The organism is Sphingomonas sp., from assembly GCF_026460985.1.
Classification (GTDB): Bacteria; Pseudomonadota; Alphaproteobacteria; order Sphingomonadales; family Sphingomonadaceae; genus Sphingomonas.
Window position 1 is genome coordinate 1 of the sequence record NZ_JAPKNM010000027.1, and the last position, 55,193, is coordinate 55,193.

The 55,193-nt window shown below is 67.2% G+C and carries 57 protein-coding genes and 1 pseudogene (1 of these 58 running past the window's edge); 38 read left to right on the forward strand and 20 right to left on the reverse strand.

Annotated elements, in window-relative coordinates:
- Positions 1–64: 64 nt before the first annotated feature.
- The 3 genes from MT490_RS05495 to MT490_RS05505 are packed head-to-tail and all read right to left on the reverse strand — an operon-like array spanning position 65 to position 3,492.
- Positions 65–1,300, reverse strand: a complete 1,236-nt coding sequence (locus MT490_RS05495; protein ID WP_297384987.1) for a cytochrome P450 — start codon at positions 1,298–1,300, stop codon at positions 65–67.
- A gap of 33 nt (positions 1,301–1,333) precedes the next feature.
- Complete coding sequence (locus MT490_RS05500; protein ID WP_297384989.1) at positions 1,334–2,578, reverse strand: ABC transporter permease; 1,245 nt, start codon at positions 2,576–2,578, stop codon at positions 1,334–1,336.
- Positions 2,575–3,492, reverse strand: a complete 918-nt coding sequence (locus tag MT490_RS05505) for an ATP-binding cassette domain-containing protein (RefSeq protein WP_297384991.1) — start codon at positions 3,490–3,492, stop codon at positions 2,575–2,577. The genes MT490_RS05500 and MT490_RS05505 overlap by 4 nt, the downstream gene beginning before the upstream one ends.
- A 39-nt stretch (positions 3,493–3,531) precedes the next feature.
- Here MT490_RS05505 and queG point away from each other — a divergent pair, with 39 nt between their 5' ends.
- Positions 3,532–4,599: a tRNA epoxyqueuosine(34) reductase QueG gene (queG, locus tag MT490_RS05510; protein WP_297384993.1), complete on the forward strand. Its 1,068-nt coding sequence runs from the start codon at positions 3,532–3,534 to the stop codon at positions 4,597–4,599.
- Between the two features lie 178 nt (positions 4,600–4,777).
- On the opposite strand, the gene MT490_RS05515 is transcribed toward queG, so the two are convergent.
- Together MT490_RS05515 and MT490_RS05520 are read right to left on the reverse strand one after the other, a co-directional pair.
- Positions 4,778–5,149, reverse strand: a complete 372-nt coding sequence (locus tag MT490_RS05515) for a hypothetical protein (protein ID WP_297384994.1) — start codon at positions 5,147–5,149, stop codon at positions 4,778–4,780.
- Positions 5,146–5,838, reverse strand: a complete 693-nt coding sequence (locus tag MT490_RS05520) for an EI24 domain-containing protein (RefSeq protein WP_297384996.1) — start codon at positions 5,836–5,838, stop codon at positions 5,146–5,148. The genes MT490_RS05515 and MT490_RS05520 overlap by 4 nt, the downstream gene beginning before the upstream one ends.
- Positions 5,839–5,894: 56 nt before the next feature.
- On the opposite strand from MT490_RS05520, the gene MT490_RS05525 reads away from it, so the two are divergent.
- Positions 5,895–6,902, forward strand: coding sequence for an adenosine kinase (locus MT490_RS05525; RefSeq protein ID WP_297384999.1), 1,008 nt, complete (start codon positions 5,895–5,897; stop codon positions 6,900–6,902).
- Between the two features lie 81 nt (positions 6,903–6,983).
- A complete protein-coding gene (locus MT490_RS05530; RefSeq protein WP_297385001.1) occupies positions 6,984–8,195 on the forward strand; it encodes an HD-GYP domain-containing protein in 1,212 nt (403 codons plus the stop codon).
- A 154-nt stretch (positions 8,196–8,349) separates the two neighbouring features.
- On the opposite strand, the gene purD is transcribed toward MT490_RS05530, so the two are convergent.
- Entirely contained in the window at positions 8,350–9,624 is a 1,275-nt protein-coding gene (gene purD, locus MT490_RS05535; protein WP_297385003.1) for a phosphoribosylamine--glycine ligase, read from the reverse strand.
- Here purD and xseA point away from each other — a divergent pair.
- The 4 genes from xseA to MT490_RS05555 all read left to right on the forward strand — a co-directional run bounded on the left by xseA (position 9,623) and on the right by MT490_RS05555 (position 15,459).
- A complete protein-coding gene (gene xseA, locus MT490_RS05540) occupies positions 9,623–11,002 on the forward strand; it encodes an exodeoxyribonuclease VII large subunit (protein ID WP_297385005.1) in 1,380 nt (459 codons plus the stop codon). The two genes, purD and xseA, sit on opposite strands and share 2 nt — an antisense overlap.
- A gap of 29 nt (positions 11,003–11,031) precedes the next feature.
- A complete protein-coding gene (locus MT490_RS05545) occupies positions 11,032–11,232 on the forward strand; it encodes a DUF2093 domain-containing protein (RefSeq protein ID WP_297385007.1) in 201 nt (66 codons plus the stop codon).
- A gap of 92 nt (positions 11,233–11,324) precedes the next feature.
- Positions 11,325–12,098, forward strand: coding sequence for a M23 family metallopeptidase (locus tag MT490_RS05550; protein ID WP_297385120.1), 774 nt, complete (start codon positions 11,325–11,327; stop codon positions 12,096–12,098).
- Between the two features lie 253 nt (positions 12,099–12,351).
- Positions 12,352–15,459, forward strand: coding sequence for a TonB-dependent receptor (locus tag MT490_RS05555; RefSeq protein ID WP_297385009.1), 3,108 nt, complete (start codon positions 12,352–12,354; stop codon positions 15,457–15,459).
- Positions 15,460–15,563: 104 nt separating this feature from the next.
- On the opposite strand, the gene clpB is transcribed toward MT490_RS05555, so the two are convergent.
- Complete coding sequence (clpB, locus tag MT490_RS05560; protein WP_297385012.1) at positions 15,564–18,143, reverse strand: ATP-dependent chaperone ClpB; 2,580 nt, start codon at positions 18,141–18,143, stop codon at positions 15,564–15,566.
- A 66-nt stretch (positions 18,144–18,209) separates the two neighbouring features.
- Here clpB and MT490_RS05565 point away from each other — a divergent pair, with 66 nt between their 5' ends.
- Positions 18,210–18,734 carry a hypothetical protein gene (locus tag MT490_RS05565; protein ID WP_297385014.1) on the forward strand — a complete coding sequence of 175 codons (525 nt, stop codon included), beginning with the start codon at positions 18,210–18,212 and terminating at the stop codon, positions 18,732–18,734.
- A 15-nt stretch (positions 18,735–18,749) separates the two neighbouring features.
- Here the strand turns inward: MT490_RS05565 and MT490_RS05570 are convergent, their stop codons facing one another.
- The gene (locus MT490_RS05570) at positions 18,750–19,832 is read right to left on the reverse strand and encodes a M28 family metallopeptidase (RefSeq protein ID WP_297385016.1); all 1,083 of its coding nucleotides are present in this window, start codon (positions 19,830–19,832) and stop codon (positions 18,750–18,752) included.
- A 164-nt stretch (positions 19,833–19,996) separates the two neighbouring features.
- Here MT490_RS05570 and MT490_RS05575 point away from each other — a divergent pair, with 164 nt between their 5' ends.
- The 3 genes from MT490_RS05575 (at position 19,997) to MT490_RS05585 (ending at position 24,308) form a co-directional block, all read left to right on the forward strand.
- A complete protein-coding gene (locus MT490_RS05575; RefSeq protein ID WP_297385018.1) occupies positions 19,997–22,855 on the forward strand; it encodes a pitrilysin family protein in 2,859 nt (952 codons plus the stop codon).
- A gap of 20 nt (positions 22,856–22,875) precedes the next feature.
- On the forward strand, positions 22,876–23,175 hold the full coding sequence (locus MT490_RS05580) for a hypothetical protein (RefSeq protein ID WP_297385019.1): 300 nt from the start codon (positions 22,876–22,878) through the stop codon (positions 23,173–23,175).
- A gap of 176 nt (positions 23,176–23,351) precedes the next feature.
- Positions 23,352–24,308, forward strand: a complete 957-nt coding sequence (locus MT490_RS05585; protein ID WP_297385021.1) for a hypothetical protein — start codon at positions 23,352–23,354, stop codon at positions 24,306–24,308.
- Positions 24,309–24,328: 20 nt separating this feature from the next.
- Here MT490_RS05585 and MT490_RS05590 read toward each other — a convergent pair whose 3' ends face one another.
- From MT490_RS05590 to gpmA, 3 genes are all read right to left on the reverse strand, one after another.
- Positions 24,329–25,399 carry a 5-(carboxyamino)imidazole ribonucleotide synthase gene (locus tag MT490_RS05590; RefSeq protein WP_297385023.1) on the reverse strand — a complete coding sequence of 357 codons (1,071 nt, stop codon included), beginning with the start codon at positions 25,397–25,399 and terminating at the stop codon, positions 24,329–24,331.
- Positions 25,396–25,851: a 5-(carboxyamino)imidazole ribonucleotide mutase gene (gene purE / locus MT490_RS05595; protein ID WP_297385122.1), complete on the reverse strand. Its 456-nt coding sequence runs from the start codon at positions 25,849–25,851 to the stop codon at positions 25,396–25,398. Before purE ends, MT490_RS05590 begins: the two co-directional genes overlap by 4 nt.
- A 286-nt stretch (positions 25,852–26,137) precedes the next feature.
- The gene (gene gpmA / locus MT490_RS05600; protein WP_297385024.1) at positions 26,138–26,824 is read right to left on the reverse strand and encodes a 2,3-diphosphoglycerate-dependent phosphoglycerate mutase; all 687 of its coding nucleotides are present in this window, start codon (positions 26,822–26,824) and stop codon (positions 26,138–26,140) included.
- Positions 26,825–26,890: 66 nt separating this feature from the next.
- On the opposite strand from gpmA, the gene MT490_RS05605 reads away from it, so the two are divergent.
- Positions 26,891–27,610, forward strand: a complete 720-nt coding sequence (locus tag MT490_RS05605; protein ID WP_297385026.1) for a dienelactone hydrolase family protein — start codon at positions 26,891–26,893, stop codon at positions 27,608–27,610.
- A 2-nt stretch (positions 27,611–27,612) separates the two neighbouring features.
- Here MT490_RS05605 and MT490_RS05610 read toward each other — a convergent pair whose 3' ends face one another.
- From MT490_RS05610 to MT490_RS05620, 3 genes are read right to left on the reverse strand one after another with little or no spacing between them, the layout of a single operon-like run.
- Positions 27,613–28,068: a GNAT family N-acetyltransferase gene (locus MT490_RS05610; RefSeq protein ID WP_297385028.1), complete on the reverse strand. Its 456-nt coding sequence runs from the start codon at positions 28,066–28,068 to the stop codon at positions 27,613–27,615.
- Positions 28,068–29,186, reverse strand: coding sequence for a M14-type cytosolic carboxypeptidase (locus MT490_RS05615; RefSeq protein WP_297385029.1), 1,119 nt, complete (start codon positions 29,184–29,186; stop codon positions 28,068–28,070). The genes MT490_RS05610 and MT490_RS05615 overlap by 1 nt, the downstream gene beginning before the upstream one ends.
- The gene (locus tag MT490_RS05620; RefSeq protein ID WP_297385031.1) at positions 29,183–29,791 is read right to left on the reverse strand and encodes a DUF4136 domain-containing protein; all 609 of its coding nucleotides are present in this window, start codon (positions 29,789–29,791) and stop codon (positions 29,183–29,185) included. Before MT490_RS05620 ends, MT490_RS05615 begins: the two co-directional genes overlap by 4 nt.
- A 162-nt stretch (positions 29,792–29,953) precedes the next feature.
- Between MT490_RS05620 and ykgO the strand changes: the two genes are divergently transcribed.
- A complete protein-coding gene (gene ykgO / locus MT490_RS05625) occupies positions 29,954–30,079 on the forward strand; it encodes a type B 50S ribosomal protein L36 (protein ID WP_066482602.1) in 126 nt (41 codons plus the stop codon).
- A gap of 8 nt (positions 30,080–30,087) precedes the next feature.
- Positions 30,088–30,702, forward strand: coding sequence for an HAD family phosphatase (locus MT490_RS05630; protein WP_297385035.1), 615 nt, complete (start codon positions 30,088–30,090; stop codon positions 30,700–30,702).
- A gap of 174 nt (positions 30,703–30,876) precedes the next feature.
- On the opposite strand, the gene pyk is transcribed toward MT490_RS05630, so the two are convergent.
- Complete coding sequence (pyk, locus tag MT490_RS05635) at positions 30,877–32,346, reverse strand: pyruvate kinase (RefSeq protein WP_297385037.1); 1,470 nt, start codon at positions 32,344–32,346, stop codon at positions 30,877–30,879.
- A 66-nt stretch (positions 32,347–32,412) separates the two neighbouring features.
- Between pyk and MT490_RS05640 the strand changes: the two genes are divergently transcribed.
- The 20 genes from MT490_RS05640 to MT490_RS05735 all read left to right on the forward strand — a co-directional run bounded on the left by MT490_RS05640 (position 32,413) and on the right by MT490_RS05735 (position 46,145).
- Entirely contained in the window at positions 32,413–32,781 is a 369-nt protein-coding gene (locus tag MT490_RS05640) for a DUF1244 domain-containing protein (RefSeq protein ID WP_297385039.1), read from the forward strand.
- A gap of 92 nt (positions 32,782–32,873) precedes the next feature.
- Positions 32,874–34,532: a serine hydrolase gene (locus MT490_RS05645; RefSeq protein ID WP_297385041.1), complete on the forward strand. Its 1,659-nt coding sequence runs from the start codon at positions 32,874–32,876 to the stop codon at positions 34,530–34,532.
- A 63-nt stretch (positions 34,533–34,595) separates the two neighbouring features.
- Positions 34,596–34,835 carry a DUF2312 domain-containing protein gene (locus tag MT490_RS05650; protein WP_297385043.1) on the forward strand — a complete coding sequence of 80 codons (240 nt, stop codon included), beginning with the start codon at positions 34,596–34,598 and terminating at the stop codon, positions 34,833–34,835.
- A 243-nt stretch (positions 34,836–35,078) separates the two neighbouring features.
- Positions 35,079–35,822: a YebC/PmpR family DNA-binding transcriptional regulator gene (locus MT490_RS05655; protein ID WP_297385045.1), complete on the forward strand. Its 744-nt coding sequence runs from the start codon at positions 35,079–35,081 to the stop codon at positions 35,820–35,822.
- A gap of 46 nt (positions 35,823–35,868) precedes the next feature.
- Entirely contained in the window at positions 35,869–36,273 is a 405-nt protein-coding gene (locus MT490_RS05660; RefSeq protein ID WP_297385046.1) for a DUF559 domain-containing protein, read from the forward strand.
- Complete coding sequence (gene ruvC, locus MT490_RS05665; protein WP_297385048.1) at positions 36,267–36,764, forward strand: crossover junction endodeoxyribonuclease RuvC; 498 nt, start codon at positions 36,267–36,269, stop codon at positions 36,762–36,764. The genes MT490_RS05660 and ruvC overlap by 7 nt, the downstream gene beginning before the upstream one ends.
- Positions 36,765–36,845: 81 nt before the next feature.
- Positions 36,846–37,442 carry a Holliday junction branch migration protein RuvA gene (ruvA, locus tag MT490_RS05670; protein ID WP_297385049.1) on the forward strand — a complete coding sequence of 199 codons (597 nt, stop codon included), beginning with the start codon at positions 36,846–36,848 and terminating at the stop codon, positions 37,440–37,442.
- Positions 37,439–38,119 carry a hypothetical protein gene (locus MT490_RS05675; protein WP_297385051.1) on the forward strand — a complete coding sequence of 227 codons (681 nt, stop codon included), beginning with the start codon at positions 37,439–37,441 and terminating at the stop codon, positions 38,117–38,119. Before ruvA ends, MT490_RS05675 begins: the two co-directional genes overlap by 4 nt.
- Positions 38,120–38,466: 347 nt before the next feature.
- Complete coding sequence (locus MT490_RS05680) at positions 38,467–38,787, forward strand: RcnB family protein (protein WP_297385052.1); 321 nt, start codon at positions 38,467–38,469, stop codon at positions 38,785–38,787.
- A 69-nt stretch (positions 38,788–38,856) separates the two neighbouring features.
- Positions 38,857–39,879, forward strand: a complete 1,023-nt coding sequence (gene ruvB / locus MT490_RS05685; RefSeq protein ID WP_297385054.1) for a Holliday junction branch migration DNA helicase RuvB — start codon at positions 38,857–38,859, stop codon at positions 39,877–39,879.
- Positions 39,880–39,923: 44 nt separating this feature from the next.
- Positions 39,924–40,370, forward strand: coding sequence for a YbgC/FadM family acyl-CoA thioesterase (locus MT490_RS05690; protein WP_297385056.1), 447 nt, complete (start codon positions 39,924–39,926; stop codon positions 40,368–40,370).
- Between the two features lie 7 nt (positions 40,371–40,377).
- A complete protein-coding gene (gene tolQ, locus MT490_RS05695; protein ID WP_297385057.1) occupies positions 40,378–41,067 on the forward strand; it encodes a protein TolQ in 690 nt (229 codons plus the stop codon).
- The gene (gene tolR / locus MT490_RS05700) at positions 41,068–41,505 is read left to right on the forward strand and encodes a protein TolR (RefSeq protein ID WP_297385058.1); all 438 of its coding nucleotides are present in this window, start codon (positions 41,068–41,070) and stop codon (positions 41,503–41,505) included.
- A gap of 4 nt (positions 41,506–41,509) precedes the next feature.
- A complete protein-coding gene (locus MT490_RS05705) occupies positions 41,510–42,328 on the forward strand; it encodes a cell envelope biogenesis protein TolA (protein WP_363321728.1) in 819 nt (272 codons plus the stop codon).
- A gap of 2 nt (positions 42,329–42,330) precedes the next feature.
- Entirely contained in the window at positions 42,331–43,716 is a 1,386-nt protein-coding gene (gene tolB, locus MT490_RS05710; RefSeq protein WP_297385059.1) for a Tol-Pal system beta propeller repeat protein TolB, read from the forward strand.
- A 52-nt stretch (positions 43,717–43,768) separates the two neighbouring features.
- Positions 43,769–44,278, forward strand: a complete 510-nt coding sequence (pal, locus tag MT490_RS05715) for a peptidoglycan-associated lipoprotein Pal (protein ID WP_297385060.1) — start codon at positions 43,769–43,771, stop codon at positions 44,276–44,278.
- Positions 44,279–44,408: 130 nt separating this feature from the next.
- A complete protein-coding gene (locus MT490_RS05720; RefSeq protein ID WP_297385061.1) occupies positions 44,409–45,314 on the forward strand; it encodes an SPFH domain-containing protein in 906 nt (301 codons plus the stop codon).
- Between the two features lie 9 nt (positions 45,315–45,323).
- Positions 45,324–45,527 (forward strand): toxin-antitoxin system HicB family antitoxin, encoded by a 204-nt coding sequence (locus tag MT490_RS05725; RefSeq protein ID WP_297385063.1) that lies wholly within the window; start codon positions 45,324–45,326, stop codon positions 45,525–45,527.
- Positions 45,527–45,742, forward strand: a complete 216-nt coding sequence (locus MT490_RS05730) for a PF20097 family protein (RefSeq protein ID WP_297385065.1) — start codon at positions 45,527–45,529, stop codon at positions 45,740–45,742. The genes MT490_RS05725 and MT490_RS05730 overlap by 1 nt, the downstream gene beginning before the upstream one ends.
- 130 nt (positions 45,743–45,872) lie before the next feature.
- Positions 45,873–46,145, forward strand: coding sequence for a hypothetical protein (locus MT490_RS05735; RefSeq protein ID WP_297385067.1), 273 nt, complete (start codon positions 45,873–45,875; stop codon positions 46,143–46,145).
- 118 nt (positions 46,146–46,263) lie between these two features.
- Here MT490_RS05735 and MT490_RS05740 read toward each other — a convergent pair whose 3' ends face one another.
- The 3 genes from MT490_RS05740 to MT490_RS05750 form a co-directional block, all read right to left on the reverse strand.
- Positions 46,264–47,106 carry a S1/P1 nuclease gene (locus MT490_RS05740; RefSeq protein WP_297385068.1) on the reverse strand — a complete coding sequence of 281 codons (843 nt, stop codon included), beginning with the start codon at positions 47,104–47,106 and terminating at the stop codon, positions 46,264–46,266.
- A gap of 148 nt (positions 47,107–47,254) precedes the next feature.
- Entirely contained in the window at positions 47,255–48,205 is a 951-nt protein-coding gene (locus MT490_RS05745) for an isoaspartyl peptidase/L-asparaginase (RefSeq protein ID WP_297385069.1), read from the reverse strand.
- Positions 48,206–48,240: 35 nt separating this feature from the next.
- On the reverse strand, positions 48,241–49,422 hold the full coding sequence (locus tag MT490_RS05750) for an acyltransferase family protein (RefSeq protein ID WP_297385071.1): 1,182 nt from the start codon (positions 49,420–49,422) through the stop codon (positions 48,241–48,243).
- A 90-nt stretch (positions 49,423–49,512) separates the two neighbouring features.
- Between MT490_RS05750 and MT490_RS05755 the strand changes: the two genes are divergently transcribed.
- Positions 49,513–50,346, forward strand: coding sequence for a LytTR family DNA-binding domain-containing protein (locus MT490_RS05755; RefSeq protein ID WP_297385073.1), 834 nt, complete (start codon positions 49,513–49,515; stop codon positions 50,344–50,346).
- A 60-nt stretch (positions 50,347–50,406) separates the two neighbouring features.
- On the opposite strand, the pseudogene MT490_RS05760 reads toward MT490_RS05755, so the two are convergent.
- Positions 50,407–51,447 (reverse strand): annotated as a pseudogene (locus tag MT490_RS05760) (acyltransferase family protein); the annotation flags it as partial.
- Positions 51,448–51,591: 144 nt separating this feature from the next.
- Here MT490_RS05760 and ispG point away from each other — a divergent pair.
- Positions 51,592–52,716 (forward strand): flavodoxin-dependent (E)-4-hydroxy-3-methylbut-2-enyl-diphosphate synthase, encoded by a 1,125-nt coding sequence (gene ispG, locus MT490_RS05765; protein WP_297385075.1) that lies wholly within the window; start codon positions 51,592–51,594, stop codon positions 52,714–52,716.
- Positions 52,717–52,755: 39 nt separating this feature from the next.
- On the opposite strand, the gene MT490_RS05770 is transcribed toward ispG, so the two are convergent.
- Positions 52,756–53,676: a hypothetical protein gene (locus tag MT490_RS05770; RefSeq protein WP_297385077.1), complete on the reverse strand. Its 921-nt coding sequence runs from the start codon at positions 53,674–53,676 to the stop codon at positions 52,756–52,758.
- Positions 53,677–53,853: 177 nt separating this feature from the next.
- Here MT490_RS05770 and MT490_RS05775 point away from each other — a divergent pair, with 177 nt between their 5' ends.
- Positions 53,854–54,753 (forward strand): DMT family transporter, encoded by a 900-nt coding sequence (locus MT490_RS05775; RefSeq protein WP_297385079.1) that lies wholly within the window; start codon positions 53,854–53,856, stop codon positions 54,751–54,753.
- On the forward strand, positions 54,750–55,193 hold the 5' portion of the coding sequence (locus tag MT490_RS05780) for a GNAT family N-acetyltransferase (protein ID WP_297385081.1). It continues 33 nt past the right edge of the window; the window shows 444 of its 477 coding nt (coding positions 1–444); the start codon lies at positions 54,750–54,752; its stop codon lies off the right edge, out of view. The genes MT490_RS05775 and MT490_RS05780 overlap by 4 nt, the downstream gene beginning before the upstream one ends.

A 55,193-nucleotide genomic window follows, 5' to 3' on the forward strand; every position in this document is an offset into this window, starting at 1 on the left:
CGAGCCCCGGCCTTTTCGGACCCACCCCCTAACCCCTCCCTTGCAGGGAGGGGAAATTCGCCGTTCAATACCGGCTCAGCTCCACCGGCATCTTCTTGTAGCCGTGCACGAAGCACGCCGCGACGCGCTCGGGTTCGCGCAGCACGTTCACGCGCAGCCGCCGCCTGGCCATCTCCTCGAGCAAGATGCCGATCTGCAACTCGGCCAGCCGTGCGCCGACGCAGCGATGGATGCCGTGCCCGAACGCCAGGTGCCGCCGCGCATTCTCGCGATCGACGATGATCTTGTCGGCATTGGGGAAGACGCTCTCGTCGCGATTGGCCGAGAGATACCAGAGCGCGAGCTTGTCGCCCGCCTTGATCTGCTGCCCCTCCAGCTCGCTGTCCTGCGTAGCGGTCCGGCGCATGTGCGCGAGTGGGGTCTGCCAGCGGATGATTTCCTGCACGGCATTGGGGATCAGCTCGGGTTTCGTCTCGAGCTTGGCGCGCTCGTCGGGGAATTGCTCGAGCCCCCAGGCATAGGCGCTCATCGAGTTGCGCGTGGTGTCGTTGCCGCCGACGATCAGCAGGATCAAATTCCCGAGGAACTCCATCTGGTCCATGTGGCTCATCGCGTCCGAATGGATCATCATCGAGATGAGGTCGGGCGTCGGCTCCTTGCCCAGCTTGCCCTGCCAGAGATTGCCGAAATAGGCCGCGCATTCGAACAGGATGTTGCGCCGCTCCTCCTTGCGCACCGGATCCTTGGCGATCTCGATATCGCCTGCCCAGTCGGACCAATAAGTGAGCAGCCGCCTTTCCTCCCACGGGAAGTCGAACAGGATCGCGAGCATCTGCGTGGTCAGCTCGATCGAGACGGTATCGACCCAATCGAATTCCTTCCCCACCGGCAGCGAATCGAGGATCTCGGCGCTGCGGGCGCGGATATTCTCGTTCATCCGCACCATTTCGGAGGGCGTGAACGCCGGCGCGACCGTCCGCCGCTGGCCGGTATGCTTGGGCCGGTCCATCGCGATGAACATCGGCATCTTGATGTCGCCTTCCTTCAGGTCGGCGATGGTGATGCCCCCGGCTTCGGACGAATAGAGATCGGGCAGCGATTCGACCTGGACGATCGGCTTGTAGGCGGAGATCGACCAATAGGGGCCGAAGGCGCTGTTCTCGGTATAATAGACCGGTGCCTTCTCGCGCAGCTCGCGGAACGGCGCCTGCCAGACGTCGTCGCGATACAGCTCGGCCCGGCTCACATCGAGCGGATCGACCGCGCTTTCGGGAACCGACTCGTTCGCCAGCGTCGCCATTCTGCCTCTCCTGCTTTTGCGGAGAGGAGAACCTTAACTGACAGCCGTGTCAATAGCGTGACGTTCGGCCTGCCGCTTGCTCCGCTTCGGGCTGCCCGACTTGAGCACGCCGCGCCGGAACAGCCGCGCCGCCACCGTCACGGTGATCGCCACCCACAAGGCCTGCCAGGCGAGCGCCAGCGCGTGCGGCCATAGGGTCGGCGAGTTCGCGGCATGCGCGGCCATCGCCAGCGGCGAGCTGAACGGGAAGATCTCGGCGGCGAGTGCCAGCCAGCTGCCGGGATTGCCCGCGGCATAGGAAGCGAAGCCCAGCATCGCGAACTGGAAGATGGTGATCGGCAGCGACAGCATCTGGATCTCGCGCTGGGTCGAGGCTAGTGCGCCGACGCCGAGGAACACCGCGCTCTGCAGCATGTACGCCATGGTGAAATAGACGACGAAGAGCAAAGGGAAGATCGGGCCGACGGCGGTGCTCAGATTGCCCAGCTCGGCGGCCACGCCCGCGGGCACGACCTTGGGCAATTGCGCGATCAGCGTTCCCCAGAAGCAGACGAACAGCAGCGCCGATCCGAATGCGCCGATCAGCTTGCCGAAGAACACGCTCTCGAGCGGAATCGCCGCGGCGAGCACTTCGATGACCTTGTTCGATCGCTCCTCGGCCATCGCGCCCACCGCTTGGCCCGAGAGCATCAGCGTCAGGAAGAAGATACCCAAGGCCGCGAAATAGGCGGCCTGGCCGCGGCCGGTGCTCGTGCCCTGGTCGGAGCGCACCACGGTGATCGCTGCCTCGCTCAATTGCCCCGCGCCGCCGCTCCGTTCGGCGCGCAGCGCCTGCTCGGCGAGCTGGGTCAGATAGATTGCTTCCGAATAAGCGGAGGCGCGGCGCAGGATATGCGGCCGATCGAGGGGGCCGTAGAGCACTGCCACGACGTCGAACCGGCTGCTGTCGAGCAATGCAAAGGCCTGCGCGCGCGGGTCGTCGCCCGGGCCCTCGATGTGCAGCGACGGCCGCGCGCTGGGCACGGTGAACACCTGTCGCAACTGCCTGTCGACCGCGGCGATCTCGGCGGCCTTGTCCTGGGCGGCGATGACCACGATCCGCTGGCGTTCCTCGCCGCTGCCCGCGGCGCTGGTCGCGCTCATGCTGCCGACCACGCCGAAGCCGATCATCAGCAACGGGCTGAGCAGGAAGAGCAGGAAGGTGGGCGTCATCACCGTCGCGGTGAAGTCGCGGCGCGCGACCGTGAGCGCCTGGCGGAGCATGCGTCCAAGCTTCATGCCGCCTGCTCCAGCGCTTCGGCACCGACGATCCGCACGAACGCGTCGTGCAGCCCCGGCCGCTCGATCGACAGCCCCGAGATGCCGTAGCCCGCATCGATCAGCCGGACGAGCAAGGCCTCGATCCCCTCGGGCGGCACGGTGAAGCGCCAGCTGCCATTCTCGCGCTCGGCATCCGCCGGCAACAGCGCGCCCGCGGTCTCGGCATGATGGTGCGGCGTGTAATGCGCCCTGAGCGGCAGCATCGCGCGCGCCTCGTCCACCGTGCCTTCGAACTTCACCACGCCGCCGGCGATGATCGACAGCCGGTCGCAAAGCCGCTCGGCATGCGCCATGACGTGGGTGGAGAACAGGATCGTCGCGCCGCGGTCGCGCTGAGCGCGGATCAGTTTCTCGAGCCGCTCCTGGTTGACCGGGTCGAGCCCCGAAAAGGGTTCGTCGAGGACGAGCAATTCGGGCTCGTGCACCACCGAGCCGAGCAACTGGACGAGCTGCGCCATGCCCTTGGAGAGTTTCCGAATCTTGTCGTCGGCGGCATGGCCGAGCCCGGCCGCTTCGAGCAATTCGCCCGCGCGCTTGCGCCCGATGCTCCAGGGCAGCCCACGCAGCGCGCCCATGAAGGCGATCGCCTCGCGGCACTTCATGCTGGGATAGAGCCCGCGCTCCTCGGGGAGGTAGCCCACCCGGTCGCTGGCGTCGCGCGGCGAATCCCGGCCGAGCAGCATCCGCTCGCCCTCGTCGGGCTCGATGATGCCGAGCAGCATGCGGAGCGTCGTGGTCTTGCCCGCGCCGTTGGGGCCGAGCACGCCGTAGATCAGCCCCTGGGGCACTGCGATGCTCACCCCGTCCACTGCGCGGCGATCGCCGAAGCGCTTGACGAGGCCGCTGGCACTGACGGCCAATTTGCTGCTCAAACCCGTGCCCTCCCTTGCGCTTCGTGGTAGCGGGTCCGCGTGCGCGAAGACAAGCCATTGGAACAACGGATCAAGGACAAGGCCGCGGAGATCGGCTTTGCCGCCTGCGGGATGGCGTGCGCCGACGCGGCGCCGGCGGCGGGGGAGCGGCTGCGCCAATGGCTCGCCGAGGGGCGCCACGGATCGATGATCTGGATGGAGGAGCGCGCGCACCACCGCGAGAGCCCGACCGGACTATGGCCGGAGGTGCGCAGCGTGATCGCTTTGGGCATGAGCTATGCGCCGGGCGTGGACCCACTCGCGCTGGCCGGCGAAGGCGAGACCGGGCGCATCTCGGTCTATGCCCAGGGCGCCGACTATCACGACCTGGTCAAGCGCAGGCTCAAGGAGCTCGCGCGCTGGCTGGTCGGCGCCGCGCCCGGTGCCGACGTCAAGGTCTTCGTCGATACCGCGCCGGTGATGGAGAAGCCCTTGTCCGAGGCGGCGGGGCTGGGCTGGCAGGGCAAGCATACCAATCTCGTCAGCCGCAGCCATGGCAGCTGGCTGTTCCTCGGCGCGATCTATACCACGCTCGAACTGGCGCCCGATCGTGCCGGCCGCATGACCTGCGGCAGCTGCGACGCGTGCCAGACGGCGTGCCCGACCGACGCCTTTCCCGCGCCCTATCGGCTCGATGCGCGGCGCTGCATCTCGTACCTGACGATCGAGCATAAGGGCCCGATCCCGCATGAATTCCGCGAGGCGATGGGCAATCGCATCTATGGCTGCGACGATTGCCTCGCGGTCTGCCCGTGGAACAAGTTCGCCGCGGCGGCGCAGGCGAACCTCGCCTTCGCCCCGCGCGCCGAGCTGACCGCGCCGGCGCTGGCGGACCTGCTCGCGCTCGACGATGCGGCGTTCCGCGAGGTCTTCGCCGGCTCGCCGATCAAGCGGATCGGCCGCGACCGGATGGTGCGCAACTGCCTGATCGCCGCGGGGAACAGCGGCAGTGGGGCACTGGTGGAGCCGGTGCGGGCGCTGCTCGACGACCCCGACGACGTGGTTCGCGAAGCGGCGGAATGGGCGCTGGAGCGGCTTAATAGCCCCTCCCCTTCAGGGGAGGGCTAGGTTGTATCGACGTTAAGGCGAGCGCGGCTTTCAATCCTCCCCCGCCAGGGGGAGGTGGCACGCGCAGCGTGACGGAGGGGGCGGAAGCACTGCGCCCAGTTAGAGAGTACGCTGCTTACCTCCCCCTCCGACGCCTTCGGCGCCACCTCCCCCTGGCGGGGGAGGATTTGAATATCCATTACCGCCTCGCCAGCGCCGCGACGCAGCTCGCCTGGTCGATCGGACCGCCGTCGCGCTGGCGCGTTTCCAGATAGCGCACCACCGGCTCGCCGCGGCCGCTCGACGGCGGGTAGAGATAGGCGTCGAGCACGCAGATCGGGCCCGCGAACTGGAGCTTCCGGCCCGGGCCCTCGCTCATGTCGATCGCGGGCTGGCCGAATTCGGCGATCAGCCGCGGCGCGGTCTGGCCCCTCACCACGACGACGCTCGGCGGCGCGGCGGCCGGCGCCGCGGCGGGGACGGGGACATAGGCCGCGGGGCGGGGCGGGGGGATCATCTCGCCCCCGCATCCGCCCAGCGCCATCGCGCCCGCCAAGACCCAGAACCTCATTCGCTTCTCCCGCGGTGGAATGCGTGCGTCGCCATCGCCGCGCCCAATACCGGCGCTGCGAGGTTGAGCACCGGCACCAGGAACAGCCCGGTGCCGATAGTGCCCAGCGCGAACCGGTTCCAGCGCGTGCCCCGCCGCCACTCCGCCAGCGCGCCATAGGGCATGTGGCGCGCGGCGACCATGTCGCCCAGGTCGCGCCCGAGCAGCCATGCGTTGACCGCGAAGAAGGCGAGCGCGGTGCCCACCCCGGTGACCAGCAGCATCAGGTAGAGCGGCGAGAGCAGGAGGTTGATTACGATCGTCCGCGTCGCCGAGCCGACGCCCATCGCCAGCGCCCGCCTGAGCGGCACGTCGCGCGCGGCGGCATGCGCCCGCGGATAATGCTTCGCCTCGACCGCGGCGACGATCTCGTCGGCGAAGATGCCGACCACCGCGACCGCGATCGCGCGGAACAGCAGCCACCATGCGAGGAGGAACAGCAGCAATGTGGCAACATCGGCGAAGACGTTGTTCTCGTCGCTGAGCCCGGCCCATGCGCCGATCACGTCGCCCAGGCCCTCGAGCGCGAACCACATGCCCACGCCCAGCAGCGCGAAGAGCGCCATGGTCAGCAGCAAGGATTTGGCGAACACGCGCAGCACCGGGCGATCGAACAGCTGGCCGAGCGACAGGACGAAAGCATGTATCATTGCGCTCCGCTTTGCCCGCCACTAGGGCGTCCGCGCAACCCTATCGGAGCCCAGACTTGACCAGCCCCACCTATGACGTCGTCGCCATCGGCAACGCGATCGTCGACATCCTCGCCCAGGCCGAGGACAGCTTCATCGAAGAGATCGGCGTGGCGAAGGGCTCGATGCAGCTGATGTTCTCGCCCGAGGAAGCCGACGCGCTCTACGCCAAGATGGGCCCCGGCCGCGAGGTTTCGGGCGGCTCGGCGGCGAACACCGTGGCGGGGATCGCCGCGCTGGGGGGCAAGTGCGCGTTCATCGGTCAGGTCGCCGACGACCAGCTCGGCACGGTCTTCGCGCACGACATCCGCGCCGCGGGCGTCGACTTCGGCACCGCGGTGCGCCCCGGCCAGCCGACCACCGCGCGCTGCCTGATCTTCGTCACCCCCGACGGCCAGCGCACGATGAACACCTTCCTCGGCGCGTCGCAGTTCCTGCCGGCCTCGGCGCTCGACGAGCAACTGATCGCAAGCGGCGCGATCCTCTATCTCGAAGGCTATCTCTGGGATCCCGAAGAGCCGCGCGCGGCGATGCGCAAGGCGATCGAGATCGCCCGTGCCAACGGCCGCAAGGTCGCCTTCACGCTCTCCGACATCTTCTGCATCTCGCGCCACGGCGGCGACTTCCGCGCGTTGATCGCGGACGGCCTGATCGACATCCTCTTCGCCAACGAGAACGAGCTGCTCGCGCTTTGCGAGCATGAGGACTTCGAATCGGCGGTCGCGCACATCCATGGCAAGGTGCCCTTGCTCGTCGTCACGCGCAGCGAGAAGGGCGCGATGGCGCTTCAGGGTACCGAGCGCGTCGAGGTGTCCGCCGAGCCGATCGAGCGGCTGGTCGACACCACGGGCGCGGGGGACATGTTCGCGGCGGGCTTCCTGTTCGGGCAGGCGCAGGGCCGGGGCCTCCGCGAATCGCTGCGGCTCGGCGCGATCTGCGCGGCCGAGATCATCCAGCATTACGGCGCGCGCGCCGAAGCGGACCTCGCGAAGCTGGCGCGTGAGACCGTGGGTCGCGACGCCTGATCCGTGCGCGCGTTTTAAGCACTGGGAAACCTGCTCCGGGTTAGAGTGGCCGAACGGCTAGCTCTTTTCAGGGGCAGATTGTTGCTTAGACGGATCGCGCCCGGCCAGGCCAGGATGGGCATGTATATCCACGGTTTCGAAGGCTCGTGGTTCAGCCATCCGTTCTGGCGCACGCGATTCCTGCTCGAACGGCCCGAGGATCTGGCCGCTTTGCTGGCCAGCGACGTTCCCGCGGTGCTGATCGACGTCGAGCGCGGCGTCGGCCCCGCGCCGCAGGTTCTGCCGCGATCGGTGAGCAAGGCGCCCGCGGCCGGTCCGCGGGTGGTTTCCTTCACCCCCATGGACTCGGCCAGGCTCGACCGCGACCATGTGCGCAAGACCATCGCGCAGTCGAAGCGTGCGGTGAAGGGCCTGTTCGACGGGGCCCGCCTGGGTCGCGCGATCAATGCCGACGAAGTGGCGCCGGTGGTCAGCGACATCTCCGCAGCGGTGGATCGCAATCCCGCCCTGTTCATCGACATGGCCCGGCTCAAGTCGAAGGACGAATTCACCTATCTACACTCCGTCACGGTCTGCGCGCTGATGGTCAATTTCGCGCGCCAGCTCGGCCTAGACGAGCCGGCCGTCCGCGCGATGGGGCTGGCGGGGCTGCTCCATGACGTCGGAAAGATGGCCGTGCCCGACGCGATCCTGAACAAGCCCGGCCGGCTCGACGATGCCGAGTTCGCGCTCATCCGCACGCATCCCGAGCAGGGATATGCGATGATCGAGAAGGGCGAGGGGATCACGCAGGAAGCGCTCGACGTCAGCCTCCACCATCACGAGAAGATCGACGGGACCGGCTATCCGCACGGCCTGAAGGGCAGCGCGATCAGCCTCGCCGCGCGGATGGGCGCGATCTGCGACGTCTATGACGCGCTGACCTCGGACCGTCCCTACAAGCAGGGCTGGACCCCGCTCCGGGCCGTGAGCGAGATGCACGGCTGGGAGGGCCATTTCGACCGCGAACTGCTGTTCAAGTTCTTCCGCAGCATCGGCGTCGTGCCCACCGGTCTGCTGGTGCGCATGCGCTCGAACCGCCTGGGCATCGCGCTGCCCGACGGAGCGAAGGGAACGCGCAGCAAGGTGCGCGTCTTCCACTGCGCGCTCGAACATGCGCCGCGCACGCTCGAGGACGTGTTCCTGTGCGGCTCGGGCGGCGCCGATCACGTCGTGAGCGAGGAGGACCCGGCGCGCTGGGGGTTCGCCGATTGGGCGGGATTGTCGGAGCGGCTGACCGCCGGGCGGGGCTGAGGCGCATTATTCAAATCCTCCCCCGCCAGGGGGAGGTGGCACGCGTAGCGTGACGGAGGGGGCGGAATCACTACGCTCCATTGGAGAGGGCGCCGCATACCTCCCCCTTCATCGCCTTCGGCGACACCTCCCCCTGGCGGGGGAGGATTGAAAGCTAAGCCCTGCCCGACCCCTCGCGCTTCACCTCGCGCCAGCCGATGTCCCGCCGGCAGAAGCCGGTCGGGAAGTCGATCGCGTCCACCGCGCGATAGGCCGCCGCCTGCGCGACGCGGACCGAATGTCCCCGCGCGGTGACGCTGAGCACGCGTCCGCCGCTTGCCACCAGCGTGTCGCCGTCCTTCCGCGTGCCCGCATGGAACACCTTGGCGCCGGCCGCCTCGGCCGCGTCGATCGCGCGGATCGCGCCGCCGGTCTCGGGCGTGCCCGGATAGCCCTCGGCCGCCATCACCACGGTCAGCGCGGTGTCGGACGAGAAGTTGGGATGGGGCCGTCCCGCCAGCTCGCCCTTCGCCGTGGCGAGCATCAGTTCGAGCAGATCGTCTTCGAGGCGCAGCATCAGCACCTGGCATTCGGGATCGCCGAAGCGGGCGTTGTATTCGATCAACTTCGGCCCCTGGCGAGTCAGCATCAGCCCTGCATAGAGCACGCCCGAATAAGGCGAGCCCATCCGCGCCAGCGCATCGATTGTCGGCCGCACGATCTCGTCGATCGCCCGGCGCTCCAGCGCGGGCGTCAGCACCGGCGCGGGGCTGTACGCGCCCATGCCGCCCGTATTCGGCCCGGTGTCGCCGTCGCCGACGCGCTTGTGGTCCTGCGCCGATCCGAACGGCAGCAGGGTGGTGCCGTCGGTCAGCACGAACAGGCTGGCTTCCTCGCCATCGAGGAACTCCTCGATCACCGCGCTGCCGCCGGGCACCGCGAAGATGCCGCGGATCGCCTCCTCGGCTTCCTCGCGCGTCATCGCCACCGTCACGCCCTTGCCCGCGGCGAGCCCATCGGCCTTCACCACCACCGGCAGCGCGAAATCATCGAGCGCCGCGAACCCGCCTTCGCGGCTCTCGACCCGTACATAGCCCGCGGTCGGGATGTTCGCGCGCGCGCAGAGATCCTTGGTGAAGCCCTTCGATCCCTCGAGCTGCGCCGCCGCCTTGTTGGGTCCGAACACGCCGATTCCCATGGTGCGCAGATTGTCGCCGAGCCCCTCGACCAGGGGCGCCTCGGGGCCGATCACGACGAAGCCGATCGAGTGGCGCAGGCAGAAATCGATCACCGCGCGATGGTCCGAAAGCGCGATCTCGGCGCATTCGGCATGCTCGGCTATTCCCGGATTGCCGGGCGCGGCGTAGAGATTCGCGAGGAGCGGCGATTGCGCCAGCTTCCACGCGAGCGCATGTTCGCGGCCTCCCGACCCGAGTAGCAGGACGTTCATGGCCGACCCCTTTTCCGATACGTCATCAGGGCGGCTCGTAGCCGAGCAAATGCCGGGGGACAACGCACCGGCGATGAGCGTGAGCGAACTATCCTCGGCGCTCAAGCGGATGGTCGAGGGCGAGTTCGGCCATGTCCGGCTGCGGGGCGAGATTTCGGGTTGGAAACGCGCCGCCTCGGGCCATGCCTATCTCGCCCTCAAGGATGCCGATGCGGTGATCGACGGGGTGATCTGGCGCGGTGCGGCTTCGGCCCTGCCCTTCGCGCCGCAGGACGGGATCGAAGTGATCGCGACTGGCAAGCTCACCATCTATCCCGGCCGCTCGAAGTACCAGATTGTCATCGAGCGGATGGAGCTCGCCGGCGAAGGCGCGTTGATGGCGCTGTTCGAGAAACTGAAGGCCAAGTTGGCGGGCGAGGGGCTGTTCGATCGCGAGCGAAAGAAGCCTTTGCCGTACATGCCGCGCACGATCGGGGTGGTGACATCGCCCACCGGCGCGGTGATCCGCGACATCCTCCACCGGCTCGAGGATCGCTTCCCCAGCCATGTCCTGGTCTGGCCGGTCAAGGTGCAGGGGGAGGGCGCCGCCGCCGAGGTCGCCGCGGCGGTGCGCGGCTTCGACGCGCTGCCGGCGGATGGGCCGGTCCGGCGTCCCGACCTGCTGATCGTCGCGCGCGGCGGCGGCTCGATCGAGGATCTGTGGGCGTTCAACGAGGAGGTTGTCGTCCGCGCGGTGGCGGAGTGCAATATCCCGGTGATCTCCGCGGTCGGGCACGAGACCGACACGAGTCTGTGCGACTTCGCCGCCGATCTCCGCGCGCCCACGCCCACCGCGGCGGCCGAGATCGCGGTGCCGGTGCTGGCGGACGTCCGCCACACCGTCGCCACGCTGGCGCACCGCACCGAGCGCTGCGTCCGCCGCTATCACGAGCGCGCGGGCGAGCGGCTAGCGGCCCTGGTCCGGGTATTGCCGCGCCGCGACGCGCTGCTCGGACCCCAGCGCCAGAAGATGGACGACCTCGCCGGCCGCCTCGACCGCGCGCTCGAGCGCCGGCTGACGCTCGCCCGCGCCCAGCTCGATCGCGACGCGGGGGCGCTGCGCCCCGCCGTGCTCGACCAGCTCCTCGCCACCGCGCGGCATCGCTTCGAGGGCGCGTCGCGCCTGCTCGACAGCGTCAATCCGGACAATCTGCTCCAGCGCGGCTATGTCCGCGTCGGCGCCAAGGCGACCGGCAAGGTCGTCACCACGGTGGCCGAGGCGCAGGCGGCGGGGGCGATTACGCTCCAGTTCAGGGACGGCCCCGTAGATGCCCGGGTTGAGCGGCCGGGCGGCAAATCCTACACGGGAGCCAAGCCCGAGCAGCCGAGTTTGCTCTGAACCGGATACGTAAGTTGAGAGATGCCGAGATGCTGATGTCCAACACTGCCCGCGCCGCCCGGCTCCATTACATGGCCAACGGCTTCCGCGTGCTCGCTCCCGGCGATCATGTCGTTTGCGCGGTCAGCGGCGAACGCATCCCGCTCGACGCGCTGCGCTATTGGAGCGTCGAGCGCCAGGAGCCCTATGCCAGCGCCGAGCGCGCCGCCGAGGCGATCCACGGCAAATGAGGCGCGGGCGGCTCGCGGTCGCCGCAGTGGCGATCGGATCGCTCTGCAGCGCGGCGAACAGCAACCAGACCAGGCCCGTCGCGGCCCCTGCGATGCAGGCGGACCGCTTCGGCCTCGCCGGGCAGCTGGTGCAGGGCGGCATCGCCACCGGCACCGCGCCGCGCGGAACCACCCTGCTCAGCCTGAACGGCAAGCCCGTCGAGCTTGCCGGCGACCGGCGCTTCCTGATCGCGTTCGATCGCGACGCCGCGCCGACGGCGATTCTCGCCGCGCGGCTGGCGAGCGGCGCGGAAGTCCGCCAGACGCTCGCCATCGCCCCGCGCGCCTGGGACATCTCGCGGCTCGACAGGCTTCCCAAATATCCCGTTCCGCGCCCCGAGTTCGAGCGCGTGCGCCCCGCCGAGCTTGCCCAGATCAACGCGGCGCGGGCGCTGCGCAGCGATTCCCAGGGCTGGCGGCAGAGCTTCCTGTGGCCGGTGACCGGGCGCATCTCGACGCTGTTCGGCTCGCAGCGAATCTATGCGGGCGAACCGGGCGCCTATCATTCGGGGATCGACGTTGCGCGGCCGACCGGAACGATCGTACTGGCGCCCGCCGACGGCGTCGTCATCCTGGCCACGCCGCGTCCGTTCACGCTCGAGGGCAATTTGCTCCTCGTCGATCACGGCATGGGCTTGAACAGCGCGTTCATGCACCTCTCGCGAATCGACGTGAAGCTCGGCGAGCGGGTCCGGCGTGGGCAGCCCATCGGCGCGGTCGGCCGGAGCGGGCGCGTGACGGGGCCGCATCTGCACTGGGGACTGCGCTGGCGCGACGCGCGGCTCGATCCGCTGCTGGTCGCCGGCCCCATGCCTGCCGCCGATTGATTGCCCGCTTCGTCGCGGCGCAACATTATTTTTCAAGCCGCGCAGCTCTTGCGCAACATTCCAATACCCAATGTGGCATTTTGGATACACTCCCCTCAAAAGGCGGGGGGCGATCCTGAATGCACGCTTTACAGACCCGGGACCCCCCTTCATCCATCGTGCCAAGCTTTGCCTGCGATGTGCCAAAAGCACGCCAAGGCGAAGCGGGGAGACACTCCGGCCGGGAGATGGCCGGATCAAGCGAGGGAAATTCATGAAGAAGACCCAGATCACACGCGGTCTGCGCGGCAGCACGGCTTTGTCCGCGCTCGTCCTCGCCGGCACGCTGTTTGCCGCGCCTGCATTTGCGCAGGAGACGCCCGCGCCGACCACGCAGTCGACGACTACGCAGACCACCGAGGAGCCGGCCGCGGAAGAGGGCGACATCGTCGTCACCGGTTCGCTGTTCCGCACCACCACCAATGCGACGCCGTCGCCGGTCACGACCGTCAATGTCGAATCGCTCGAGCAGCGCGGCATCTCGACGATCCAGGACGCGATCCAGCAGCTCGCTTCGAACAACGGCCCGGCGCTGACCAACAGCTTCACCGCGAACGGCGCGTTCGCTGCCGGTGCATCGGCCGTGTCGCTCCGCGGCCTGTCGACCAACTCGACGCTGGTCCTGTTCGACGGCATGCGTGCCGCTTACTATCCGCTCGCCGACGACGGTTCGCGTAACTTCGTCGACCTCAACACCATTCCCGACGACATCATCGACCGTATCGAAGTGCTGCGCGACGGCGCTTCGTCGACCTACGGCGCCGACGCGATCGCGGGCGTGGTCAACATCATCACCAAGAAGGAAGTGAAGGGCGTCAGCGCCCGCCTGGAAGCCGGCATCTCCGAGCGCGGCGACGCGGCGACCAAGCGCATGAGCCTGACCGTCGGTCACGGCGACCTCGATGAGGACGGCTTCAACGCCTATCTCAGCGGCTTCTACTACAAGAGCGACATCCTCTATAACCGCGACCGTCCGTATCCGTACAATTCGGACGATCTGCGCAACGTCTGCCAGGGCAGCGATTGCGGCCCGAACAACGTTGTAGGCGGTGTGAGCCCGGACGGCATCTATCGCGGTGGTACGCCGACTTCCTCGGCATTCTATGTCCGCCCGGCTAGCGGCACTACCGGTGCGCCGATCGGCGGGTCGATATATCAGCCGCTTGGTGATCTGGCTGCTAACTGCGTCGGTGGTACTCTGTACAATCTGAACGCGGCGGACCGCGCCGTTATCAATCCAGCGACCGGCACGCCTTACAATATCTCTGCGCCGAACACGATCTGTCAGAGTGACTACACGAAGAACTATGGCGTCATTCAGCCGAACATCGAGCGCTTCGGCGTCTCGGGCCGCTTCACCGCGAACCTGAACGACACCACCGAGGCTTATTTCGAAGCCAACTTCATCCAGAGCCGCGTGGACTATACCGGCTTCCCGGCGACGATCCGCGGCACCGCGAACACGGGCATCCTGTTCCCGCAATTCTCGACTGCCACGGGTGCTGGTCCGGTCGCTCCGGGTTCGGGCATCCTCGCGCTTCCGGTCTATGTCTGCCCGATGGGCGTGGGCTCGGCCACCGGGCTCAACACGGGCTGTAATGCGGTCAATGGCACGCTGAACCCGAACAATCCGTTCGCGGCGCAGGGCCAGACCGCGTTGCTCGTCGGTCGCATCCTGAGCCAGACGACCTACAACGAGACGCGCACCCGCGCCTATCGTGCGGCGATGGGTATCGACGGTAGCCTGAGCGATACGGTCAGCTATCGCGTCGGTGCCACCGCCATGCATGTCGATCTGCAGCGCACGCAGCGCGGCTATGTCTATATCGACAACCTGCTGACCTCGATCGCACGCGGCACGTTCAACTTCGTCAATCCCAACGCCAACTCGCAGCAGGCGTGGGATTTCCTGATGCCCGAGAACCGCACCAACGCCAGCTCGGACCAGTATCAGTTCGAAGCAAGCCTTGCGGCCGATCTGATTGAACTGCCCGGCGGCCCGCTCAAGGTCGGCGGCGGCGTTTCGATCCGTTACGAGTCGGTCGACGCGCCCAGCGGCAACCCGGACACGTTTGGCCCGACGCAGCGTTACTTCACGCTCAACGCATTCGGCACCGAAGGCAATCGTACGGTCAAGTCGGCGTTCGCCGAGCTTGATGCGCCGATCATGGACTTCGTGAGCGTCAATGCTTCGGGTCGCTATGACAGCTATTCGAGCGGCCAGGACGCCTTCTCGCCGAAGGTCGGCCTGAAGGTCACGCCGATCAAGTCGCTCGTGGTTCGCGGCACCTATTCGCGCGGCTTCCGTATCCCGAGCTTCGGCGAGGCGAACGCGCTGCCGACGACGGGCTTCGTGGCCAACTCGGCGGGTATCTTCAACAATACCTTCCTCGCGCAATATGGCTGCAACACCGGTGCAACCTCGCCCACGAACCCGAACGGGTTCAGCACTTGCCCGGCCTATATCCGCACCGGTTCCTATGGCCAGACCACGCTGGCCAGCCCGGACCTCGAGCCGGAGAAGTCGCGCAGCTTCACCGCCGGCGCGGTGTTCGAGCCGGTCCGCGGCATTTCGTTCACGGTCGACTATTACAACATCAAGAAGACCGGGGCGATCACGCAGCCCAGCAATGCGCCCGCGCTTGCCGCTTATTACAATAACCAGCCGATCCCGGCCGGTTACACCGTGATCGCGGACGCGCCGGATCCCAACTTCATGAACGCCCGCCCGCGCGTCGCGTTCGTGCAGTCGCAGCTGATCAACGCGAACACGATCAAGGCCGAGGGTCTGGACTTCAGCGCCAGCGTCGACGTTCCGATCACCGACGGCTTCCGGATCCAGAGCTCGGTCGAAGCCAGCTACATCATCAACCTGTCGACGGAGTTCCCCGACGGCTCGGTGGAAAGCTATGAAGGCACGATCGGCAACTACAACCTGACTGCCGGTTCGGGCACGCCCGAATGGCACGGCAGCTGGCAGACCACCCTCGATTTCGGCGATTTCGACGTCACGGGTACCGCCAACTATTTCGGCGGCTACAACCTGTCGGCCGAAGACCAGACCGGCGCGGGCACCGCGGGCGATTGCGGCCTGGGCGACGTCTGGGGTCCGTGCGACGTTTCGGAGTACATCACCTTCGACCTGAACGCTCGGATCAAGATCAACGATCAGTTCACCTTCTACGGCACGGTGAACAACCTGTTCGACAAGATGCCGCCGATCGATATCGCCACCTATGGCGCCCACATGTACAACCCTGTGCAGGGCGGCAACGGTATCCTCGGCCGGTACTTCCGGGCGGGTGTCCGCGTCGGCTTCTAAGCCGGCACGACAGCCAAAAAATTGGGGCGGCTCCTCCGGGAGCCGCCCTTTTTTTGTCCGTCTTGCGAGCCGAAACCCAAGGGCGGGCAGTCGCCCGGTCAGGCTCAGGCGACGGTGAGTTTCAGCCCGCCATCGCCCTCATCGATGTGCACGGTCGATCCGTCCTTCACGTCGCCGCGCAGTATCATGTCGGCGAGTCGATCCTGCAAATGGCGCTGCACCGCACGCTTGAGGGGGCGCGCCCCGTAGACCGGATCATAGCCGACCCGGCCCAGCCAGGCGCGCGCGGCGTCGGTGAGCTCGATGCGGATCTTCCGGTCCGCCAGCAGCTTCGCGATGCGCCCGACCTGGATGTCGACGATCGGTGCCATGTGATCGGCGGCAAGCCGATGGAACAGGATGATCTCGTCGAGCCGGTTGAGGAACTCGGGCTTGAAATGGTTGCGCACGATTTCCATCACCTGCGGCCTGACATCCTCGACATCCTGCCCATCGGTTAGATGTGTGAGGACTTGCGAGCCGAGGTTCGAGGTCAGGATCACGATCGTGTTCGAGAAGTCGACCGTGCGGCCCTGGCCGTCGGTCAGCCGCCCGTCGTCGAGCACCTGGAGCAGCACGTTGAACACGTCGCCATGTGCCTTCTCGACTTCGTCGAACAGCACCACCTGATAGGGGCGCCGGCGAACGGCCTCGGTCAGCACGCCGCCTTCCTCGTAACCCACATAGCCCGGAGGCGCGCCGAGCAGCCGCGCGACCGAATGCTTCTCCATGAACTCGCTCATGTCGATGCGGACCATCGCGCCCGGATCGTCGAACAGGAATTCTGCGAGCGCCTTGGTCAGCTCGGTCTTGCCGACGCCGGTCGGCCCCAGGAACAGGAACGAGCCGAGCGGACGGTTGGGATCCTGCAGTCCCGCGCGCGAGCGGCGTACCGCGGTCGACACCGCTTTCACGGCATCGGCCTGGCCGATCACGCGCTTGCCGAGCTGCGCCTCCATGTTGAGCAGCTTCTCGCGCTCGCCCTCGAGCATCTTGTCGACCGGGATGCCGGTCCAGCGCGCGACCACCGCGGCGATGTCCTCGGAACGCACCTCCTCACGCAGCATGACGTTGTTCGTCTGCTCCTTCGCGGTCTCAATCTGCCGCTTGAGTTCTGGAATCGTGCCGTGCTGCAACTCCGCCATGCGACCCAGGTCGCCAGAACGTAGGGCCTGCTCTAGCTGCAGGTTCGCGGCATCGAGCCGCTCCCTGAGCTTGGTTTCGCCTGTGATCTTGTCCTTTTCGGATTGCCAGCGCGCGGTCTTCTCGGCCGAGTCTTGCTCAAGATTCGCGAGTTCGTTCTCAAGCGTTGCGAGTCGATCTTGGGAGGCCTCGTCCTTCTCTCTCTTCAGCGCCTCACGCTCGATCTTGAGCTGCATGATTCGTCGGTCGACTGACTCGATCTCCTCCGGCTTAGACTCGACTTCCATGCGGATGCGGCTGGCCGCCTCGTCCATCAGGTCGATCGCCTTGTCGGGCAGGAAGCGATCGGTGATGTAGCGGTTGGAGAGCGTCGCGGCGGCGACGATCGCGCCGTCCGTGATCGTAATGCCATGGTGCAGCTCGTACTTCTCCTTCAGCCCGCGCAGGATCGAGATCGTGTCCTCGACCGTGGGCTCGCCGACGAATACCGGCTGGAAGCGCCGCTGGAGCGCGGGGTCCTTCTCGACATATTTCCGATACTCGTCGAGCGTGGTCGCGCCGATGCAGTGGAGCTCGCCGCGGGCGAGCGCGGGCTTGAGCAGGTTGCCCGCGTCCATCGCGCCTTCGGTCTTCCCGGCGCCGATCAGCTGGTGCATCTCGTCGATGAACAGGATGATGTCGCCTTCGCCGGCCTTCACTTCGTCGAGCACGCCCTTCAGCCGCTCCTCGAACTCGCCGCGATATTTCGCGCCGGCGATCAGCGACCCCATGTCGAGCGACATCAGCGTACGGTTCTTCAGTCCGTCAGGCACATCGCCATTGACGATGCGCAGCGCGAGCCCCTCGGCGATCGCGGTCTTGCCGACGCCGGGCTCGCCGATCAGCACGGGATTGTTCTTGGTGCGCCGCGCGAGGATCTGGATCGTGCGGCGGATCTCCTCGTCGCGGCCGATCACCGGATCGAGCTTACCGTCGCGGGCGGCTTGCGTCAGGTCCCGCGCGAACTTCTTGAGCCCGTCATAACGATCCTCGGCGCCCGCGGTATCCGCGGTCTTGCCCTTGCGCAGATGATTGATCGCACCGTTGAGCGCCTCGGGTTTGACTCCCGCGGCGGCGAGCGCCTTGCCGGCCGTCGTGGTGGTGGCGAGCGTGAGGGCGAGCAGCAGCCGCTCGACGGTGACGAAGCTGTCGCCCGCTTTCGCCGCCACCTGCTCGGCCTGGTCGAGCACACGGACGATGTCGTTGTCGAGGCCGGGAGTCTGCTGCGCGCCGCCGCCGGTAACCGCGGCGATCTTCGCCAGCGCCGCGTCGGTCTCGGCAAGCGCGCGCTTCGCGTCGCCGCCCGCCGCGCCGATCAGCCCGCTCGCCATGCCCTGCTCGTCCTCGAGCAAAGCCTTCAGGAGATGCTCGGGCGCGATCCGCTGGTGGCTCATGCGGATGGCGACGGTCTGCGCGGATTGGAGGAAGCCCTTGGCGCGGTCGGTAAACTTGTCGAGATTCATGATCGTCCCTGTTAGCTTGTACCGGGCAGATGGTGTTGCAAATGAGCAACACAAGGGGGAGGCGTAATGATCGCGCTGCTATTTGGGCTGCTCGCCGGCCCGATGCAAACTGCCGAGCGTGTGCGCGTCGAAGTGACCTGGGATGGGCAGGATTGCGGTGCCTCGGCGGACGGCGAACGCCTGTCCATGAACGACCTCGAAGCGCGGAGCGCGCGTTGGGCACGCGATGGCCGTGCCGCCTCGGTGTTCTGGGCGCGCGACGTACCCTATCGCTGCATCGGCGGGGCGATCTACCTTCTTCAGCGCGGAGGCGTCAGCGAGGTCGCTTCCGATTGGCCCGGAACGACCCAGGTTTCGATCACCATCCCGGCGGGACGATGCCGCATTGCCGTGAACGGCCACCCGACCACGCTGGCGCGCTTGCGCAAGGAAGCGGCGAAATGGAAGGAGACTCAGCCAGAGGTCCACTTCCTGCCTTCGCCCGAAGCCGAATATCGCTGCGTCGACCGGGTGCTGCAGGTACTTCGCGACGCCAGCCTCACCAAGCTCGGTTTCATCGGCAACGAGGAGGCCTCGGAAGAAGGACCCTGAAGCCGTTCCCCGCGCCTATTTCCCCGCCTGCGCCGGCCGCGGCGCGCGGGGCGCGCCCTTGGCGAAGCGGTCGCCATAGCGATTGCCTTCGTACCAGCGCGGCGCCTCGGGCGCGTCGGCGACTTCGCGGGCGATCAGATAGTTGAGCCGCGCGAACTTGGCGCCCGCCTCCCAGTTGAAGGGCAGGTCGATCTGGTCGGAGGGCTGGTGGTAGTTCTTGGCGAGGAAGGTCCTGAACGCCTTCTCGCCGCCATTCTTGAACCCGGTCATCAGGAAGATCGACGGCACGCCCACCTTGACGAAGCTATAGTGATCGGAGCGCTCGAAGAATTGCTCCTCGGGCATCGGATCGGGTGTGACCGAGACGCCTATGCTCGCGCCGGCCCGCGCGGTGATCTCGCCCATCGTCGAATGCTCGCCGCCGAACGCGATCACGTCCTGGAAGTCGTAGAGCAGGATCGGCATGTCGAGATTGACGTCGGCCACCACCTTGCCGGCGCCCACCACCGGATTGCGTGCGAGATAGTTGGACCCGAGCAGCCCGCTCTCTTCGCCCGCCAGCGCGACGAACAGGATCGAGCGCTTCGGCCGCTGCTTGCTCGTCGCGAAGGCGCGCGCGGTCTCGAGCATCGTCGCGACGCCCGAGGCATTGTCCATCGCGCCATTGTAGATCTTGTCGCCGGCGCGCAGCGGGTCCAAGCCGACATGGTCGAGATGCGCGCTCAGCACGACATATTCGTTCTTCAGCACCGGATCCGAGCCGGGCAGAACGCCGATGACGTTGGGTGCCTTGTAGACGCGCTTGCGAGGGGGATCGCCCATGGTGATCGGCAACTCGGCGATCTGGAACCAGCCCGCATCGGTCTTCGGGGCGGGAACGAGGCCGAGCGCCGCGAAGCGCTCGGCGACATAGGTGGCGGCGGTCAGATAGCCCTTGGACAGCGTGTAGCGGCCCTCGAGCGCGTCGCTGGCAAGGAACTCGACATGCTTGCGCACCTCGGCCGCGCTGAACGTCGGTTCCTGAGGTGCGGTCTGCGCCTGCGCGGCAATGGGCGTGAGGACGAGCGACAGTCCGGCGATGAGAATCGAAGCGCGCATGGTGGGAAGTCTCTCGGAAAAGGCGTTAAATCTTCTTGAGGCTAATCGAAATGCGGGCGTCTGCAAGCGGGAACGGATTCGGTTGCAGCGGATACTGCCCACGCTATGTTCGGCGCCAGCCACTCCTTTCCCGGGAAAGCCCAGCACAAATGAAATCGTTCCTGATGTACTGCAGCGCAGCCACGATCGCGCTGGCCGCCGCTTCGGTCCCCGCCACCGCGCAGCAGGTCGCCGCCACGAGCGCGAGCACGTCGGCGGCGAAGCCGGTGCCGGTCGCCGAACTCGTGAAGCGCGTCGACATTCCCTATGAGGAATTCACCCTCAAGAACGGGCTGCGCGTGATCGTCCACACCGATCGCAAGGCGCCGATCGTCGCGGTTTCGACCTGGTACGATGTCGGCTCGAAGCACGAGCCCAAGGGCAAGACCGGCTTCGCGCACCTGTTCGAGCACCTGATGTTCAACGGATCGGAGAATGCGCCGGGCGATTTCTTCGAACCGCTGAAGCAGGTCGGCGCGACCGATTTCAATGGCACCACCAGCTTCGACCGCACCAATTATTTCGAGACGGTCCCGCGCCCCGCGCTCGACCGCGCCTTGTTCCTCGAGAGCGACCGCATGGGCTATCTGCTCGGCGCGATCACGCAGGACGTGCTCGACGAGCAGCGCGGCGTCGTCCAGAACGAGAAGCGCCAGGGCGACAACCAGCCCTATGGCCTGGTCTATTACAAGCTGCTCGAGGAGCTGCTCGCGGGCAATGCCTATGGGCATAATGTGATCGGCTCGATGGCCGATCTCGACGCGGCCAGCCTCGACGACGTCAAGAACTGGTTCCGCTCGCATTACGGGCCAAACAACGCGGTGCTCGTCCTCGCCGGCGACGTGGACGCGAAGGAAGCCCGCCCGCTCGTCGAGAAGTATTTCGGCGCGATCCCGACCGGGCCGAAGAGCGTGCTGCCCACGGTCACGGTGCCGACCTTGCCTCAGTCCAAGACCGTCAAGATGCAGGACCGCGTCGCCGCGACGATGGTGCTGCGCAGCTGGGCGGTGCCGGGGATGAACGATCCCGACGCCGTGCCGCTCGACGTGTTCGGCGAGGTGCTCGGCGGCCTCGCCAGCTCGCGGCTCGACAATGCGCTGGTGCGCAAGGAGAAGGTCGCGGTGCAGGTCTCGGCCGGCGTCCAGTCGATGGCGCAGCTCGGCATCTTCCAGGTCCAGGCGATCGTGAAGCCCGGCGTCGACGCCAACCTCGTGGCGAAGCGGCTCGACGAGATCGTCGCCGATCTGATCCAGAACGGCCCGACCGCGGACGAGGTCCAGCGCGTCGCGACCACCACCGTGTCGGGCCGCATCTCGGGGCTCGAATCGGTCGGCGGCTTCGGCGGCAAGGCCGTCGCGCTCGCTTCGGGCGAGCTCTATTCGGACGATCCCGCTTTCTACAGGAAGCAGCTCGTCGAGACCGCGAAGGTGACGCCGGCGCAGGTGCAGGCCGCGGGCAGGAAGTGGCTCAGCCGCCCGTCGCTGACGATCATGGTCGAGCCCGGCCAGCGCGAGGCGTATCAGGAAGCCGCAGCCGTTCCCGCCGCCGCCAAGCCCGCCGAGGGCGCGAAGGCCGAGCCGTTCAAGGGCACCCGCGGCGCGCTTCCGGGCATGTCGCAGATCGGCGACTTGGATTTCCCCGACGTCGCGCGCACCAAGCTCTCCAACGGCGTCGAGATCGTCTACGCCCATCGCACTGCGGTTCCGGTCACGCAGGTGGTGATGAGCTTCGATGCCGGCGCGGCGGCCGATCGGGCGGACAAGCTCGGCACGCAGAACCTCGCTCTGTCGCTGCTCGACGAAGGCACCACCAGCCTCGATTCGACTGCGATCGCCGAGGCACGCGAGCGGCTGGGCGCGTCGATCAGCACCGGCGGCTCGGCCGATCGCACCTATCTTTCGGTGACCACGCCGAGCCCCAACCTCGCGGGCTCGCTCGACCTGTTCGCCGATGTGGTACGCAATCCGGCCTTCGCGCCCGACGAGATCGAGCGGCTGCGCGCGACCCAGCTCACCGGCATAGCGCAGGAGCTGACCAGCCCGCAGGGGCTCGCCAATCGCGCGCTGCCGCCGCTGATCTACGGCGCCGGCAATCCCTATGCGAAGCTCGCCGCGGGCGGCGGCGATCCGGCCGCGGTCAAGGCGCTGACTCGCGACGACCTGCTCGCTTTCTATCGGGCGTGGATCCGGCCGGACAAGGCCAAGATCTTCGTCGTCAGCGATCGTCCGCTCGCCGAGGTCAAGGCGGCGCTCGAGAAGCGCTTCGGCAACTGGCAGGGGCAGGGCGCGCCCGGCGTCAAGGCGTTCGACGTCGCGCCGAAGCAGGTCGCGCCGAAGATCGTGCTGGTCGATCGCCCCGATTCGCCGCAGTCGCTGATCCTCGCCGCGCAGATGACGTCGCTCGATCCGTCGAGCGAGCTGCTGACCCAGGTCACCGCCAATCAGGTGCTCGGCTCGGGCTTCCTCTCGCGGATCAACATGGACCTGCGCGAGGCCAAGCATTGGTCGTACGGCGCGGGCGGCGGCTATAACTGGCTCGAAAAGGCAGTGCCCTACACGATCAGCGCGCCGGTCCAGGCCGACAAGACCGGCGAATCGATCAAGGCGATCCAGCAGCAGGTCGGCGACTTCCTGACGACCAAGGGCGTGACCGACGCCGAGCTGACGCGCGAGATCAACGGCACCACCCGCGAGCTCGCCGGCCGATTCGAAACCTCGGGCGCGGTGCTCTCGGCGATGCAGCAGAACGACCTGCGGCACCGTCCCGACAACTTCTACGACACGGTAACGCAAAAATATCGGAGCATGACGGTGGCGCAGCTTGACGCTGCGGCACGCGCGGCTTTGGACCCGAAGAAGTTCGTCTGGGTGGTCGTGGGCGATGCCGCGAAGGTCAAGCCGCAGCTTGACAGCCTCGGCCTGCCTGTCGAGGTGGTCCCCGCAGCGTCGGTGGCGGGCTCTTCCGCGGCCGCCGCATCGAAGTAATCCCGATCAGGAGAGACGCAATGGCGAATGTCGACGGCAGCTGGAACACGGTGACCAAGTCGCCGATGGGCGACCAGCCGGCGGTGCTGACCGTGCAGAGCGCGGGCGATGGCTTCACCGGCAATTTCTCGGGCGGCCTCGGCACGACCGACATCAAGGACGGCAAGGTCAACGGCGACACGCTGACCTTCTCGCTCGACATCACCGTGCCGATGCCGATGACGCTCACCGTCGAGGCGACCGTCGACGGCGACGCGCTCAACGGCACCGTCACCGCGGGCGCGTTCGGCAGCTTCCCGATCGTCGGTACGCGCGGCTGAGGCCTTCGCTCTGGTTTGAGAGGGCTCGCTTCCGATGAGGAGGCGGGCCTTTTTTCTTATGGAGCATTCCTGATCGAGGCAGCGGCATAGAAGCTAGCCGCGCTGTGTAGTGCTGAAGGGGAAGGTTGTAGGCGTCTAGTCTTTTTCGGCGTAGGACTACGACGCGGAGGTCAATCTTGTCATACTACCTTTGGAAAGCGGTATTGGGTGCAACACCTAGGGTTCCGATCGAGAAGGATGAGTACGACGATTTGCTCGTCTCTTGGGGCGCGCTTGGGCAGATTGCGTTGATAGAAGAGGGGTGGGACGATCTCGTCCAGAATTACCTCGAACTTGAAATGGAACTGCTCCAGTCAGCAATGCGGACCATGGTACTCAATCACGAAGATTACCACGAGTTTCAGCAAACTCGCCTCCGCTTCGCTCGTCGGCTCTCGAACCTACTTCAGTCGTGCAAGTCCTACATTGATCACACGCCTCATCATCTCAACCAGTTACCGGTGGCAGGGTTAGTAGCGGTGTTCAAAGGCTTCACCAACGTCGCGTACGATGCCAGCTTCAGTTACCGTTTCATGGAGGCGTTGAGGAATTATGCCCAGCATCGAGGTCTCCCACTCCACGGCGCAACGTTCGACGCGGCCTGGACTGGCGACTTTAGTGACGAAGGGAAGAACAAAGGACAAATGCGCCACTCGGTGGCGGCCAGCATCGATATTTCGAAGATCAAGGGTGACAAGAAATTCAAGGCTTCGGTTATCGCGGAGATCGACGCGCACCTGGACCAACTCGATGTCGCCATTCTCGTTCGAGAATATATCGAGAGCTTGGCGGGCGTTCACACCGAGCTAAGAAAGGCGCTGAAGGTCTCGCTGGATGGCTGGAAAGCCTCCGTCCGCACTGCCATCGGCAAATATTCCGCGGTCAACGATGGTAACGTGATCGGTCTCACCGCCGCTATCTTCGATGATGACGAGCACGTGGTCGCGCGTACCAACTTGTTCGATGACCTGCCGACCCGCGTAGAGAAATTGGTGCGACGAAACGGCAGCTTGGTGAATCTGCGCCTCCGCTACGTTACCAACGAAATTACGCCCAAGCGGGCAGCCAAACGGGTTGCGGATAAGAAATCCTAGTCCTTCCTCACGTGAGGTCGCTACCGCTTCACCCGCGTCACATGCCCCATCTTGCGGCCCGGCCGGACATTGCCCTTGCCGTAGAGGTGCAGATGCGTCCCCGGCTCGGCGAGCAGCTCCGCCCAACGATGGGCGTCCTCGCCGATGAGGTTCTCCATCTCGACATGGCTGCCAGTCAGCGCGGTCGACCCCAGCGGCAGGCCGCAGATTGCGCGGATATGGTTCTCGAATTGCGAGGTCTCGGCGCCTTCGATCGTCCAGTGCCCCGAATTGTGCACGCGCGGCGCCATCTCGTTGAACACCGGGCCGTCCTCGGTTGCGAAGAACTCCAGCGTCAGCACCCCGACATGACCGAGCTCCTCGGCGACCCTGCCGGCGAGTGTCGCCGCCTCGGCCCAATGCCGCGCGATCTCGGCGGGGGCGGGGAGCGAGGAGCGGGCGAGGATGCCGTCCTTGTGCTCGTTCCACGGCGGCGGATAGCTGGTCAGCGCGCCGTCGATCCCGCGCACGGTGATGATCGAGAATTCGTGGCTGAAGGTCACGAAGCCTTCGAGGATCGCCGGCCGCTCGCCGATCTCGGCCCAGGCCGCCTCGGCCTCGGCGGCGTCGCGGATGCGCACCTGGCCCTTGCCGTCATAGCCGAGCCGCAGCGTCTTGAGGATCGCGGGCGCGCCGATCGTGTCGACCGCGGCCTTGAGTTCCTCGAGCGTCGAGATCGGCGCCCAGGGCGCGGTCCGCCCGCCGAGCGCACCGACGAACGCCTTTTCGCGCGCGCGGTCCTGCGCGATCGACAGGCTCTGCGGGCCGGGGCGCACCGGCACCTTGCCCGAGAGATACTCTACGGGTCCGATCGCGATATTCTCGAACTCGTAGGTCACCACGTCGGTCTGCCCGGCGACTTCGTCGAGGACGATGCGGCTGTGATAGTCGGCGCGGGTGTAGCTCCCCGCGGTCTGCGCGGCGACGCTCTCGGCATCGGGCGCGAGGACGTGCGTGCGGTAGCCGAGCTGTGCCGCGGCAACCGCGAGCATCCGCCCGAGCTGGCCGCCGCCGAGAATGCCGATGATCGATCCGGGGGGCAGCGCGCTCATTCGGGGTCGGTCGCCACGCTATCGGTCTGCGCGGTGCGCCATGCCTTGAGCCGCTCGGCGAGCGCTTCGTCCGAAGTCGCGAGGATCGCTGCGGCGAGCAGTCCCGCATTGATCGCGCCGGGCTTGCCGATCGCCAGCGTGCCGACGGGCACGCCGCCCGGCATCTGGACGATCGAATAGAGGCTGTCGACGCCCTTCAGCGCCTTGGACTCCACCGGCACGCCGAGCACGGGCAAGTGCGTCATCGACGCCGCCATGCCCGGGAGATGCGCCGCGCCGCCCGCGCCGGCGATCACCACCTTGAGGCCACGGTCCGCGGCGCTGTTGGCATAGTCGTAGAGCCGTTGCGGGGTGCGGTGCGCGGAGACGACCTTGGTCTCGTGCGGCACGCCCAATTCCTCGAGCACGCGCGCGGCATGGCGCATCGTCTCCCAATCGGAAGTGCTGCCCATGATGATGCCGACCAGAGGTGCCACGCTTTGCCCCACGCTGTGGAAGCGCGCTTGTTAGGGGCGCGGCGCGGCTAGGGCAACTTTGATTCACGCGGAGACGCGGAGGCGCGAAGAAGGTGAGAGAAGGTTCGCGCAGAGGCGCAGAGGACGCAGAGAGGCTTCGTACGCGGCTCGCGCCGGGAGACATACAAGGTGGAGATAGAGGCCGCTGACGCGGCAGGACATCCTCCTCTGCGTCCTCTGCGCCTCTGCGCGAACAAAATCTCCGCGCCTCCGCGTGAACCCATTATCGCTCGTTCAAATAATAGCGATCGGTCGCCACCAGATCCCCATCCAGCTCGTACACGATCGGCTGGCCGGTCGGGATCTCGAGGCTGACGATCTCCTCGTCGGGAATCCCCGACAGATGCTTGACCAAAGCCCGCAGCGAATTGCCGTGCGCCGAGATCAGCACGCGCTTGCCCGCGCGGATCTCAGGCGCGATCCGCTCCTCCCAATAGGGAAGCACGCGCGCGATCGTGTCCTTGAGGCTCTCGGTCTGCGGGATCGGCACGCCGTGATAGCGCACGTCCTTGGCCAGGTCCCAGGGCGAGCCTTCCTCGGGGAGCGGCGGGGGCACGTCGAAGCTGCGGCGCCAGATCTTGACCTGCTCGTCGCCGTGCAGCGCCGCGGTCTCGGCCTTGTTGAGCCCGGTGAGGCCGCCATAATGCCGCTCGTTGAGTTTCCAGCTCTTCTCGGTCGGCAGCCACAGCCGTCCCATCGCCTCGAGCGAGAGGTTGAGCGTCTTGATCGCGCGGCTCTGGAAGCTGGTGAAGGTCAGGTCGAAGTCGAGCCCCTTCTCCTTCATCAGCTCGCCCGCGGCCCAGGCTTCCTTGACGCCGAGCTCGGTCAGGTCGACATCCCACCAGCCGGTGAAGCGGTTCTCGAGGTTCCAGGCCGACTGGCCGTGGCGGATGAGGACGAGCTTGGGCATTGGGCCTCCTTGAACGGGTTGCCGAGGTCCTTAGCGGCTCATGCGGCGCGGACAAGGAGACAGGCGATGACAATCGTTCGGCAGACCCTGGTCTATGACGGCCCCGGCGGCCCCTTCGAGGGCGTCGCGGCGTGGGACAATGCGGTGGAGGGCAGGCGCCCCTGCGTGCTCGTGTTCCCCAATGTGCTCGGCCAGAAGGAGGCCGACAATCTGAAGGCAGAGGCGCTGGCCGGGCTCGGCTATGTCGCGCTCGCCGCCGACCTGTTCGGGCAGGGCAAGCGCACCACGCTGCAGTCCGAGGACCGCACGCGCTACATGGACGAACTCAACGCCGATCGTGGGCTGCTGCGCGATCGGCTCGCCGCCGCGCTCGCGGCGCTGACCGGCCTGCCCCAGGCCGATCCGGGCAGGGCCGCCGCGATCGGCTTCTGCTTCGGCGGCAAATGCGTGCTCGACATGGCGCGCGCCGGGCTCGGCATCCTGGGCGGCGTTACCTTCCACGGCGTCTATGACCGGCCCGATTATCCGAACGTGTCGCCGATCGCCGCGAAGCTGCTGCTCTGCCACGGCTGGAACGACCCGATCTCGCCGCCCGAGGCGGTCGTCGCCCTGGCGAACGAGCTCACCGAGAGCGGCGCCGACTGGCAGCTCCACGCCTATGGCCATGCCGGCCATGCCTTTACCGATGCCAGCCGGACTGACCCGGGGAACATCGCCTATGAGCCGCGCGCCGACCGGCGCAGCTGGCGCGCGATGGCGGACTTCTTCGAGAGGCTGTTCGCCTAGGGTCAGAGTATCCGCGACAGGAAGCGGCTGAACGGGTCTTCCTTATAGTCGCCGAACGGCCCGCATTCGGTGAAGCCGAACTGGCGGTACAATGCATGCGCGGGATCGAACGCCGCGCCCGATCCGGTCTCGAGGCTCAGGCGCTTGTAACCCCGCTCGCGCGCGACCTTGAGGATGTGCGACACCAGCGCTGCGCCGGTTCCGCGCCGGAGATGCTCGGCGGCGGTGCGCATCGACTTGACCTCGCCATGCCCGGCATCGAGCTGCTTGAGCGCGCCGCAGCCGAGCAGATCCTCGCCGTCCCAGGCCGTCCAGAAGGTCACGTCGGGCGCGCGCAGCCCCGAAAGGTCGAGGAAATGGCAGCTGTCCTTGGGCGAATTGGCGAGCATGCCCTGGAAATGCACGTTGAGCAGCGCCACGACTCGGGGATCGTCGAGTCCTCCCTCGCGGATCTCCATCAGATTTCGTCGATCATGCCGGCGAGCGTCTCGATGCAGGCGTGCGCGAGTATCTTGCAGCGCGCCGGCGACCAACCGAATTCCGCGTCGGCGTTCGCGTCATGGTCCTTGAAGGGCATTTCGAGCGTCATCGAAACGGCGCCGAAGCGTTCGGCCAGCTGATTTGTCGACATCGAGAGATTGGCCTTGCCGGGCGCCGCCTTCTCATAGCCGAGGTCGAGCTGGAACTCGGGGGTGGTGTCCGCCAGCCGCCGCGCAAAGGCGTAGAATTTCTCGCCCAGTTCGTCGGTCCAGCTCGGGATGCCCTCGAAGCCGGCGAGGAAATTGGCGGGGATCGCCTCGTCGCCGTGCACGTCCATCGCGAAGGCGACGCCGGTCTCGTCCATGCGGTTGCGCACCGCGAGCACTTCGGGGCTCTTCTTCGCGCTCGGCGCATGCCACTCGCGGTTGAGGTTGATGCCCGCCGCGTTGGTGCGCAGATGCCCGCGGCGCGACCCGTCGGGGTTCATGTTGGGGACGATGTGGAAGGTCGCCTTGCTGCGCAGCGCGTGCGTGGTGCGATCGTCGAGGTCGGTCAGCTTCTCGAGCGCGCCTTCCATCCACCATTCGGCCATGGTCTCGCCCGGGTGCTGGCGGGCATAGAGCCAGACCTGCTTCGGGCCGTCGCCCAGCGTCAGGCAATCGATCGGCTGGCCGTCGAGCGTCACGCCGAGTTCGCGGTGCGACACGCCCGGCATCGCCGCGATGCGCGTCACCAGGTCATGGTGACGCTCCATCGAATAGGGCGCGAAATAGGCGAACCAGATGATGTTGCTGTCGATCGCCTTGGTGAAGCTGAGCACGCCATCGGCATAGTCGGCGTCGGTGGTGCGCCAGTTCTCGCGGTCGGTGCTCCAGCGCGCCTTGTAGCCCGGCCAGCCGAACGGATAGGCCGAGCCGTCTGCATTGAGGATGCGGAAGGTCAGCGTGCGGCCCTTCGCGCCCGCCAGCCGGAAGTGGAACCACTGGTAGAAATCGGACAGGTGATCGGTGACGATCTCGAGGTCGACCCGATCGCCCTCGATTGCCACCACGCGGATGTTGCCGCCGTCGAACGCGGCGTTGATCTGGATGCTCATTTGACCGTGGTAGTGACGCCGGACTCGCCTGGGAAGTCCCTGAACAGCGCATAAGCGAGGCGCGCCGCCTGATCGCGCGGGTCGCTGCCGGGCTTGCCGCTCACCGATTCGGTGACCGCGCGGCCTTCCCAGACGGTGGTGTTGTCGCTGCGCCGGCGGAGCTGGACCGAGAGCTCCGAGCCATAGACTTCGCGCGTCTTGCCGCCGATCCCGAACGAAACCCCGCCGCCCACGCCGACCGCGCTGCGCCGGCCGCCGCTGATGCCGCCGCCGCCGAGGCCGATCGAGACGGGGGGCGGCTCGCGATAGGCGCCGCGCGAGGAGCGGGTGAACGAAACCGCCGCGATATAGCCCGAGGCCAGGTCGCTGGTCGACTTGACGAAGCCCAGCCGTCCGAGCTCGGCGGCGACGGCATCGGCGTAGAGCTGATATTCGGGGCTGATCTGCGCCGCGCCGCTCATCGGCTCCACCGAGATCGTCGTCCGCTCGGTCAGCGCGCCGATGTGATAGCGCGTGACGTCGACCGGCGCATGGCGGGGCGTGGTCGCGCAGCCGCCTGCGAGGAAGGCGGCACCCATAGCTGCGATGCTGAGAATCCTGTTCACCGGCGAACGCCTCCTGTCTCGCGGAGGGCACGCCCCGCCGCACCTCAACCCTGCCCCCCGGGCGTCGGTTCCGCAAGGGCGCGAGCGCCTTGACTTGGAGACGCTCCCCCTATAGGCGGGCGCCTCTTTTCCAGACACCAGCAGTTGAGAAGCGAATCGGTCATGAAGATCGTGAATTCATTGAAGTCGCTCAAGGGGCGGCACCGCGACAACCGCGTGATCCGCCGCCGCGGCCGGATCTACGTGATCAACAAGACCAACCGTCGGTTCAAGGCCCGCCAGGGCTAATTCCGGACGTGGGGACGCCGAAGGCCGTCATCTTCGATGTCGGCAAGGTCCTCGTCGAATGGGATCCGCGTTACCTCTACGAGCGCTTGATCGAGGACGATCAGGCGCTCGAAGCGTTTCTGGCGCACGTCGTCACCAGGGAATGGCATTTCCAGCACGATGCCGGGCGCCCCTTCGCCGAGACCTCGGCCGAGCTGAGCGCGCAATATCCCGAGCATGAATCGCTGATCGCCGCCTGGGGACCGCGCTTCAACGAAACGATCCCGCACACCGTGCCGGGCATGCCGGAGATCGTCCGCGAGCTCGATGCCGCAGGCGTGCCGCTGTTCGCGATCACCAATTTCTCGGGTGAGTTCTGGCGCGCCTGGGTTCCGCACTATGCCGAATTGTTCGATCGCTTCCGCGACGTCGTCGTCTCTGGCGACGAGAAGCTGGTGAAGCCCGATCCCGCGATCTACGCGCTGGCGCTGGAGCGATTCGGGCTTTCGGGTCCGGACGCGGTGTTCGTCGACGACAGCCCCGCCAATGTCGCGGGCGCGCGGGACGCTGGCATCCGCGCGGTGTTGTTCACCGGCGCCGAGGATTTCCGGGCCGAGCTGGTGCGGTTCGGGCTGCTTTCCTGACCAAGGAACACCCCTCCCTGGAAGGGAGGGGCAAGGGGTGGGTCTAGCAATGGGCGAGGCTCGATGCCTCGCCCATTGCTGTTTTGCGCCGTTGGAAATGAGTCTTTTGAGCGCGCAGACGCGCGCACCCACCCCCAACCCCTCCCTGCGAGCAGGGAGGGGAGTCCAGACGCCTCAGCTTTCGCTCGGCCCCGTATAATTCTTCAGCTCGTCGCCCACGATCGTGACGACGTGGAGCACGTTGGTCGAACCCGGCGTCCCGAACGGCACGCCCGCGCAGATCACGATCCGGTCGCCCGAGGCCGCCAGGTCCTGGCGCAGCGCCATCCGCTTGGCCTTGGCGACCATCTCTTCGAACGATTCGACGTCGCGGGTGTGGACGGCGTGGCTGCCCCAGAGCAGGCCGGAGCGCCGCGCGGTCTCGATCTTCGGGGTGAGCACCATGATCGGCACGGTCGGCCGCTCGCGGGCGATTCGCCGCGCGGTCGAACCCGAGCTGGTGAAGCAGACGATCGCAGTCGCAGAGACGGTGCGCGCGATGTTCTTCGCCGCCTCGGCGAGTGCGTCGGCGGTGGTCGGATCGGGGCGGGTGACGGTGAAGTGGACGCGGTCGCCATGCGCGGGGTCGCGCTCCACCGCGTCGGCGATCGAGTTCATCATCGCCACCGATTCGATCGGCCATTTGCCCGCCGCGCTCTCTGCCGAGAGCATGATCGCGTCGGCGCCGTCATAGACCGCGGTCGCGACGTCGGAGACCTCGGCGCGGGTGGGCGAGGGCGATTCGATCATCGATTCGAGCATCTGCGTCGCGACGATCACCGGGCGCCCCATCCGCCGCGCGGTCTCGACGATGCGCTTCTGCAAGGGGGGCACGCTCTGCGGCGGCAGCTCGACGCCCAGATCGCCGCGCGCGACCATCACGCCGTCGCATTGCTCGACGATCTCGTCGAGCCGCGCGATCGCGCTGGGCTTCTCGATCTTGGCGAGCAAGGCCGCCTTGCCGCCGATCAGCCGGCGCGCCTCCATCAGGTCCTCGGGCCGCTGGACGAAGCTGAGCGCGATCCAGTCGGCACCCTGCTCGACCGCGAAGGCGAGGTCGCTGCGGTCCTTCTCGGTCAGCGCGGCGAGCGGCAGCACCATGTCGGGGACGTTGAGCCCCTTGGAGTTGGACAGGGTCCCGCCGACTTCGACCCGCGTCACCAGCCGATTCGGCTCGACCGCGGTGACGCGCAGCACCATCTTGCCGTCGTCGAGCAGCAGCCGTGCATCCTCGTGCGCCGCCTCGAAGATCTCGCGGTGCGGCAGCTCGACGCGGGTCGCGTCGCCCGGGGCGGGATCGCGATCGAGGACGAAGGTGTCGCCCGTCGCCAGCACCACCTTGCCCTCGGCGAACTTGCCGACGCGGAGCTTCGGGCCCTGGAGGTCGGCGAGGATCGTCGTCGGCCGCCCGAATTTCTTCTCGAGGCTGCGGATCGCGGCGATCACCGGCACCTTGGATGCCTGGTCGCCATGGCTCATGTTGACGCGAAAGGCATCCGCCCCCGCCTCGAACAGCTTCGCGATCATCTCGACGGTGTTGCTCGCAGGTCCCAGCGTCGCGAGGACGCGGACTTTTCGGCTTCGGGGGCTTATGGCCTTTGTCATCGCTGTCATCCTTGTGCGGGCCTGCCTCTAACCTTTAATCTGCGCCGATCAACCACGGAGGTTCACGTGCCGACATTAGAGACCCTGGACGACGCGACAGCGGCCAAGGCGTTCCGGCGGCTCGTCCGGCATCTGCGGCATCGCAGCGACGCGCAGAATGTAGACCTGATGGGGCTCGCGGGCTTCTGTCGCAACTGCCTGGGCGATTGGGTCGCCGAGGCCGGCGGGCTGAGCAAGGAGGAGGGGCGCGAGATCGTCTACGGCATGCCCTATGCCGAGTGGAAGGCGCGCCACCAGATCGAGGCGACGCACGAGCAGCTCGCGCGGATGGAGGAGAGCATGCAGCGCAACCATGTCGAGGCGGCGCTCGACGATGCGCTCGACGACAGCTTTCCCGCGAGCGACCCGCCGTCGATGACCGATCCCGGGCGCTGATCGTTCCAAAAGCGACCGAGGCCGCTTTCGCATCGACGAACGCTGCGCGCGGACGATTGCCGCGCAACGACTACAAGTGTAATCGTTGCGCCATGAAGACGTTCGCGCTCCTACTCGCCGCCGCGTCGGTGCCTTCCGCCGCCGCGCAGCCCGCCGATCCTGCAAGCGAGGTGGATGCGCTCTTCAAGCAATGGAGCGCGCCGACGAGCCCGGGCTGCGCGGTCACGGTGTCGCGTGACGGCAAGGTCCTGCTCCAGCGTGGCTATGGCCAGGCGTCGGTCGAGGCGGGCGTGGCGAACGGTCCGCAGACCGAATTCCACCTCGCCTCGGTTTCGAAGCAATTCACTGCCTTCGCGGTGCTGCTGCTGCAGGCCGAGGGCAAGCTGTCGACCCGCGACGACGTCCGCAAATATGTGCCCGAGCTGCACGCTTTCGCCCAGCCGATCACGATCGACCATCTCCTCCACCACAGCAGCGGCCTGCGCGACCAAATATCGTTGCTGTGGCTCCAGGGACGGCGCGGCGAGGACACGGTGACGCAGGAGGACGCGCTGCGCGTCATCTTCGATCAGCGCGAGCTCAATTTCGCACCCGGCCAAGCCTTCGGCTACTCCAATTCCAACTACACCCTGCTCGCGCTGATCGTCGAACGCGTGTCGGGCAAGCGCTTTGCCGACTTCCTCGCGGAACGCGTCTTCGCGCCGCTCGGCATGACGCACACCTATGTCGTCGACGACTTCCGCCGCATTCGCGCCGGCGAGGCCTCACCTTACGGGATCGGCGACGACAAGAAATTCGAGCGCCGCATCCTCGCTTATTCGACGGTCGGTTCGACCGACATCCGTTCGAGCGTCGAGGATCTCGCGCGCTGGGCGGCCAACTTCCGGCAGCCCAGGGTCGGCACCCCGGCCGTCATCGCGGAGATGCTGAAGGGGGATCCGCTGACGCGCTACGGCGGCGGGCTGACGATCGGGCGCTATCGCGGCGTGGCCGTGGCGGAGCATAGCGGGCTCGACCCTGGCTTCGTCACCCATTTCATGGTGATGCCCGACCAGCAATTCGCGACCGCGGTGCTTTGCAACGTCGAGCTGGGCGATCCGGTGACCTTCGCTCGCAAGATCGCCGATATCTATCTCGCCGGCACGTTGCAGGCCGAGGCGCAGCGATCCCCGGTCACCGTGCCCGAGGCCGAGCTCCAGCGTGTCGTGGGCACCTATCGCGACGTCGGGGGCATGCTCCTCCTCGTCCAGCTTCGCGACGGCAAGCTGTTCATGCAGGGCGGGGACCCCATGCTCCCGCATGGTGGCGGCGAGTTCGCGTCGACCTATGCGCCGGTGACCTTCCGCTTCTCGGGCGAAACGCCGGCGCGGACCCTGACCGTCGTCCAGCCGGGGGGCGACATGGTGGCGACGCGCTACGAGAAGCGGCCCGCCGAAGCGCTCACCACCGCGCGGATGGCCGATTATCTCGGCGACTATTACAGCCCCGAGCTCGGCGCGATCGTCACGGTCGAGCGGCGCAAGGACGAATTGTGGCTGAAGGGCCCCGGCTACGCCACGCGCATCCAGCAGCCGCCTCCCGAATTCCGCGAGCAGGACGCGTTCCATACCGAATCGGTCTTCGGCGCGATTCGCTTCCGCCGCGACGCGAAGGGCCGCGTGATCGAACTGACCAGCAGCAACGGCCGCGTCGTCCAGGTCCGTTTCCTGCGCGTCGAAGCGCTGCCGAAGCTTGACGCGGATAAAGGTTGAGCGGCGCGGCGCGCTCCGATAATCGCGCCGCTTCGCCAAAGCCTTTCTCCAGGAGTTCCCACCTTGTCCGATTCGATTTCCGCCGAACAGCTGCGCCTCTTCATCGAGCGGATCGAGCGCCTCGAGGAAGAGAAGAAGGGCATCGCCGACGACATCAAGGACGTCTATGCCGAAGCCAAGTCGACCGGCTTCGACACCAAGACGATGCGCCACATCGTCCGCCTGCGGAAGATGGAGAAGCATCACCGCGACGAGGCCGACGCGCTGCTCGAGACCTATCGCAACGCGCTCGGGCTGCACTGAGATAGAAGTAGGTTTCGCGCAGAGGCGCAGAGGACGCGGAGATCGCAAACGGCGCGCAGCGCCCTCGATCGATATGACTGGAATTTGGCGCTGATCCAGCGCGGCTGTTCCAAAACGCCTCTGCGTCCTCTGCGCCTCTGCGCGAAAATCTCATCTTTGCGCCTTGGCGCCTTTGCGTGAACCTATTTGCACCGGAACCCGTCGCTGCATTAGAGACGCGCATCCCTATTCCATGAGAGCGCAATGGCAGGCCATTCCAAATTCAAGAACATCATGCACCGCAAGGGCGCGCAGGATAAGAAGCGCTCGAGCATGTTCTCCAAGCTCAGCCGCGAAATCACCGTCGCGGCCAAGATGGGCTTGCCCGATCCCGACATGAATCCGCGCCTGCGCGCCGCGATCAGCGCGGCCAAGGCGCAGTCGATGCCCAAGGACAATATCCAGCGCTCGATCGACAAGGCGAGCAAGGGCGATGCCGAGAATTACGAGGAGATCCGCTACGAGGGCTTCGGCCCGGGCGGGGTCAGCCTGATCATCGAGGCGCTGACCGACAACCGCAACCGCACCGTCACCAACGTGCGCACCGCGGTCTCGAAGAATGGCGGCAATCTCGGCGCGCCGGGCTCGGTCAGCCATGCCTTCGACCGGATGGGCCTGATCAACTATCCCGCCGGCGCCGGCGACGCCGACAAGGTGTTCGAGGCCGCGCTCGAGGCGGGGGCCGAGGACGTGACGAGCTCCGAGGACGGCCACGAGATCTGGACCGCGCAGGGCGACCTCCACGAAGTCGCCAAGGCGCTCGAGCGGGTGCTCGGCGAGCCGGAGGGCGCCAAGCTCGCCTGGCGCCCGCAGACCATGGTCGAAGTGAGCGAGGGCGACGCCGCGACGCTCTTCAAGCTGATCGACGCGCTCGACGACGACGACGACGTCCAGACGGTCTGGGGGAATTACGAGGTCTCGGACGAAGTGATGGAGAAATTGGGCTGAACCAATAAAAGCCCCTCCCATTCAGGGGAGGGGTTGGGGTGGGGCAGTGGTGACGGAGAAGGAACTTCTCGAACGCGCCCGCGAGATGCGCCGCAACCCCACGGAGTGGGAGGTGCGCGTGTGGCGCCACCTCTCCAATTCGCAGCTCGGTCATAAATTCCGCCGACAGGCGGTGATTTTCCCCTACATCTGCGACTTCTTTTGCCCGGCAAAGGGTTTGATCGTCGAAGTCGATGGGGACACACATGATCCAGAGCCGGACGCGAGGCGGGACGATCGGTTGCTGAGGAAAGGCTTCGTCACCCTGCGCTTCACCAACGTGGACGTGTGGGAAAATATCGAAGGTGTGGTGAGCACTATTCTGTCGGCCCTCCATCAACGCCGTGATCGCTGGTCCGGCCTGCCCCACCCCAACCCCTCCCCTGAAGGGGAGGGGCTTGATCCATGCTGATCCTCGGCCTCGATCCCGGGCTCGGCACGACCGGCTGGGGCATCATCCGCGCCGAGGGCAATCGGCTGAGCCACGTCGCCAACGGCAAGCTCAAGACCGACCCGCAGGCGCAACTCGCCCGCCGGCTCGCCCATCTCGACGCCATGCTCGATGCCTTGATCGCCGATCATGCTCCCCAGGCGGCGGCGTGCGAGGAAGTGTTCGTCAATTCGAACGCCCAGTCGACGCTCAAGCTCGGCCAGGCGCGCGGCGTGGTGCTCTGCGCGGCTGCCCGCGCGGGGCTCGACGTCGGCGAATATACGCCGAGCATCGTCAAGAAGGCCGTGGTCGGCACCGGCGGCGCCGAGAAGGCGCAGGTCCATGCGATGGTCGCGCGGCTGCTCCCCGGCGTGAAGATCGACGGCGCCGACGCCGGCGATGCGCTTGCGGTGGCGATCTGCCACGCGCACCATCTGGCGTCGGCGCGAAATATCCCCATCCGTTCGCGCTGAGCTTGTCGAAGCGCCGTTCTTTCTTCAGAAGAACAAAAGCAGCCCTTCGACAAGCTCAGGGCGAACGGAGTGTGGGGCCGAGTGATCGCGCATCTGAAAGGCAGGCTGGCGGCGACGGGCGCCGATCACGCGGTGATCGACGTGAACGGCGTGGGCTATCTGGTCGGCGCCTCGGCCAAGACGCTCGAGAAGCTCGGCATGGTCGGCGACGCGGTGACGATCCACACCGAGATGCTCGTCGCGGAGGATTTCATCCGCCTGATGGGTTTCGCCACCGCCGACGAGCGCGACTGGTTCAAGCTGCTCACCCATGTCCAGGGCGTCGGCTCGAAGGTCGCGCTGGCGATCCTCTCGATCCTCACCCCCGACGAGCTGCGCACCGCGGTCGCCCGCGCCGATTCGGCGATGATCGCGCGCGCCAACGGCGTGGGGCCCAAGCTCGCCCAGCGCATCGTCAACGAACTCAAGGACAAGGCCGGCGGCATCGCGCTGGGCGGTGGGGGGGCTGCCCCGGCGCCGGCGGGCAGCGCCGCGGCGGACGCGGTCTCGGCGCTGCTCAACCTCGGCTTCAAACCCGCCGAGGCGAGCACCGCCGTCAGCGCCGCCAATGATGAGCTCGGCTCGGGAGCCACGCTCGACGCGCTGGTGCGGCTGGCGCTCAGAAAGGCGGCGAAGTGACCGCCGCTGCCGTCTCGGATGGCGACCTAGCGCGTGTCATTGATGTCTATGCTAATTTCATCACCGAAATTTTTCGCCGACTTGATGCAGTGGATGATTCAATCACTGAGTTGAAGGCGAACTCAGATCACCCAAATTGCTGGCAAAACTGTGATTTTTGTTGGTTTCAGATCAGGAAGATCTGTGAGTATTTGACGCTGGCTGTTGTCGCGGCCCACCATTTTGACGGGCATCCGATTTCCAGCCTCAGCAAATGGCGCCCCAAAGAACTGCTCGCGGATGTTGCTCGCCTAAGCGAACATCCTACCCCGGTGGCCATAGCGGATTTACTTGCGGTAGGTCCGGATGGCGGGCGACAGTTCACTCCTGTTGCCAAACCCGTTCGAGCGGACTTGATCTCACAAATTTATGGACGTTGCAGCGACATACTGCACGTCGGGAGCTTGGACAGAATTCTCGCCGAGAAATTACCTACCTATGAGATTGCGCAATTGGACCGTTGGTTAGTGGGATTCAGATCTCTCCTATCACATCACATGCTTCTTTTACCTGGCATCAAAACTGTGCTCATATGTCGGAGCGAGGGCGGTGAAAGAATGTTCTTTGCACTCGCATCTGAGGGAGCGATTTTCGATACGTCTCACCTCCCCGATTTTGATTTCGACCAAAATGACTGACGCCGACCGCGCACGGGCCGCCGCGCGCTAAGGGTTGTTCTGGGTTTTCTTCGCGCGGCTCGGCGCCTAGCCTGGGAGTCGCCGGGGGTAAGGAGAACGGCATGAAACGGCTTCTTCTCTTGTCCAGCGCGTTGGTGCTCGTGGTGCCCGACATCGCAGTCGCCATGCAGGCGCAGGAGCGGCCACGGCCGCAGCGACCCGGGGCTTCACAGCCGCAGCGACCCGGAGCATCCCAGCCCCAGCGTCCGCCGCAGCAGGGCGGGCGCCCACCCGCCACGCGTCCGCCACAGCAGGGCGCCCGCCCGCCAGCTACGCGCCCGCCGCAGCAGGGTGCGCGTCCGCCTGCCGTGCGTCCACCGCAGCAGGGGGGGCGCCCGCCCGTTGCGCGGCCGCCGCATCGTCCGGGGCAGGGGCGCCCGCCCGGCTTCCGGCCGATCCAGCGTCCGGGCTGGAACTATCCGCGCGGCTGGAACTACCGCCGCTGGCGGGCGGGGCTCATCCTGCCGACTTTGTTCTGGTCGTCCCGCTATTTCTTCAGCGACTACGGCCTGCTCGGGCTCGGCGCGCCGCCGCGAGGATATATGTGGATACGCTATGGCCCCGATCTGCTGCTGGTCCGTCGCAGCGATCGGCGCATCGTCGATGTGATCTACGGCGCGTTCTTCTGAACCGGAGCGGATGCGGCCGGCATCGCACCTCGACAGAGGGGCATGCGAACGGGTAGGGAACAACTGCCCATGACCGACGCCGACCGCATCCTCACCGCCTCGCGCCGCACCGAGGATATCGACGCGGCGCTGCGCCCCAAGTCGCTCGACGAATTCGTCGGCCAGCGCGCCGCGCGCGAGAATCTCCGCGTCTTCATCCAGGCCGCGAAGCAGCGCGGCGACGCGCTCGATCACGTGCTCTTCTTCGGCCCGCCCGGGCTCGGCAAGACCACGCTCGCGCAGATCATCGCACGCGAGATGGGGGTGGGCTTCCGCTCGACCTCGGGGCCGGTGATCGCCAAGTCGGGCGACCTTGCGGCGCTCCTCACCAATCTAGAGGACGGCGACGTGCTGTTCATCGACGAGATCCATCGCCTCAATCCGGCGGTCGAGGAAGTCCTCTATCCGGCGATGGAGGACCGCGCGCTGGACCTGATGATCGGCGAGGGGCCGTCGGCGCGATCGGTGCGGATCGACTTGCCGCGCTTCACCCTCGTCGGCGCGACCACCCGGCAGGGGCTGCTCACCACGCCGCTCAGGGATCGCTTCGGCATCCCGGTGCGGCTGCAATTCTACACCGTCGACGAGCTCGAGCGCGTCGTCACCCGCGCCGCGACCCTGCTCGACCTGCATGTCGCGCAGGACGGCGCGCACGAGATCGCCCGCCGCGCGCGCGGCACCCCGCGCATCGCCGGGCGGCTGCTCCGCCGGGTGCGCGACTTCGCCAATGTCGCGGGCGAGGAGACGGTCCACGCCAAGGTCGCCGATGCGGCGCTCACCCGGCTCGAGGTCGACGCATTGGGGCTCGACAATATGGACCGGCGCTACCTGATGATGATCGCCGACATCTACAAGGGCGGCCCGGTGGGCGTGGAGACGCTCGCCGCGGGGCTTTCCGAGCCGCGCGACACGATCGAGGAAGTGATCGAGCCCTATCTGATCCAGATCGGCATGATCGCCCGCACCGCGCGGGGCCGCTGCCTCAACGCGGCGGGTTGGAAACATCTCGGGCTCAACCCTCCGCCCACCGCGCAGGAAGGGCTGTTCGACTGAGGCCAGGGGTTCCCCCGGGACTCCGCCTTGGTTAAGGCCCGTTCATGCACGCGCTCTCCGCCATCGGCAGCTTCCATGGCCTGGAGCATCATTTCGGCCTGCGCGTCTATTTCGAGGACACCGACCTGACCGGGGTCGTCTACCACGCCAATTATCTGCGCTACATGGAGCGCGCCCGCTCGGACATGCTGCTCGCCGCCGGGGTCGACCAGCGCACCACGTTCGAGAGCGGCGAGGGCGCCTATGCGCTGCGCGGCGTCCGGCTCGACTATCGCGTGCCCGCGCGGCTCGGCGAGGAACTGAACGTGGTGAGCCGGCTTGTGTCGCTGCGGGCAGCCGCCGTGGTCATTCAGCAAAGAGTCATGCGGGGCGAAACCATAGTGGCCGCAGGTGAAGTCGAGGCGGCGTTCGTCTCCCCGACCGGTCGGCCCCGGCGCCAGCCTGCAGCGTGGATTGCCGCGTTCGAACCGTTGTTGTGGAAGGGAAACTGAGCTCGACATGTTGTTTCTGAATACCGCCGCTGCGACCATGTCGCCCGTCGCCCTGTTCCTACAGGCGGACTGGGTGGTCCGCGGCGTGATGATCGGCCTGTTGCTCGCGAGCCTGTGGACCTGGGCGATCATCCTGAGCTTCGGCTTCCGCATCGGCGGCGTGAAGAAGGGCATCGCCAGCTTCGAGACCGAGTATCGCGAGGCCGACGACATCGACGAGTTCCACCGCCGCGTCGCCGGCCGCGACCAGCCGATCGGCCGGGTCTTCGCGGCAGGCGTCACCGAATGGCGCCGCTCGACCACGGGCAAGGTGATCGACCGCGGCGGCACGCGCGAGCGGCTCGCCACCGCGATGGGCGCGACGATCGCGCAGGAGATCGATCGCCTCGCCGATCGGCTGAACTTCCTCGCCACGGTCGGCGCGGTCGCGCCCTTCGTCGGGCTGTTCGGCACCGTCTGGGGCATCATGCGCAGCTTCACCAGCATCGCGGCCGAGCAGAATTCGTCGCTCGCGGTGGTCGCGCCGGGCATCGCCGAGGCGTTGTTCGCCACTGCGATCGGCCTGTTCGCCGCGATCCCCGCGGTGATCGCCTATAATCGCTACAGCCACGGCATCAATCGCGTCGAGCAGCGCCTCAACCGCTTCGCCGACGGCTTCCACGCGACGCTCAGCCGCCGCCTGGAGATGGAGGCCTAAATGGCCATGCATCTCCCCTCCAACCGGGGCCGCGGGCGGCGCGCGCCGATGGCGGACATCAACGTCACGCCCTTGGTCGACGTGATGCTGGTGCTGCTGATCATCTTCATGGTCACCGCGCCGCTGCTCACCGCCGGCGTGCCGGTGAACCTGCCCGAGAGCCGCGCCAAGGCGCTCGATCAGGAGCAGAAGCCCGTCCAGATCGCGATCGACGACAAGGGCCAGGTGTTCGTCGACAACGCGCCCGTCGACGATGCCGGGCTGCCCGCGATGCTCGAGCAGGTCGCGTCGCGAAAGGGCGCCGACGGCAAGCCGCCGCAAATCTACCTCCGCGCCGATCAGGGGCTCGGCTACGGCAAGGTCATGCGCGTGATGGGCGAGCTCAACCGCGCCGGGCTCAACAGCGTCTCGCTGCTGACCAACGCTGCGAGCAAGTGACGTCATGGGACTGACTCGCGCCGAAGCGGGGGGGCTGGCGATCGCGGCGATCGGCCACGTCGCGCTGTTCGGCCTGCTCTCGGTCGGCTTCCTCGCGACGCCCAACCCGCAGAAGCTGGTCAGCACGCCGATCGCGGTCTCGTTCGCCGAGGATGTCGGGCTCGAGAGCAGCGCGCCGGTGATCAGCAGCGAGGAAGAAGCGGCGAAGAAGTCGCCGGTGGAAGCACCGGTCGAGCCCGACAGCGCGCCGCCGCAGCCGGTGTCCGAGCCCGAACCGGCATCCAGGCCGCAGCCCACGCCGCCCAAGCCTGCGCCGGCGCCCAACGCCAAGCCCGCGCCGCCGGCAAAACCCACCGCCGCAGCGCCTGCCGCCAATCCGCGCCAGCAGCCGCGCCGCGACGTGCGGCCGACCGGCAATCTCGAAGGGCTCGATCTCGGCCGCACGAACAACCGAACCAACAGCACGTCGCTCAATCCGCCCGCGACGAAGATGTCGGCGCAGGCCGCCGCCGACATCGGCTCGGCGATCCAGCGGCAGGTCCAGCCCTGCGCCGATCGCCAGGTCAATCCCGGCCCGGGCGCCGACCAGATCCGCGTCGTGGTCAATCTGCGCATCAACCGCGACGGCTCGCTCGCCGGCCCGCCGCGGATCGTCGGCCATACCGGCGTCGACGATACCAATCAGCGCTACGTCACGCGCGTCGACGATGCGGTACGCGCGATCTTCGCCAGCTGCGCGCCGCTGCGCGGGCTGCCGCCGGAGCTCTACGACGTGCAGGGCGGCTGGAAGAGCTTCACCCTTCGATACCGACTCAAGAGCTGAGGATGAGAGAGATGCGAACCTTCAAGATCGCAATGGTCGCGCTGGCGACGGCCTCGGCGAGTGTCGCCTATGCGCAGGAGACGGTGCCGGAGATCCCCCCCGTGCCCGCGCCCGCGCAGGATGACCAGTCGGGCGGGCTCGTCGTCGATGTCGAGGGCGGCATGTCGGCGCCATTGCCGATCCTGATCCCCGCGATGCCGACGTCCGCGGTAACCCAGACCCCGGCGGGTTCGACCGACGAGCTCGGCCGCCGTCTCGCCCAGATCGTCGACGACGATTTGCGCAACACCGGGCTGTTCAAGACCGTCGGCCCCGGCGCGACGCGCGGTATCGCCTATTCGGAAGTCACCCAGCCCAATTACGCCGGGTGGAGCGGAGGGCAGGCGTTGGTCCAGGGCTATGTCCGCGCCAACGGCAACGGCTCGCTGACGATCGGCTGCTACCTCTACGATCTCGCCGCGCAGACCGAACTCGTCCGCCAGGGCTTCGTCGTCTCGCCGGGCGACTGGCGCCGCGCCGCGCACAAATGCGCCGACGCGATCTACACGCGCCTCACCGGCGAGGGCCCCTATTTCGACAGCCAGGTCGTCTACGTCGCCGAGCAGGGGCCCAAGGGCAAGCGGCGGAAGCAGCTCGCGATCATGGACCAGGACGGCGCCAATCACCGCTTCCTCACCAACGGCCAGAACATCGTGATCACTCCACGCATGTCGCCGCGGCAGAACGCGATCGTGTACATGAGCTATGAGGGCCGCCGCCCGTCGATCTGGATCTATGACATGGCCGCGCGCTCGAACCGCCGGCTGGTGACCAACGCCAACCTCAACTTCGCGCCGCGTTTCTCGCCCGACGGGCGCTGGGTGCTCTTCTCGATGGCGGTGGCGGGCAATACCGACATCTATCGCATCAGCGCCGGCGGCGGATCGCCCCAGCGGCTCACCAACGCGCCCGGCATCGACACCGGCGGCAGCTATTCGCCCGACGGCTCGCGGATCGTGTTCGAGAGCGACCGCGGCGGCACCCAGCAGCTCTACGTCATGAACGCCGACGGCTCGAACCAGCGGCGGATCAGCTTCGGCGGCGGGCGCTACGCTACGCCGGTGTGGAGCCCGCGCGGCGACCTGATCGCCTTCACCCGCACCGGCGGCGGCGCCTTCCGCATCGGCGTGATGAACTCGAGCGGCGGCGGCGAGAAATTGCTCACCAACGCCTGGGGCGACGAGGGGCCGAGCTGGTCGCCCAACGGCCGCGTGCTGATGTTCTTCCGCGCCGCGCAGGGCTCGGGCCGGCCGGACCTCTGGTCGGTCGACCTCACCGGCGTCAACGCGCGCAAGATTCCCACCCCGCTCGACGGCTCGGACCCCAGCTGGGGACCGATTCGCCCCTGAAACGTTACGCATGCGGGTTGCACATAGAATCACGAATGGAGGAGGAATTACGATGGGCAAGATGACGACCGGCCTGGTCCTGGGCCTGGCGCTTGTCGCCACCGCGGGCTGCGCCAAGAAGCGCCCGCCCGAACTGCCGCCGACGCCGGCCGAGACGCCGGTGGTGACCGATACCGGCGAGAGCAGCGATACGCTCGCCGGCCGGCTCAACGAGCAGTTCAAGCGCGAGGTCACCAGCGACACCGTGCACTTCGCGCTCGACCAGTACGACATCGATCCCGAGGCGCGCGCGATCCTCGACAGCCAGGCGCAGTGGCTGGTCGCGCATCCCGAGGCGCGGATCACGATCGAGGGCCATTGCGACGAGCGCGGCACCCGCGAGTACAATCTCGGCCTGGGCGATCGCCGCGCCAATGCCGCCAAGAACTATCTCGCGGCCCGCGGCGTCTCGCCGACGCGGATCACTACGATCAGCTACGGCAAGGAACGCCCGCTGGCGCTGGGCTCCGACGAAGCCAGCTGGGCGCAGAACCGCCGCGCGGTGACCATCGTCATCAGCTGAACCGGCCCCTCACGGGCTTTTCGGGCGCCGTCGATCCCCGCGGATCGGCGGCGTTCGCGCGTCCGCCGATTGCGCTTGCGACTCGGTGTTGTGTGATATAAAAGTGATATCACATTAACGGGAGGCTATGATGACGGACATTCGTGGCGCGGCGCCTGCATTGCGGCAGAGCAGCGAGCGCGCGGCGCATACCATGAGCGGCTATGGCATGCTGCTGGTGCTGTTGCTGCCGGTCGCGGGCGTGGCGGCGGCGATCGGCCAGATCGATCGCGTCGCCGATGGAATCGTGGTTCTGATGCTGTTTTCCTCGGCCATCCTCTTTCTGTTCGTCGTGATCGGCTTCTACCTGCTCCAGCCCAACCAGGCGGCGGCGATCCTGCTGTTCGGCGACTATCGCGGCACCGATCGCACCACCGGCCTGCGCTGGACCTGGCCCTGGATGATCAAGAAGAAGGTGTCGGTGCGCGCCAACAACATCATCTCCGAGCGGATCAAGGTGAACGATCTGCGCGGCAACCCGATCGAGATGGCGGCGCAGGTGGTGTGGCGCGTCGTCGACACCGCGCAGGCTCTGTTCGACGTCGACGACTATCGCGCCTTCGTCAACGTCCAGATCGAGGCGGCGGTGCGCACGATCGGCTCGCGCTATCCCTATGACGATTTCGAACATCAGGAGATCACGCTGCGCGGCAATCACGACCAGGTGGGCAGCGAGTTGCGCGCCGAGCTGATCGCGCGGCTGGTGGTGGCGGGCATCACCGTCGACGAATGCGGCTTCACCCACCTTGCCTATGCGCAGGAGATCGCCGGGGCGATGCTGCGGCGCCAGCAGGCGCAGGCGGTGGTCGCGGCGCGTACCACTTTGGTCGAGGGCGCGGTCGGCATGGTCGAGATGGCGCTCGCCCAACTCTCGGCCAAGAACGTCGTCGAGCTCGACGACGAGCGCCGCGCGGCGATGGTGTCGAACCTGATGGTGGTGCTGTGCGGCGAGCGCGACACCCAGCCGATCGTCAACGCGGGCTCGTTGTACCAATAGGCGGGAAGCGTGTCGGCACCCCCCAAAAAGGCGTTCCCGCTGCGTCTCGATCCCGCGCTCTACGCGGCGATCGAGCGCAGCGCGGCGAGCGACCTCAGGAGCGTCAACGCCCAGGTCGAGTGCCTGCTGCGCGAGGCGCTGGGCCGCCGCGGGGTGAAGCTGGCGGAGCCGATGCGCGCGAAACGCGGGCGGCCGCCCAAGGAGAGTGAATGATGCGATCGAACAGCTGCCCCAAATGCCAGGGCGCGATGACCGAAGGCTTCATACTCGACAACGGCCCTAATGTCAGTGCCGTGAGTCAGTGGGTGGAGGGTGCGCCGAGGAAGAGCTTCTGGAGTGGGGTCAAGCTCAGCGGGCGCGCGCAACACCCGATCCAGACCTGGCGCTGCGGTCGCTGCGGTTTTCTCGAAAGCTACGCCAAAGGCTGAGCCCTGCGGATTTCATAAGGAGACACGAGGTGATGATGGCGTTCTATATCAACCCGCGCCAACTTCCCTATGTGCTGGCCACCGTCGTGGCGATGATCGCACTGGGCATCGCGGCGGGAGTGCTGTTCGGATGAGCTGGCAACAATTTCGCGACTGGTATCGCGTCCGCCCGGGCTATTGGTTCGCGCAGAAGCGCTATGGCTGGGGCTTCGTCCCCGCGACCTGGCAGGGCTGGGTTCTGATCCTGGGCGTGCTGGCGGTGGCGGGTGCCATCCAGAAGCTCGCCGAGGATCGCAGCGCACTCTACCACCTCCTCTTCCTGCCCCTGTTCGGCGGCGCGCTCTGGCTATGCTGGCTCAAGACCGACGGCGGTTGGCGCTGGCGCTGGGGGGATAGAGAATAGCACTTCTAAGCCCCTCCCCTTTAGGGGAGGGGTTGGGGTGGGGCAGTGCGGCAGGCCAGGGTCTCGGTGAGACTGACAGGCCCCACCCCCAACCCCTCCCCTGAAGGGGAGGGGCTTTTTACCCCAAAGCCTCGTCCAGCAGCCGCGCGAGCCTGAGCCCGCCCTTGACCAGTTGCTGCCGTGCCGGTTCGATCAGCTTCTCGATCTTCGCCTCGTCGAGCGTGGCGCGCTGGGGAGCGGGCCCGCACGGGTCGCCATAGGCGCTGCCGTAGACCACGTCGCGCGCGACCTGCCAGCTGTCGCGGCTCCAGTCCTCGACCGTCCCGCCGTTCACCGCGGCGCGCTCCTCGGGCGAATAGACCCGCACCAGCGAGGGCGGCGTCGAGATCGCCCGCTCGGCGAGCAGCCCGTCCCAGATGCTGTGCAGGTTGAGCCGGTCGGTCGAATAGATGCCATAGGTCGACTTCGCCCGGTTGCCGCCCAGGTCGCCGCGGTCGCCGGCGTGGAGCGGCTGGTGCAGGTCGCCGACGAAATGGACGAGGAACGCCAGCGCCATCACGCGCTCGCGCACCGGCACCTTGCGGTCTTTGAGCAGCTTCACCGCGCGCTCGATCTGCGCCGACACGCAATTGCCGTCGGGGCAATTGCCCTTGAGCGTGAAGTCCTTGCAGACGTCCACATTCTGATAGTGCCAGTTGTATGCATAGCTGAAGCGCGGGCCCAGCTCCTTGATGCAATCGGGCCAGACGCTCGCTTCCTCGATCGTCCGCGCCGGGCAGGTCGGCGTCTCGAGCAGGTACTGATGCTTGAGCAGCTTGCCGATTTCCGCGCGAACGGCGGGCGTCACGTTGCGATACGCGATCGCGGCCACCGTCTCGTGGCCATATTCCCAATAGGCGGCGGCGGGATTGGCAGCGAAGCCGAGGATGGCGGCGAGCAGCAGCGCGAGTTTGCGAATCATGAGCGAGCCTTACCCAATCCTCCCCCGGAGGGGGAGGGGGACCAAGCGCAGCTTGGTGGAGGGGTAGTCTCCCCAAGCGACGTCGCTCGTGGCGACTACCCCTCCACCGCTTCGCGGTCCCCCTCCCCCTCCGGGGGAGGATTGGGAGTCAGTCTTCGCCGTAGAATGCGACGACGCGCTTCCCGTCGGCAGAAACCTTCCCGCGATACATGCCGGGCGTGTTGAAGCTCCAGCCCATCTCGCCGTTCGGGCCGGCCAGGATCACCCCGCCGGTGCCGCCCAGCGCCTTGACCTCGGCCATCACCGCGTCGGCGGCTTGCTTCAGGCTCTCGCCCTTGAGGCGGACGCGCGCGCAGATCTCGTGGGTCACGCCCTCGCGGATGAAGAACTCGCCCGCGCCGGTCGCCGAGACGGCGCAGGCGCGATCGTCGGCATAGGTGCCCGCGCCGATGATCGGCGAATCGCCGATGCGGCCCCAGCGCTTGCCGGTGAGCCCGCCGGTCGACGTCGCGGCGGCGACATGGCCCTCGGCGTCCATCGCCACCGCGCCGACCGTGCCGTATTTGAGGTCGACGTCGAACCAGCCGAGCTTGTCGTTCGCCTTCATCTTCTCGAGCTGCTGGCGGCGCTCGGGCGTGGCGAACCAGCTGTTCTCGACCTGCTCGAGCCCCTGCTCGCGCGCGAACTGGTCGGCGCCCGCACCCGAGAGCATGACGTGCGGGCTCTTCTCCATCACCGCGCGCGCCGCGGCGACCGGGTGGCGCGTGGTGGTCATGCCCGCGACCGATCCGGCGGCGCGGTTGCGCCCGTCCATGATCGCCGCGTCGAGCTCGTTCCGACCGTCCCAGGTGAAGACCGCGCCCCTGCCGGCGTTGAAGTGCGGATCGTCCTCGAGCACCTGCACCGCGGCCTGCACCGCGTCGAGCGAAGAGCCACCGCTCGCCAGCACCTTCGATCCCGCGTCGAGCGCGGCATCGAGGCCCGCGGCAATGCCCTTCTCCTGCTCGGGCGTCACACGCCCCTTCTCGATGATCCCGGCGCCGCCATGGATCACCAGGGTCCATTTGGGTTTGTCCTGGGCCTGGGCAGCCAGCGGCATGAGAAGGGCTCCGAGCAAGAGGGGCAAGAGGCGCATCACGGCACTCCGGGGATCGATGCCGTTTCCCTAGCAGATCGCGGTCGCGGCGCCAGCGGGCGCAACCCGATCAGCGGGCGTAGCCAACCGACCTCGCGGCCGGCGAGGTAGAACAGCCAGCACCCCGCCGTGGTTGCCGCGAGCAAGGCGACGAACTCGAGGGCTGGCGGCAGCGCGAAGCGGAGCAGGTACCAGCCCAGGACCACGATGATCGTCTGGTGGATGACGTAGAAGGGGAACACCGCCTCGGTCAGCGTCCGCCGCCAGCGATGGTCGCGGTTCCAGAAGCGGTCGGCGAGCCCGATCAATGCGACGATCGCGCACCAGCCCATGAGCAGCCGACCGCCCGCAAACGGCAGGCGGAGTGCGGTATCGGGCACGATACCCGTCATCCACGCCACCAGGATCCCGGCGACCACCGCATAGCCGAGGATCGCGAGCACGCCCGCGAGCCGCCACCAGCGCCGGATCGACGCCCAGGTCCGCGGCGCGTCGGCGAGGAAGAAGCCGAAGGCGAAGGCCGGGAAATACATGCGGTGCGCGGTCCAGTCGTCGACCAGCGCGTGCGTCGGCTCCGCGCGCAGGCCGCCGATCGCCATATGCACCGCCAGCCAGGCGAGGGGCACGAGCAGCAGTCCCGGGCCGCTCAGCAGATCGTCGGCGAACCGCGCGAAGCTCGCCCGCGCCGCGCCCGGGGTCAGCGCAAGGATCGCGGCCAGCACGAGCGTATAGACCCACAGATAGACCACGAACCAGAGATGCTGCCATGTCGGCAGCACGATCCCGTCGAGCACATGGAAGCCGAAATAGTCTTTCGCCCAGAAGTGCCAGAAGCTCCCGGCATAGCCATGCTGGCTCACCAGCTCGACCCAGGGCTGGGGCGGGATGATCAGCACCGCCGCGAACAATGTGGGGACGATCAGTCGCGCGGTGCGGTCGCGCAGGAAAGGGCTTATACCCGCCGACTTGCCGAGCACCGCGGCGGTCGCGAATCCCGAGACGGTGAACAGCAGGGGCAGCCGCCACGCATTGCTCGCGAGCATCGGGAATTCCACCCAGTCGAGCGGCTCCGCGGTCTTCACGTGCCAGCCCCAGGGCACGAAGAACATGCCGATATGGTAGAGGATCAGCAGCGCGAACGCGCCGATCCGCAGCCAGTCCATCCCGTAATGCCGTTCCATGGCGAGCGCCTCCTCTGGTTGATGCGCATCCGGCTAGCGAGCGGCGACTGTGCCCGGTATCGAGAAGGGAGAAGCGGCGGACGGGCTGGGATGGGCGAAACCGGGGCAGGGACGAACGGCGGCGAAGGCGGGACGAGCGGCGAGGGCCTTCGCCGGCGCCGGCTGCTGTGGCTCGCCGCCGGGCTCGCCGGCTTCCTCGCGATCCAGTCGATCGCCAATGTCGAATCGACGGTCGAGGACATGGCCAAGCTCGGGGTGATCGAGAGCCGCGTGCATGTCTGGACGTGGCAGCTCACCAGCGTCGTGGTCTGGCTCGCGTTGATGCCCGTGCTCGGCTGGCTCGTGGCGCGGCTGCGCCCGCCGCGTTTCTCGTGGCCGGTCGCGATCCTGCTCCACGCGCTCGCCACGGTGCCGGTGTCGCTGGTCCATGTCGTCGCGATGGTCGCGCTGCGCATGCTCGTCTATGCGGCGGGCGGCGAGCGCTACGATTTCGGGCCGTGGCCGATGACCTTGCTCTACGAATATCGCAAGGACGCCGCCACTTACCTGCTCGCGGCTTTGTTCCTCGCTTATGCGCAATGGTTGCTCGCCCGCCCCGCGCCGGCCGGGTCGAACGAGGAGGACGTGCTGGTCGTTTCCGACGGCAGCGTCACCCACCGCGTTCCGGCCGCGAGGATCGAGTCGGCGTCGGCGGCGGGCAATTATGTCGAGATCGTCTGGAGCGGACGGACCTTGCTCCATCGCTCGACGCTGGCCTCGCTGGCCGAGCGGCTAGGCCCGGGCTTCGTGCGCATCCATCGCGGGCGGATCGTCCGGCGCGCTGCGGTGCGCAGCGTCGAGACCGACAAGAGCGGCGACTTCACCGTCACGCTCGAGAGCGGCGCCACGCTGCGCGGCAGCCGGCGCTATCGCGGTGGGCTTTGAGGCAAGCCCGATCAGCGGCCGCAGCCAGCCGATCCGGCGCCCGATCAAATAGACTGCGAGACAGGCCGCCGCAGTGCCGCCGAGGAGCAGGGCGAACTCGGCGGCCGGACCGAACCCCAGCGGGAGCGTGTACCAGGCGATCAGCACGATCGCCGGATGGTGGACGATGTAGAAGGGGAATACGGCCTCGGCGAGCGGCTTGCGCCAGGCGTGGTCGCGGTTCCACTGCGTCTCGGCGATGTGGAACAACGCGAGGATCATGCTCCACGCCATCGCCACGCGCGCCGCCCGGTCGAGCGCCATCAGCGCGTGCGGCGGGACCGCGGTGCCGGGATAAGCGAGCTCGATCGCCACGACGACCGCCCCCGCGGCCGCGGCGAGTGCCAGTGCGGCCTTCCAGAGTCGGGCGATCGCCGGCCAGAGCTGCGGCGCCCCGGCTAGCGCGAAGCCGAACAGGAAGATCGACGCATATTGGCCGTGCCCGTTCCAGTCGCTCGCCAGGCCCTGATGCTCGGGAACGACGAACAGCAATGCGAGCCGCAGCGTCGCCAGCGCGGCGATCGGCACCCAGAGCAGCCGGCCTGCATGCGCGAGCCAGTTCGCGGCGCGGTCGAGCAATGCGAAGACCGCGGCCCCGCGCCACGCGATCGCAGCCGCGAGCAGCAGCGTATAGGCGGCGAGATAGGCGACGAACCAGAGATGCTCCCAGCTAGGGAATTCGCGGCCATAGAACTCGCCGCTGCGCCAATAGTCGATCGCCCAGAAATGGAGATAACCGTGCGGATAGCCGGTCTCCATCACGCGCACCCACATCTCCACGGGCACGATCGCGAACATGCCGAAGGCGAGCGGCACCAGCAGTCGCGCGGCGCGCGAGTGGGCGAAGGGCAGGGCGCCGCCCGACCGGTCGAAGAGCTTGCGCGAGGCATATCCCGAGACCGCGAACAGCAGGGGCAGCCGCCACGGCGTCAGCAGCGCCATCGGTGCGATAAGCGCGGGATAGCTGCGCGGGGTGTGGATCACCCACGCCCAGGGCGCGAACACCATCGCGACATGATAGACGATCAGCAGCCCGAACGCGGCGATGCGCAGCCAGTCCATGCCGTAATGGCGCTGGCTCTGCGGAATGCCGATGGTCGCGCGCGGCGGTGTCAAACCAATATCCTCTGGCACTCGCGCCTTTCGCGGCGAGGCCAGCAGGGCTATATGCGCAGCCACGTAAGCAAAGCGTTAGCAAGGAAGTCCATGTCCGTCCGCCCCTGGCGCGATATCGTCCGCCGTTCCAGTCGCCAGATCATGGTGGGCAATGTCCCCGTGGGCGGCGACGCGCCGGTGACGGTGCAGACGATGACCAATACCGCGACGAGCGATCCGCGCGCGACGATCGACCAGATCCGCCGCTGCGAGGATGCCGGCGTCGACATCATCCGCGTCTCGTGCCCCGATGTGGAGAGCACCGCGGCACTCAAGCAGATCGTCCGCGCTGCGCGCGTGCCGATCGTTGCCGACATCCATTTCCACTATAAGCGCGCGCTCGAGGCGGCCGATGCCGGCGCCGCCTGCCTGCGGATCAATCCGGGCAATATCGGCAGCGCCGAGCGCGTCAACGAAGTGGTCAACGCAGCCAAGGCGAACGGCTGCGCGATCCGCATCGGCGTCAATGCCGGCAGCCTCGAGAAGGACCTGCTCGAGAAGTACGGCGAGCCGTGCCCCGAGGCGCTGGTCGAGAGCGCGCTTGACCATATCAAGCTGCTCCAGGACCGCGACTTCCACGAATTCAAGGTCGCGGTGAAGGCGAGCGACCTGTTCCTCGCGGTCGCCGCCTACCAGCAGCTCGCCGACCAGGTCGATTGCCCGCTGCACCTCGGCATCACCGAGGCGGGCGGGTTCGTCGGCGGGACGGTCAAGTCGTCGATCGGGATCGGCTCGCTGCTCTGGTACGGGATCGGCGACACGATCCGCGTGTCGCTCTCGGCCGAGCCCGAGGAAGAAGTCCGGGTCGGCTTCGAGATCCTCAAGGCGCTCGGCATCCGCAATCGCGGCGTCCGCGTGGTGAGCTGCCCCAGCTGCGCGCGGCAGGGCTTCGACGTGATCCGGACCGTCCAGGCATTGGAGGAGCGGCTCCAGCACATCCGCACGCCGATGTCGCTCAGCGTGCTCGGCTGCGTGGTCAACGGCCCCGGCGAGGCGCGCGAGACCGATATCGGCATCACCGGCGGCGGCAACGGCAAGCACATGGTCTATCTGTCGGGCGTGACCGACCACCATGTCCAGGACGCCGACATGATCGAGCACATCGTCAAGCTCGTCGAGGCCAAGGCCGCCGAGATCGAACTGGAGAACGCGGCGGCCGCGCAGGCGGCGGAGTGATCCCTGTCCGGCGTTAGTCGGCGGGAGTCGCTCCCGCGATCAGCTCTTCGTGAAGACCCAGTTCACCCCGCCGGTTCCGCTCAGCGTCATCCTGGCGCCCGATTTGTTGAAATCATAGGTTTCCACGATGCGCGCCGTGGGCATCTCGTCCTTGCGGCCGGTGCAGCTGTTGGTCGTGCTCGCCTTGCCCCCATTGGTCATGAAAGTGACCTTGCCGCCGGAGATGGTGGCGCGGCCGATCTTTTCCTGGATCACGTGCATCGTGCAGGTCGAGCCATAGGGCTTATGCTCGTCGATCAGCCAGGTGAAGCTGCCATCGGCCTGGATGCTGAGACGATCCTGCCGCCTCACATTGGCCGAGCCATAGCGCATCACCGATCGGGTATCGGCGCCCATGCCGCCGTTGCGCTCGACCAGCCGAAGTTCGGGACGAAGGGCGAGCTGGCTGCCCGAAGCGCTGCGGCTCCAGGTTCCGGCGAGCGCGCCCGCGCCCGCGCCGCCGCCCGTGCGGGCCGGTGCCGAGGCCTGGACGGCCGGCGCGTTCCTGACTTCGGAGAGGATGATGCGGACGCCGCTCGATCCGGGGAAGATGCCGGCCTCGCCGTTCTTCACGGTGCCGAGCAGGTCGCCGCGCGTCGGATTGCCGTCGCGATCATTGTCCTGATGGCCGACCACCATATAGCGGCGGCTGGGATCCAGGCCGTCCTTGAAGAACTCCGCGGAGACCGCCAGCGTGTCGCGGCCCTTGACCGGAACGCGAATGCCCTCGGTATCACAGGTGTCGGCCGAGTCCGGGCACAGGAGCACTTCGGTGCCGCGCCAGTGATGCCCCTCGGGCAGATGCACATGGCCGAAGATGGCGGTGTTATAGTCCTGGCCGATTGCCTGGCTTCCGTTGAAGAAGAAGGTCGCCGCAGTCAGAAAGGCGGCGACAGCGCGAAACTTCGACTTGATGATCATCATTCTCCCCATGCCGCGATCGCGGCCTTTCCAATGTCGAGGGGCGCGGCTTCGCGGATAGGGCGGCAGCGACTGGGCGGGGCATTTCGTGCGACGAATCCCGCGCGGGTGTGCGTGCAGGTTCGGTAAGGTAGAGCGGACGTGACGCGGTCGCGCGCGCTCGCTATGCGCGCAGGCATGCGGGTCCCTTTCAGTATCGCTCTGGGCGCGGCGTCGGCCGGGATCGCGCTCTATTCGATCATGGACGCGGTGATGAAGGCCGTGTCGATCGAGATCGGCGCGTACAACACCCTTGTCTGGCGGCTCGGCGTCGCGGTGCTGCTGACTGGCGGCGTCTACGCCGTCACACGCCCGGCCCGACCGACGCGCGACGCGATGCGGGCGCATCTCGGCCGCAGCGTCCTCGTCGCGGCGATGGCGATCTCGTTCTTCTGGGGGATCGTTCGCGTGCCGCTGGCGGAAGCGATCGCACTGTCGTTCATCGCACCGCTGATCGCGCTTGGGCTGGCGGCGCTGTTCCTGAAGGAGAAGATCGGCGCGCAATCGGTTTGGGGATCGCTGCTCGGCCTCGCGGGCGTCGCAGTGGTCGTTGCCGGGCGGGTCGGCGGAACGCACAGCCACGATACCGTGCTCGGCATGGCCGCGATCCTGTTCTCGGCGGTGGTCTATGCGATGAATCTCGTCGTCGCGCGGCACCAGGCGCAGCTCGCCAAGCCGCTCGAGATCGCCTTCTACCAGAATCTGTTCGTGCTCGGCCTGCTGGCCGTGCCGGCGCCATGGCTGTTGGCGGTGCCGGCGGCGCAGCACTGGCCGGGGATCGCCGTGGCGGCGCTGCTGGCGATCGTCTCGCTGCTGCTGCTCTCCTGGGCTTATGCCCGCGCCGAGGCACAGGTGCTGTTGCCCGTGGAATATACCGCGTTCATCTGGGCGTCGCTGATGGGCTGGTGGATGTTCGGCGAGAAGCTGACCGTCGCCACGATCGCCGGCACCGTCCTGATCGTCGCCGGCTGCCTGCTTGCCGCGCGCAAGCAGGCCGGCCGTGGTGCCGCTCCCGAAGCAGAGGCTGTTCTTCCATGACTCATATCCGTCCCGCCACCCCCGCCGACGTGCCGCTGATCCTGCGGCTGGTGCGCGAGCTCGCCGAGTTCGAGCGCGAGCCCGATGCCGTGAAGGCGACCGAGCCGATGCTGGAGGCGGCCCTGTTCGGCGAGCGGCCCGCGGCGGAGGCAGTGATCGCCGAGGTCGACGGTACGCCCATGGGCTTCGCCTTGTTCTTCCAGAACTTCTCGACCTGGACCGGGCGGCCGGGCATCTATCTCGAAGATCTCTACGTCACCCCCGCCGCGCGCGGCGCCGGGGTCGGCACTGCCTTGCTGCGGCATCTGGCCGGCATCGCGCTGACCCGCGGCTGCGGCCGCTTCGAATGGGCGGTGCTCGACTGGAACGAGCCCGCGATCCAATTCTACCGCGCGATGGGCGCCGTCGGCATGGACGAGTGGCGCGTCCAGCGGGTGGCG

Coding starts and splice junctions, on each gene's coding strand:
- MT490_RS05730 (WP_297385065.1), top strand. CDS start 45,527: ATGCGATCGAACAGCTGCCCCAAATGCCAGGGCGCGATGACCGAAGGC.
- MT490_RS05605 (WP_297385026.1), top strand. CDS start 26,891: ATGACAATCGTTCGGCAGACCCTGGTCTATGACGGCCCCGGCGGCCCC.
- MT490_RS05645 (WP_297385041.1), top strand. CDS start 32,874: ATGAAGACGTTCGCGCTCCTACTCGCCGCCGCGTCGGTGCCTTCCGCC.
- ruvB (WP_297385054.1), top strand. CDS start 38,857: ATGACCGACGCCGACCGCATCCTCACCGCCTCGCGCCGCACCGAGGAT.
- ruvC (WP_297385048.1), top strand. CDS start 36,267: ATGCTGATCCTCGGCCTCGATCCCGGGCTCGGCACGACCGGCTGGGGC.
- xseA (WP_297385005.1), top strand. CDS start 9,623: ATGGCCGACCCCTTTTCCGATACGTCATCAGGGCGGCTCGTAGCCGAG.
- MT490_RS05755 (WP_297385073.1), top strand. CDS start 49,513: ATGGGCGAAACCGGGGCAGGGACGAACGGCGGCGAAGGCGGGACGAGC.
- MT490_RS05615 (WP_297385029.1), bottom strand. CDS start 29,186: ATGAGCATCCAGATCAACGCCGCGTTCGACGGCGGCAACATCCGCGTG.
- MT490_RS05570 (WP_297385016.1), bottom strand. CDS start 19,832: ATGCGCGCTTCGATTCTCATCGCCGGACTGTCGCTCGTCCTCACGCCC.
- ispG (WP_297385075.1), top strand. CDS start 51,592: ATGTCCGTCCGCCCCTGGCGCGATATCGTCCGCCGTTCCAGTCGCCAG.
- MT490_RS05735 (WP_297385067.1), top strand. CDS start 45,873: ATGAGCTGGCAACAATTTCGCGACTGGTATCGCGTCCGCCCGGGCTAT.
- MT490_RS05590 (WP_297385023.1), bottom strand. CDS start 25,399: ATGAGCGCGCTGCCCCCCGGATCGATCATCGGCATTCTCGGCGGCGGC.
- MT490_RS05720 (WP_297385061.1), top strand. CDS start 44,409: ATGACGGACATTCGTGGCGCGGCGCCTGCATTGCGGCAGAGCAGCGAG.
- gpmA (WP_297385024.1), bottom strand. CDS start 26,824: ATGCCCAAGCTCGTCCTCATCCGCCACGGCCAGTCGGCCTGGAACCTC.
- ykgO (WP_066482602.1), top strand. CDS start 29,954: ATGAAGATCGTGAATTCATTGAAGTCGCTCAAGGGGCGGCACCGCGAC.
- MT490_RS05775 (WP_297385079.1), top strand. CDS start 53,854: ATGCGGGTCCCTTTCAGTATCGCTCTGGGCGCGGCGTCGGCCGGGATC.
- MT490_RS05550 (WP_297385120.1), top strand. CDS start 11,325: ATGCAGGCGGACCGCTTCGGCCTCGCCGGGCAGCTGGTGCAGGGCGGC.
- MT490_RS05500 (WP_297384989.1), bottom strand. CDS start 2,578: ATGAAGCTTGGACGCATGCTCCGCCAGGCGCTCACGGTCGCGCGCCGC.
- purE (WP_297385122.1), bottom strand. CDS start 25,851: ATGGGCAGCACTTCCGATTGGGAGACGATGCGCCATGCCGCGCGCGTG.
- MT490_RS05555 (WP_297385009.1), top strand. CDS start 12,352: ATGAAGAAGACCCAGATCACACGCGGTCTGCGCGGCAGCACGGCTTTG.
- tolR (WP_297385058.1), top strand. CDS start 41,068: ATGGCCATGCATCTCCCCTCCAACCGGGGCCGCGGGCGGCGCGCGCCG.
- MT490_RS05655 (WP_297385045.1), top strand. CDS start 35,079: ATGGCAGGCCATTCCAAATTCAAGAACATCATGCACCGCAAGGGCGCG.
- MT490_RS05745 (WP_297385069.1), bottom strand. CDS start 48,205: ATGCCGCTGGCTGCCCAGGCCCAGGACAAACCCAAATGGACCCTGGTG.
- MT490_RS05495 (WP_297384987.1), bottom strand. CDS start 1,300: ATGGCGACGCTGGCGAACGAGTCGGTTCCCGAAAGCGCGGTCGATCCG.
- MT490_RS05575 (WP_297385018.1), top strand. CDS start 19,997: ATGTACTGCAGCGCAGCCACGATCGCGCTGGCCGCCGCTTCGGTCCCC.
- MT490_RS05580 (WP_297385019.1), top strand. CDS start 22,876: ATGGCGAATGTCGACGGCAGCTGGAACACGGTGACCAAGTCGCCGATG.
- MT490_RS05740 (WP_297385068.1), bottom strand. CDS start 47,106: ATGATTCGCAAACTCGCGCTGCTGCTCGCCGCCATCCTCGGCTTCGCT.
- MT490_RS05565 (WP_297385014.1), top strand. CDS start 18,210: ATGATCGCGCTGCTATTTGGGCTGCTCGCCGGCCCGATGCAAACTGCC.
- MT490_RS05690 (WP_297385056.1), top strand. CDS start 39,924: ATGCACGCGCTCTCCGCCATCGGCAGCTTCCATGGCCTGGAGCATCAT.
- pyk (WP_297385037.1), bottom strand. CDS start 32,346: ATGACAAAGGCCATAAGCCCCCGAAGCCGAAAAGTCCGCGTCCTCGCG.
- pal (WP_297385060.1), top strand. CDS start 43,769: ATGGGCAAGATGACGACCGGCCTGGTCCTGGGCCTGGCGCTTGTCGCC.
- MT490_RS05515 (WP_297384994.1), bottom strand. CDS start 5,149: ATGAGGTTCTGGGTCTTGGCGGGCGCGATGGCGCTGGGCGGATGCGGG.
- clpB (WP_297385012.1), bottom strand. CDS start 18,143: ATGAATCTCGACAAGTTTACCGACCGCGCCAAGGGCTTCCTCCAATCC.
- MT490_RS05520 (WP_297384996.1), bottom strand. CDS start 5,838: ATGATACATGCTTTCGTCCTGTCGCTCGGCCAGCTGTTCGATCGCCCG.
- purD (WP_297385003.1), bottom strand. CDS start 9,624: ATGAACGTCCTGCTACTCGGGTCGGGAGGCCGCGAACATGCGCTCGCG.
- MT490_RS05545 (WP_297385007.1), top strand. CDS start 11,032: ATGCTGATGTCCAACACTGCCCGCGCCGCCCGGCTCCATTACATGGCC.
- tolB (WP_297385059.1), top strand. CDS start 42,331: ATGAGAGAGATGCGAACCTTCAAGATCGCAATGGTCGCGCTGGCGACG.
- MT490_RS05610 (WP_297385028.1), bottom strand. CDS start 28,068: ATGGAGATCCGCGAGGGAGGACTCGACGATCCCCGAGTCGTGGCGCTG.
- tolQ (WP_297385057.1), top strand. CDS start 40,378: ATGTTGTTTCTGAATACCGCCGCTGCGACCATGTCGCCCGTCGCCCTG.
- MT490_RS05770 (WP_297385077.1), bottom strand. CDS start 53,676: ATGATCATCAAGTCGAAGTTTCGCGCTGTCGCCGCCTTTCTGACTGCG.
- MT490_RS05750 (WP_297385071.1), bottom strand. CDS start 49,422: ATGGAACGGCATTACGGGATGGACTGGCTGCGGATCGGCGCGTTCGCG.
- MT490_RS05705 (WP_363321728.1), top strand. CDS start 41,510: ATGGGACTGACTCGCGCCGAAGCGGGGGGGCTGGCGATCGCGGCGATC.